Source organism: Streptosporangium sp. NPDC002721, from assembly GCF_042888905.1.
GTDB lineage: Bacteria > Actinomycetota > Actinomycetes > Streptosporangiales > Streptosporangiaceae > Streptosporangium.
The window spans coordinates 1-42,507 of the sequence record NZ_JBIAQI010000050.1 but is presented as its reverse complement, the minus strand read 5'-3'; the positions used below and the strand labels follow the sequence as shown (position 1 = coordinate 42,507).

At 70.1% G+C, this 42,507-nt stretch carries 40 protein-coding genes; 14 read left to right on the top strand and 26 right to left on the bottom strand.

Annotated features, from left to right (window positions below; genetic code table 11):
• Positions 1-103: 103 nt before the first annotated feature.
• Genes ACFYWM_RS42340 through ACFYWM_RS42330 form a run of 3 tightly spaced genes read right to left on the bottom strand, consistent with a single transcriptional unit; the run spans position 104 to position 1,054 of the window.
• The gene (locus ACFYWM_RS42340) at positions 104-388 is read right to left on the bottom strand and encodes a hypothetical protein (RefSeq protein WP_389926791.1); all 285 of its coding nucleotides are present in this window, start codon (positions 386-388) and stop codon (positions 104-106) included.
• A 4-nt stretch (positions 389-392) separates the two neighbouring features.
• Positions 393-800, bottom strand: a complete 408-nt coding sequence (locus tag ACFYWM_RS42335) for an ATP-binding protein (RefSeq protein ID WP_389926789.1) — start codon at positions 798-800, stop codon at positions 393-395.
• Entirely contained in the window at positions 797-1,054 is a 258-nt protein-coding gene (locus ACFYWM_RS42330) for a hypothetical protein (protein ID WP_389926787.1), read from the bottom strand. The genes ACFYWM_RS42335 and ACFYWM_RS42330 overlap by 4 nt, the downstream gene beginning before the upstream one ends.
• Before the next feature lie 207 nt (positions 1,055-1,261).
• Between ACFYWM_RS42330 and ACFYWM_RS42325 the strand changes: the two genes are divergently transcribed.
• Entirely contained in the window at positions 1,262-2,143 is an 882-nt protein-coding gene (locus ACFYWM_RS42325; RefSeq protein WP_389926785.1) for a helix-turn-helix domain-containing protein, read from the top strand.
• Positions 2,140-2,442, top strand: coding sequence for a DUF397 domain-containing protein (locus ACFYWM_RS42320; protein ID WP_389926782.1), 303 nt, complete (start codon positions 2,140-2,142; stop codon positions 2,440-2,442). Before ACFYWM_RS42325 ends, ACFYWM_RS42320 begins: the two co-directional genes overlap by 4 nt.
• A 1,638-nt stretch (positions 2,443-4,080) precedes the next feature.
• Here the strand turns inward: ACFYWM_RS42320 and ACFYWM_RS42315 are convergent.
• From ACFYWM_RS42315 to ACFYWM_RS42290, 6 genes are all read right to left on the bottom strand, one after another.
• Positions 4,081-5,016 (bottom strand): hypothetical protein, encoded by a 936-nt coding sequence (locus tag ACFYWM_RS42315; RefSeq protein WP_389926779.1) that lies wholly within the window; start codon positions 5,014-5,016, stop codon positions 4,081-4,083.
• Positions 5,013-7,853 carry a type I-U CRISPR-associated helicase/endonuclease Cas3 gene (cas3u, locus tag ACFYWM_RS42310; protein ID WP_389926777.1) on the bottom strand — a complete coding sequence of 947 codons (2,841 nt, stop codon included), beginning with the start codon at positions 7,851-7,853 and terminating at the stop codon, positions 5,013-5,015. The genes ACFYWM_RS42315 and cas3u overlap by 4 nt, the downstream gene beginning before the upstream one ends.
• On the bottom strand, positions 7,850-9,232 hold the full coding sequence (gene csb2, locus ACFYWM_RS42305) for a type I-U CRISPR-associated protein Csb2 (RefSeq protein ID WP_389926774.1): 1,383 nt from the start codon (positions 9,230-9,232) through the stop codon (positions 7,850-7,852). Before csb2 ends, cas3u begins: the two co-directional genes overlap by 4 nt.
• A 5-nt stretch (positions 9,233-9,237) precedes the next feature.
• Positions 9,238-10,407, bottom strand: a complete 1,170-nt coding sequence (gene cas7u, locus ACFYWM_RS42300; protein WP_389926772.1) for a type I-U CRISPR-associated RAMP protein Csb1/Cas7u — start codon at positions 10,405-10,407, stop codon at positions 9,238-9,240.
• A 333-nt stretch (positions 10,408-10,740) separates the two neighbouring features.
• A complete protein-coding gene (locus ACFYWM_RS42295) occupies positions 10,741-11,568 on the bottom strand; it encodes a phosphotransferase family protein (RefSeq protein WP_389926769.1) in 828 nt (275 codons plus the stop codon).
• A gap of 19 nt (positions 11,569-11,587) precedes the next feature.
• Positions 11,588-12,070: a glycine-rich domain-containing protein gene (locus ACFYWM_RS42290; protein ID WP_389926766.1), complete on the bottom strand. Its 483-nt coding sequence runs from the start codon at positions 12,068-12,070 to the stop codon at positions 11,588-11,590.
• 631 nt (positions 12,071-12,701) lie between these two features.
• Between ACFYWM_RS42290 and ACFYWM_RS42285 the strand changes: the two genes are divergently transcribed.
• Positions 12,702-13,682 carry a hypothetical protein gene (locus ACFYWM_RS42285; RefSeq protein WP_389926764.1) on the top strand — a complete coding sequence of 327 codons (981 nt, stop codon included), beginning with the start codon at positions 12,702-12,704 and terminating at the stop codon, positions 13,680-13,682.
• A 193-nt stretch (positions 13,683-13,875) separates the two neighbouring features.
• Here the strand turns inward: ACFYWM_RS42285 and ACFYWM_RS42280 are convergent, their stop codons facing one another.
• Positions 13,876-14,775 carry a hypothetical protein gene (locus tag ACFYWM_RS42280; RefSeq protein WP_389926762.1) on the bottom strand — a complete coding sequence of 300 codons (900 nt, stop codon included), beginning with the start codon at positions 14,773-14,775 and terminating at the stop codon, positions 13,876-13,878.
• 155 nt (positions 14,776-14,930) lie between these two features.
• On the opposite strand from ACFYWM_RS42280, the gene ACFYWM_RS42275 reads away from it, so the two are divergent.
• A complete protein-coding gene (locus ACFYWM_RS42275; protein WP_389926760.1) occupies positions 14,931-15,695 on the top strand; it encodes a group II truncated hemoglobin in 765 nt (254 codons plus the stop codon).
• 118 nt (positions 15,696-15,813) lie between these two features.
• Here ACFYWM_RS42275 and ACFYWM_RS42270 read toward each other — a convergent pair whose 3' ends face one another.
• From ACFYWM_RS42270 to ACFYWM_RS42250, 5 genes are all read right to left on the bottom strand, one after another.
• On the bottom strand, positions 15,814-16,575 hold the full coding sequence (locus ACFYWM_RS42270) for an ABC transporter permease (protein ID WP_389926757.1): 762 nt from the start codon (positions 16,573-16,575) through the stop codon (positions 15,814-15,816).
• Positions 16,576-16,584: 9 nt separating this feature from the next.
• Positions 16,585-17,391 carry an ABC transporter ATP-binding protein gene (locus ACFYWM_RS42265; RefSeq protein ID WP_389926754.1) on the bottom strand — a complete coding sequence of 269 codons (807 nt, stop codon included), beginning with the start codon at positions 17,389-17,391 and terminating at the stop codon, positions 16,585-16,587.
• The gene (locus ACFYWM_RS42260) at positions 17,391-17,804 is read right to left on the bottom strand and encodes a DUF1048 domain-containing protein (RefSeq protein WP_389926751.1); all 414 of its coding nucleotides are present in this window, start codon (positions 17,802-17,804) and stop codon (positions 17,391-17,393) included. Before ACFYWM_RS42260 ends, ACFYWM_RS42265 begins: the two co-directional genes overlap by 1 nt.
• 2 nt (positions 17,805-17,806) lie before the next feature.
• On the bottom strand, positions 17,807-18,139 hold the full coding sequence (locus tag ACFYWM_RS42255; protein ID WP_389926748.1) for a PadR family transcriptional regulator: 333 nt from the start codon (positions 18,137-18,139) through the stop codon (positions 17,807-17,809).
• Positions 18,140-18,277: 138 nt separating this feature from the next.
• Positions 18,278-19,393: a LacI family DNA-binding transcriptional regulator gene (locus ACFYWM_RS42250; protein WP_389926745.1), complete on the bottom strand. Its 1,116-nt coding sequence runs from the start codon at positions 19,391-19,393 to the stop codon at positions 18,278-18,280.
• A 54-nt stretch (positions 19,394-19,447) separates the two neighbouring features.
• On the opposite strand from ACFYWM_RS42250, the gene ACFYWM_RS42245 reads away from it, so the two are divergent.
• Both ACFYWM_RS42245 and ACFYWM_RS42240 read left to right on the top strand, forming a co-directional pair.
• Entirely contained in the window at positions 19,448-20,800 is a 1,353-nt protein-coding gene (locus tag ACFYWM_RS42245; protein WP_389926742.1) for an MFS transporter, read from the top strand.
• A 310-nt stretch (positions 20,801-21,110) separates the two neighbouring features.
• Positions 21,111-22,328: an MFS transporter gene (locus ACFYWM_RS42240; RefSeq protein WP_389926739.1), complete on the top strand. Its 1,218-nt coding sequence runs from the start codon at positions 21,111-21,113 to the stop codon at positions 22,326-22,328.
• 36 nt (positions 22,329-22,364) lie between these two features.
• Here ACFYWM_RS42240 and ACFYWM_RS42235 read toward each other — a convergent pair whose 3' ends face one another.
• The 5 genes from ACFYWM_RS42235 to ACFYWM_RS42215 all read right to left on the bottom strand — a co-directional run bounded on the left by ACFYWM_RS42235 (position 22,365) and on the right by ACFYWM_RS42215 (position 26,985).
• Positions 22,365-22,850, bottom strand: a complete 486-nt coding sequence (locus tag ACFYWM_RS42235) for a winged helix-turn-helix transcriptional regulator (RefSeq protein WP_389926737.1) — start codon at positions 22,848-22,850, stop codon at positions 22,365-22,367.
• Between the two features lie 136 nt (positions 22,851-22,986).
• Positions 22,987-23,919 carry an acyl-ACP desaturase gene (locus tag ACFYWM_RS42230; protein WP_389926734.1) on the bottom strand — a complete coding sequence of 311 codons (933 nt, stop codon included), beginning with the start codon at positions 23,917-23,919 and terminating at the stop codon, positions 22,987-22,989.
• Positions 23,920-24,076: 157 nt separating this feature from the next.
• Positions 24,077-24,784 (bottom strand): DUF998 domain-containing protein, encoded by a 708-nt coding sequence (locus ACFYWM_RS42225; RefSeq protein WP_389926731.1) that lies wholly within the window; start codon positions 24,782-24,784, stop codon positions 24,077-24,079.
• A gap of 138 nt (positions 24,785-24,922) precedes the next feature.
• Entirely contained in the window at positions 24,923-26,143 is a 1,221-nt protein-coding gene (locus ACFYWM_RS42220; protein ID WP_389926729.1) for a glycosyltransferase, read from the bottom strand.
• 11 nt (positions 26,144-26,154) lie between these two features.
• On the bottom strand, positions 26,155-26,985 hold the full coding sequence (locus ACFYWM_RS42215) for a DMT family transporter (RefSeq protein WP_389926726.1): 831 nt from the start codon (positions 26,983-26,985) through the stop codon (positions 26,155-26,157).
• A gap of 210 nt (positions 26,986-27,195) precedes the next feature.
• On the opposite strand from ACFYWM_RS42215, the gene ACFYWM_RS42210 reads away from it, so the two are divergent.
• Complete coding sequence (locus tag ACFYWM_RS42210) at positions 27,196-27,597, top strand: lipocalin-like domain-containing protein (protein WP_389926723.1); 402 nt, start codon at positions 27,196-27,198, stop codon at positions 27,595-27,597.
• A gap of 31 nt (positions 27,598-27,628) precedes the next feature.
• Here ACFYWM_RS42210 and ACFYWM_RS42205 read toward each other — a convergent pair whose 3' ends face one another.
• The 3 genes from ACFYWM_RS42205 to ACFYWM_RS42195 all read right to left on the bottom strand — a co-directional run bounded on the left by ACFYWM_RS42205 (position 27,629) and on the right by ACFYWM_RS42195 (position 29,694).
• Positions 27,629-28,255, bottom strand: coding sequence for a DedA family protein (locus ACFYWM_RS42205; RefSeq protein ID WP_389926720.1), 627 nt, complete (start codon positions 28,253-28,255; stop codon positions 27,629-27,631).
• Positions 28,256-28,512: 257 nt separating this feature from the next.
• Positions 28,513-28,986 (bottom strand): TspO/MBR family protein, encoded by a 474-nt coding sequence (locus ACFYWM_RS42200; RefSeq protein WP_389926717.1) that lies wholly within the window; start codon positions 28,984-28,986, stop codon positions 28,513-28,515.
• Positions 28,987-29,049: 63 nt separating this feature from the next.
• Complete coding sequence (locus ACFYWM_RS42195; protein ID WP_389926714.1) at positions 29,050-29,694, bottom strand: VC0807 family protein; 645 nt, start codon at positions 29,692-29,694, stop codon at positions 29,050-29,052.
• A gap of 292 nt (positions 29,695-29,986) precedes the next feature.
• On the opposite strand from ACFYWM_RS42195, the gene ACFYWM_RS42190 reads away from it, so the two are divergent.
• Entirely contained in the window at positions 29,987-30,334 is a 348-nt protein-coding gene (locus ACFYWM_RS42190) for a luciferase family protein (protein ID WP_389926711.1), read from the top strand.
• Positions 30,335-30,471: 137 nt separating this feature from the next.
• Here the strand turns inward: ACFYWM_RS42190 and leuE are convergent, their stop codons facing one another.
• Positions 30,472-31,134 (bottom strand): leucine efflux protein LeuE, encoded by a 663-nt coding sequence (gene leuE / locus ACFYWM_RS42185; RefSeq protein WP_389926708.1) that lies wholly within the window; start codon positions 31,132-31,134, stop codon positions 30,472-30,474.
• 468 nt (positions 31,135-31,602) lie between these two features.
• On the opposite strand from leuE, the gene ACFYWM_RS42180 reads away from it, so the two are divergent.
• The 6 genes from ACFYWM_RS42180 (at position 31,603) to ACFYWM_RS42155 (ending at position 40,183) form a co-directional block, all read left to right on the top strand.
• On the top strand, positions 31,603-31,803 hold the full coding sequence (locus ACFYWM_RS42180) for a hypothetical protein (protein WP_389926705.1): 201 nt from the start codon (positions 31,603-31,605) through the stop codon (positions 31,801-31,803).
• A gap of 157 nt (positions 31,804-31,960) precedes the next feature.
• Positions 31,961-33,802, top strand: a complete 1,842-nt coding sequence (locus ACFYWM_RS42175) for a cellulose binding domain-containing protein (protein WP_389926702.1) — start codon at positions 31,961-31,963, stop codon at positions 33,800-33,802.
• Positions 33,803-33,926: 124 nt separating this feature from the next.
• Positions 33,927-35,483: a cellulose binding domain-containing protein gene (locus tag ACFYWM_RS42170; protein WP_389926700.1), complete on the top strand. Its 1,557-nt coding sequence runs from the start codon at positions 33,927-33,929 to the stop codon at positions 35,481-35,483.
• Positions 35,484-35,601: 118 nt separating this feature from the next.
• Complete coding sequence (locus ACFYWM_RS42165; protein ID WP_389926697.1) at positions 35,602-37,632, top strand: carbohydrate binding domain-containing protein; 2,031 nt, start codon at positions 35,602-35,604, stop codon at positions 37,630-37,632.
• A gap of 199 nt (positions 37,633-37,831) precedes the next feature.
• The gene (locus tag ACFYWM_RS42160) at positions 37,832-39,220 is read left to right on the top strand and encodes a hypothetical protein (RefSeq protein ID WP_389926694.1); all 1,389 of its coding nucleotides are present in this window, start codon (positions 37,832-37,834) and stop codon (positions 39,218-39,220) included.
• Positions 39,221-39,331: 111 nt separating this feature from the next.
• Positions 39,332-40,183: a PhzF family phenazine biosynthesis protein gene (locus ACFYWM_RS42155; protein ID WP_389926692.1), complete on the top strand. Its 852-nt coding sequence runs from the start codon at positions 39,332-39,334 to the stop codon at positions 40,181-40,183.
• Between the two features lie 184 nt (positions 40,184-40,367).
• Here ACFYWM_RS42155 and ACFYWM_RS42150 read toward each other — a convergent pair whose 3' ends face one another.
• The gene (locus tag ACFYWM_RS42150) at positions 40,368-41,120 is read right to left on the bottom strand and encodes a DUF6597 domain-containing transcriptional factor (protein ID WP_389926689.1); all 753 of its coding nucleotides are present in this window, start codon (positions 41,118-41,120) and stop codon (positions 40,368-40,370) included.
• 4 nt (positions 41,121-41,124) lie between these two features.
• Positions 41,125-42,231 carry an AI-2E family transporter gene (locus ACFYWM_RS42145; protein WP_389926685.1) on the bottom strand — a complete coding sequence of 369 codons (1,107 nt, stop codon included), beginning with the start codon at positions 42,229-42,231 and terminating at the stop codon, positions 41,125-41,127.
• Positions 42,232-42,507: the final 276 nt, after the last annotated feature.

Sequence of the window (42,507 nt, the reverse complement as noted above, 5' to 3'; positions counted from 1 at the left end):
CGTCTACCAGGGGTTTCTCTATGTCGTCAGGTGAGCGTCAACCTTGCGATCACGCTGTGACCAGCAGCCTGCTGCCAAGGGATGAAAAACGTTCAGTAGTGGATTACCGTACGAGGCCATGGAGCAGGGCGATCCACATCGCGTCCGCTTCCTGGGCCTGCCAGCGGTCGCTCTCGTCGATCGCATGATGCCGTCGCGTGCGGCGGATGAACCTCAGCCCGCCCGCCTGGCACAGCTCGTAGAACAGGGCATCGCAGTCGCAGGTCCACCTGACGACCCGCGCCTGTCCGTCCCCGCGCAGGGGGTGCCAGGTCAGCGGCTCGCAGTGAGAGCGGGCGGGGAGGACGTGCGGGCTGAGGCAGCGGGGCGAGTAGTCCCAGCTGACCACGGCGTCACTGCCCGCTCAGCTGGAACCAGACCACGCGCCCGGCCAGGGTCTCGTACCAACCCCAGGCCGAGGACAGCTCCTGCACCAGCCAGAGGCCACGCCCTCCACCGCTGTCGGGACTCACGCCCGCGCAGAGGCGAGGCCGTTGCCCGGTCGATCCGGCATCGACGACATCGATATGGAGCGTTCCATTGTGATGGGCGACGGCGATGATGATTCGTCCGTCGGGGCACCGGCCGGAGTCGGAGTGGCGGACCGCGTTGGTAACGAGTTCGGTGACGAGCAACAGCGCGTCGTCGATGTGCGGGTGGTCGATCCCTTTCAGCAGGTCGTGGACGTAGCGACGGGCCCGTGGAACGGCCGCGACCTGCGCGGGCACCTCGACCTGGCCCAGCAGCCCCAGCGCCCTCACCGCGTCCCCCGCGTGATCCGCTCGCAGGTCACCCGCGCCTTAGTCCGGGGCTTTCGCTCGTGCCTCCGATCCCAGGCGCAGGCCGAGGCGCGGCGATGCTGCTCGGCCACGGGCCTCTGCCCTCCGGGCGACAGGAAGATCTCCATGCTCGCCGGTCCGTCAGGAGGCAGCCGTACCACGGAGTCGACCCCCAACTCGTTCAACTCCCAGGCCAGCTCCACCAACTGCCCGCCCCACCCCTGAAGATCACGCACTTTCATCTCCCCGCCACCCCTTTTCGGTTTTGAAGGCGTTCGACCGGAAGTTGACGATTGCTCTCCATGAGCAATCCATCACTCTGCGTGCTTAGTTTGCATGACCGTAGCTCCCCCAGCAATAAGAATCGAAATGAACATCGTGCATGTTGATGAACGAAGATCACTTCGGCAGACTGCGGTAGGTCGGTTACGGAGAGGAGTGGAATGGGTGCTCAACGGAGCCCGTCGGTTCGGAGGCGTCGCCTCGCAGCGGAGTTGCAACGCCTCCGTAAGGAGGCAGGACTGACGCGAGACCAGGCCGCAGAGCACGCGGGATGCTCGCCTGTCACCATCACACGGATCGAATCGGCCGCAAGTGCAGCCACGGTCGCTCTCGTGGCCATGATGCTCGATCTCTACGGGGTCACCGGTGACCGTCGCGAAGCGCTCATGCGACTCGCCCGCGACGCGCGCAAGCGCGGGTGGTGGTACAAGATGTCCGAAGCGATTCCCGAGTGGGTCCAGAGCTACGTGGGCCTCGAAGAGGAGGCAACGACCCTCCAGGAGTACCAGTCGGAGTTCGTTCCCGGATTGCTCCAAACCGAGGACTACGCGCGAGCTGTCATGAGGTCGGCACCCGTATTGCCGCCAGACGAAGAACTGGAGCGACGGCTCTCAGTCCGGATGAAGAGACAGGAGCGAGTGCTGGAGCGTCCCGACCCGCCCATGATGTGGTGCATCCTCAACGAGGCGGTCATACGCAGGCCTGTCGGAGGAGTTCAGAGCATGCGGGATCAGCTTCGCAAACTGATCAAGCTCTCCGAAACAAACCACGTCACGATCCAAGTTCTACCGTTTTCCGCCGGTGTTCACCCAGCGATGGACGGTGGATTCACTCTTCTCAATTTCCCCAAACTATCCGATCCGGATACCGTGTATGTTGAATATTGGCAGGGAAGTGTCTATTTAGAGGATCCGCGAGAAGTAGACGCATACGTCCTGCTTTTCGATCATCTACGTGCGCGAGCCCTCGGGCCGGACCAGACCCGCAGCTTGATCGCGCAGGCCATCAGAGACATGCAGGCGGACGGAGAAGCGCAACCATGATGGATCTTTCCGGCGTGATCTGGCGCAAGGCGAGCTTGAGTAACGCCAACGGCGGCCAATGTGTCGAAGTCGGCACCTGGCGCAAGAGCACCCTCAGTGGTGGAAACGGCGGTAGCTGCGTCGAGGTCGCGGTCACCGGCAATGTTCAAGCTACCCCGGAGCGTCCAGTAGAGCCCGAATACCTCTTCTTGGTTCGCGACTCTAAGGACCCCGACGGTCCGGTGCTGTCCTTCAGCCCAACTGAGTGGGACGCTTTCCTCGTAAGCATCAAGGTGGGCTGTCTCGCAGACCGGACTTGATGGTTTGGGTGGCCATACTTGTGTTCTCGCGAATGAGGCCGGTCACGAGGACCGGGTTGAAACAAGAAGTCGTAGCCTGACTCGGAGGAGACGGAGTACCACCCGCAATGAGACCGGTCGCGAGGACCGGGTTGGAATGCTCATGGCGCCACCGCCGGCCAACTCCATCGCGCGTCCGTAATAAGACCAGGGTGAAGCGTGCTGGAACCGCTGTTGGGTGGCTTCAACAACGCCGTCCCGCAATGAGACCGGTCGGGAGACCGGAGTGAAACGAACCCTGTCTGCGAGCTCGCGTCTTCGGCTCAGTAGCCGCAATGAGACTGAGGTGAAACGGGTTGCATCGCCCGCGCATTAGACTGGTTCGCCACCCAGCCGCAATAAGGCTGATCCGGAGACCAGGGTGAAACACGGTAGATCCGCTCGTCCAGGATCCCTCCTCGCTCGCCGCAATGAGACCGGTCTGGAGACCGGGGTGAAATGCGGACAGCACACCATCTTCGGGTTCGGGTAGGCTGAGCCGCAATAAGACCGGTCCGGAGGCCGGGGTGAAACACCCAGGCCAAGACCGGGGCCATCAAGGAGTAGATCTGGCCGCAATAAAACCGGTTCGGAGGCCGGTGCGGAATGTTGTGTTCGGCGAAGCCGCCGCGTATGTTGCCCGGACTGCCGCAATGAGACCGGTCTGGAGACCGGGGTGGAACTGACTTATCAAGCTGAGGCCAGCCGCAATGAGACCGGCCCGAAGACCGGAGTGAACCCCCGGCTGTGTGCTGGCCGAGGTCGTCAAGGCCCTGCCGCCACAATGAGATCAGTCTGGAGGCCAGGATGGAACCCGAGCGTCTGCAAGCCCTTGGCCCCGTCGATTCCCACCCGCAATGAGGCCGGTCCGGAGACCGGGGTGGAACAGGCTGCCGTCTTCAGGGGCCCGGTGAGGCCGTCCCCGCAATGAGACTGGCTCGAAGGTCGGGGTGAAACCACTATAGGCCGAAGTTGCCGATCGTGTTCTTCACCCCGCAATGAGACTAGGTTGGAGACCGAAGTAGAGCCGGCTAACGACTTCTGTAGCCGTCACGCGCGGCGGCGGACCGCAATGAGACCGGTTCGGAGACTGGAGTAGAAAAACGTCTTTGGCGGGCTCGCGAGTGATCCAGAACTGCCCGTAATGAGCCCGGTTCAGAGGCCGTGGTGAAACACGCAGATCGGAGGGATGGCACCGTCACTCCCGCAGTGAGGCCAGTTTGTAGACCGTGATAAAACTTGGCCAGAGTTTCGAGGTCGCCGTCCTCGACGCCTCCACAATGAAGCGATTTGCAAACCGGAGTGGAACGTATTGACGGTCTGCCCGGCATGGCAGGCGTCGGGGGCCCGCAATGAGATCAGTCTGCAAACCGGAGTGAAATCCCGTTCGCGAGCTGGATTTATAACACAGAGTAGCTAAGTTGAGTTGAAGTGATATCCGATTTAGTGCTTAGAGTGCTCGCTTGGGCCTCGGAGTCTCCGGATAAAGTGGGCATGCTTGGGGTTCCCAACCGCCGGGGTGGCGGACGGGGAAGAGCAAGGTGTTCTGTGTGTTCCGCCGGGACGGAGATCGGGCGCTATGTGTTTTTCAAATGACGAGTCGTGCGTACATGCAAGAGATCAGGTGACCGTCACGGGAAGCGGGGCCAGGACACCGTCGAAGGTGCGGCCCGGGATGCGTTGGCGTTCCGCGCCGTAGATGTTGAAGACGCCGAGGGCCGGCCACAGGGTGGAGTTGATCGTAGGGACGCGGTCACGAGGGGCGAGGGCGGGATGGTCGAGGAGGCACCTCACAGCAGAGAGATCGAGGGCGGGGCGCCAGAGGGGCCACAGCATGACCGAGGTGGAGCCGGTTCGGTGCCAGAGGGTGGCGCGGAGGTGGTGGCCGTCGCCGGTGATGCGGAGGAGGGGTAGGGCCATGGTGGCCAGCCAGGTGGCTCCGGGGACGCCGCTTTCCCGGCCGGGGCGGCCCTCGGTGTCGTCGCTGTTGCTGCGCAGCACCCGGTGGTCGAGGTATTCGCCGGTGAATCCCTCGACGCGTCGCCAGCCGACGAGGGCTTCCAGGAGCCGCTGAGGCTCGTTCCGTACCGCCTCCAGGGGTTTCTCGAAGAACGTGCGTAGCTTCTGCTGTCCGCTGGGGGCGGTGAACGGTGTGATGGCGCAGCGGCCCTGCTTGTCGAGGGCGAGGTCGGTGACCAGGGACGGCAGCCAGGTGTCCACCGCCTCGGGATGGCTCGCCATCAGCTGGTGAAAGTCCTCGCGGGATCGGCGCAGCGGGTCCTTTCCCGAGCCGGACGGCGGTGGGAAACCGGCTCCGCCGTCGGGGAGGACGGCCGAGTCGGGGATCGACGCGACGACATCGCGCAGGGCGTCCGCTATCTCCTCGGCCGTCTCGTACGGGCTGTGCAGGATCGCGCAGGCGGTGGTGTCGGAGAAGGAGAGGGCGGCGGGCACGTGGCAGATGTCGGCGCAGACGCGCAGGAGGCCCAGGGCGGCGAGGAAGCCGAGCGGGTCTCGTCCGTCGAGGGCGGGGAGTTCCGTGCTGAAGGTCGTCATGTCCGTTCCTCGCTGCGAGCCGAGCACCAGATGTCGGCCAGCCGGACCACGGCTTCCATCCGGGCGAGCCCCCAGCGGCCATAGCGCTGGTTGAGGCGTTCGAAGCGGCCCGGAGACGTCCAGTCGACCGACCGGGAGGTGTCGACCTCGATCGGCCGGCCGTCCCGCTCGATCTTGGTGGTCGGCGCGGGGTCGATGACCGAGGGGAACAGCGGGCGGCTTCGTCCGTGGTGGCTGGCGACGAGGTGCAGGACCAGGTCGTGGTCGACGTCGCGTACGTCGGCCAGCAGTGCTGTCGCGATCTGGGCGGAGAGCACCTCGTGGCGCATCGAGCCCGGATAGGACGTTCTCCGGCGGGCTTGCCGGAAGGCGGCGCGGTCGCCGGGGGGCATGCCCGACTTCGCGAGCGGTTCGTCGCTGGCCGCTGCCGCCCAGCGGTCGCCACCGTGGAGCATGACCTGGAAGCGCGGGTCGCGTTTACCCTCGTCATGCCAGAGGGCGGCGAGCCCGACGGCCCGGACGACCTCCGGCTCCATGCCCAGGTTGCGGGCGAACTCCTCGGCTTTCTCGGCCACCTCCTGCTGGTGGACGGCCAGGGAGAGCTTCGCGGAGGAGATGGAGGATCCTGCGGCGGTGGTGTCCTCGCGGAACGCGGTGGTTCCGAACGACAGGAGGAGGGTGCCGGTGTCGAGGTGGTCGATCAGCCGACCCTGGGGGCGGGCGGTGAGCCTTCTGAGCATCGTCAGGTGGGGCAGGTCGTCCTGGCCTGGCTGAGTCGGCGTGGATCGGAGCGACAGGACGGAGGCGTCTTGATGGTCGGTTCGCAGGCGGTCGACCCAGGCTGCGATCTCGGGGGCGAAATCGGGAGCGTAGGTCTCCATGGCACGGACCAGGCTCGGGCCGACGCGGATCGTCATGCCTCCCCGAAGGCCAGACTGTGCGAGGTCGGCGATGTCAGTCGCGAGCTCGCGGCTGTCGGGATGCCAGCCGTACTTGTCGCAGCCGCCGTAGGAGGTGGGGACGACGACGAGATCGGATGCGCGGATCTTCGCGGGGCCGACCACTTCGGCGCTGCCGCGTGGGCGGTAACGCAGCACGGACCTGCCGCCGGGTGGGACGGTGACGTCGGGGAGGTGCTCGGCCTCCAGGTCGCTGACATCGTCCCCGCCGGGCTCGCCGCTGAGCCAGCGTTTCATGGCGGGGAGGGGCAGCTCGATGCTCTCGGCCGAGATCGGCGGCACCAGGCCGACGAGGTCGGGCCATAGATCCGTGTCGCCGGGGAGGTCACGCCAGACCACCGTCACCTGGGCTGTCTCCCGCTCGATTCCGTGCAGGTAGGGGGCCACAGGGATGTCGTTGAGGGGGATCGGCGAGGTGCGGGCCCAGACGTCCAGGTGGGCGCTGCCCAGGAAGGGGACGTAGGAGCGGGGCTCTCGCAGTGTCGCCCACTGGCCGGGGGGCATGGCTCGCACCAGTACGCGCAGTGCCGAGGGGAAGACGTCCATGCCCGCCGGTTCGGCGGGAAGCCGCGCCTTCTGCGAGTGGGTGAGGGGTGTGCCACCCTGCTCACACAGCCAGGCCCAGGTCGCCGGGCGCGCTGTGTCGTACACGCCGTCGGAGTCCGCCGAGCCGTGCAGCACGACCACGGAGGCCACGGTCTTCTGGTCGCCGAGGCGGTTCAGGCGGCCGAGGCGCTGGATGAGCGCGGGCAGCGAGGACGACTCGGTCACGAGCGCGTCCAGGTCGATGTTCGCGCCGACCTCGATCGTCTGGGTCGCCACGACGAACATCGGCTCGGCGGACGCGCGGTCCCGGCCCGCCCTGATGCGCTCGTAGTGGTTGGAGAGCAGGTAGTCGCGGTCTAGCGGACGGATCTTGCCGGTCAGCAGCACGCAGCGGCTCTCGCGGTCGGTGCGCAGGAGCTCGAACACGGCTCGCGCCCGCGCCACGGTGTTGACGACGACTCCGACGACCGGGTGTTCGCGGTGCAGCTTCCGCGCCCAGTGGGCGAGGGCGTCGGGCATCACCTTCGCCGTGTTGGCCTTGGTGGTCGGCACCTCCACCAGGTGGAGCCGTTTGGACGCCTTCAACCGCTTGGACGCCTCCCGATGGTTCTCGTCCGCCTCGGTGATGCCGTGCACATTGGCGGTGTCGGCCTCGGGGCTGGCGGACATGCTGACCACGGTCGGACGGATCGGTGCCGGTGTCTCGTCGCAGGTCGTGGCCCCGCGTACGCTCGCCAGGAACGCCTCGGAGAGGTGAGCCTCGTCCACCACGATCAGGCTGTCGGTGCCCACCAGCGCCGCGTCGATCGGGCGCAGGTGTTCCCCGACGCCGTAGCCGCGGAAGAGGAACCGGCTGCCCACCTGGTCGACGGTCCCGACGACGATCGCGTGCCGGTCAGGTCGCTCGACCCACCGCCACGACCAGTTGACCCCGCCGCGCATCCGGGTGACCTCGACCGGCGTCCCGGCGGTGTCACCCTCCATCCGGAGGGCGGTGGCGACCTTCACCGCGAGGCTCCCGCGTTCGGAGGTGCGGAGAGCTTCGGCGATGGTCTCGGCGTGCCGGTACGCCTCGTCGACGATGAGCCGACGGTCGACGACGAAGAAGACGCGCTTGGGGACCCCGATACGGGACTGAATCCTGCCGAGGGCCGCCGCGAAGAGGGCGACATCGATCACGGACGTCTTGCCCAGGCCCGTGGGGACGTCGATCAGCTCCGGCCAGCCCTCCCGGACCACCCGGTCGAGCAGCGCGGTCTGCCAGGGGAAGGGCTCGTACCCGTGGACCTCCCGGTAGAAGGCGGGGAAGTCGGTGACGGCGAGGGCACTCATCCGGACACCCCCTCGGGGACGAAGAGGCCGAGGCCGAGATAGCGCAGGGAACCCGCGATCACCGGACCCACCACCGGCCGGTCGAAGACGACCCGGGCGTGCACGATGGGTTTCTTCGGCCGGTTGGACGGGAGGGATCCCGGGCGGGGACGCCAGATCGCCCCGCGCGTCAGCGGCGCCGTCGAGACCTCGACGTCGGTGACGTCGGGGAAACCGGCCCGGCGCAGCGATTTGGCGACCATCTGCTCGTACGAGCGGCCGGGGCGGGCGAAGCTGTCGGTCATCATCGGGGTGGCTGTGACCCAGGTGCGGGTCCCTTCCGCCCTGCCGGTCCACCGGCCGCGACGCAGGGTGCGCAGGTTCTGACCCTGGCTGAGCCGCACCGGCTCGCCGGGCCAGGGGGTGAGCCTGGTCAGCGGGTCGGCCATGACGGCCTTGGCCAGCCGGTTCCAGTCTTCGGCGGGCATGTGGCGGGGGAGTGCCAGCGCCACTCCCAGAAGGCGGCCGTCGGAGTGTTCCTGCTCGACGTCGGGAAGCGCGAGGAAGGCGACGTGGGTCCTGTCGTCGGCCCCGTGCCCGCTCACCTGGGCGGGGATCGGCTCGGTGACCCTGGACATGACGGCCTTGCGCAGGGCGAGCGTGAGCCGGGCGACCTGGTCGCCGCTGACGCGGGCGCTGGGCCGCTCGAATCCCCACACGATCAGGTCGTCCCAGGGGGAGAGGTGCGTCGGGACGGATTCTTCCGTCACCACGACCGGTGAGTACGGCAGCGCCCGCGCGGCCTCCCACGCTCTGCCGCCACGGTCGTAGGCGTCTCGGAGCGCGTCGGTGTATCCGACGTAGGGCACGCGCAGCTCGATCGCGCCGGGGGTGCCGAGCGCGACCGGGGCCAGCTCCGACCAGGCCGGTTCGTCGTCGGGCAGGGAGCCGGTCACGGTCACCTCGGCCTGGCTGGTCGAACGGCCGACGTACGGCACCCGGCGGGCCAGGGCGCCGAGCTTGGCGAGCACGCTGGGGTCGGGGTCGGCGCCCGGCCACACCACGGCGAACCGGTCGCAGGCCGGGGTGACGAACGCGCGGCCGCGCGCCCCGTTCGTGCGGCCCGGCCAGGTCTGGCTGCCGCTCTTCTGCTCGGTCTGGTTCGTCACCACGTAGGAGTCGGTCCGGCCCGGTCGCGCGTCGTCCATGGCCGCGCGCACCACCGGCGCCCCGGCGCGTTCGAGCCAGCGCAGGGCGTCCCAGTCGTCCGCCTGAACCGCCGAGGCGGCGAGGGCGCAGAACAGCCGGGCCGGGTGAGGGGGCCATTCGGCCCGGCTGGGCCGCATGTCACCGGCGTCGTAGCGGCCGTGGCGCAGCCGCACCGTGAGAGTGAGCGCCACGGGTGCTACTCCTCGTCGGCGGCGGACTGGGCGAAGGCGAACTCGATCGCCTGCTGGAGCGAGGGGATCGGGGTGACCTCGATCGTGTCGTCGGCCATCGGCACGCCCAGCCGGCCCGCCTCGTCGCGCAGCTCGTGGTAGGCGTCCAGCGCCTCTCGTACCGACACCTCAAGCTCGTCGACGCCGCCGCCGGGAAGCTCCAGGCCGACCGTCTCGGACGCCTTGGCCAGGTCGCAGCCCGAGCGCAGCCAGACCGACGGGCGCCCGAACGCCAGCCGGTCGCCGACGAGGGTGAGGGCGGCGAGCGTGGCGCGTCCGGCCACACAGGCTTCGGCGGAGGCGTCACCGAAGCGCAGGCGCTCAAGGCCCGCGAAGGAGATGCTCGCGATCCGGCGGATCTCCCTGACGGTAGCCCCGCCCGGCACCGGGTTGGGGGCGATGTTGCCGTGCCCGATCTCGCTGAGCTTGCCGCCCTTCTTCTTCTCCCCGTCGGCGACGAACTTCCAGTGGTTCTCCGCCTTGGTCTTGTCGTCGACCGAGCCGGTGAGGTTCTGCGGGTCGAGGCGCCCGCCGCGTCGCGCGGTGAAGCAGGGGGCCACGCCGTACATGGTCGCGGTGTAGAGGCGGGCGAACTTGGGCCAGCGGCCCTTGCGGTGGGAGTCCCACGCACCGAGGACGAGGGACAGGGGCTCGCGCTCGAACAGCGGCCGGACGTCGGTCACGCTGACGGCACGCAGCCGCTCGCCGATCGCGCTCTGGTCGAAGCGGACCCCGCCGATCGTGCTGTCGCGCAGGTAGGCGTCGGCGTAGCGGTGGGGGAAGTCGAGCGAGGTCAGCCGGATCTCGCCCCGGGACGTCTTCGTCCGGAGCTCGAACATCGGCAGAGTGAGACGGCCCCCGTCGCGGGCGTCACGCAGGGCCTCCTCCAGCCGGTTGGACTGGGACTGCTCCTGGTCGATCGTCACCGTCCCGACCCGCTCGCCGTCGACCAGGCGATCGGCGACGACGTACTTCTTCGTGAGGTCCTTCTCGTTCTTGTCGACGGGGAAGGTGGGGGGCATCACGACGTTGCCCTCGCCGCCGACCGGCTGATATCTGGCTTGCACCACCAGCGCCGTGTGCTTCCTGTCGTCGCCGAGCGCGTCCAGAAGACGTGCCGAAAGACTCGTGCTCACCGCGAACACCTCTCTGTGTTGCCTGACCGCGAGAAATTGCTGGGGAGAGAATGGCAGGCGGGACCGACAAAATTAGATCCGCTCATGATGCTCAGCGACGCAGGTCAGAGAAGTTCCTTCTGTTTTTGTCGGCAAAATCAGCAAAACACGTAAAGTCGCAGCGAGAATGCAAAAACGGAAAAATCCGATATTTACAGAAATGTCCTTTATGGGAGGCCGTTGAACTCGCCCGAGACCCTTGCAGGGCGTACCTCGACATCCTGCGCTCCAACAACACGCCCCGCCGTACCACGGAAGGCTGCCATGACCGGATCGCCTGCCTGATCGCTCTGGTCAGCCGATGCGGTACTCCGCCCATGCCCGGCATGCCGCAGAGGTCCGCAGTCGCTTCTCCTTCAGATGGGCGGGCCCGATGTCGGCCATGCGGGTGGCGAACAGGGCGCGGGTGGCGGCCAGCGCGGTCACCGCGTCCCTGGGCGCCGAACTCCAGTCGGGCACCCGGGCGGCGACGTCCTCGGCCTCGGCGGGTGTGTGCCCGGCGTCGATCAGGCGCGGGACGAGGAACGCCACATCGACCCAGGGAACGCCCCGGCAGGCCATCGACCAGTCGACGACCTGGCACCGCTCGCCGTCGACGAGGAGGTTGCCCGAGTGCAGGTCCGCGTGCAGCAGAGCCTCTCCGGCCAACTCCTCCAGGTCGAACGCCTTGACGAGCGGCCCGTAGCGGGCGTACTCGGCCGGACACTCCGCCAGGATCGCCTCGGCCTGCCGGAGCAGCGCGGTCACCTTGCCGGTGATCGAGGGTGCGTCCGGCCACGGGCAGGGAACGGAGATGGCGGCGACCGCGTCCACCACGGCGGAGATGTGCGGCGAGTCGGGCGCCAGATCCGCCTCCCGGCCGGGCGCGTGCTCGAAGACGAGCAGGTGCCAGCCGGCGACGTCGTCCGCCCACAACAGCCGTGGCGCGGGTATCTCTGTGGGGAGAACCTGGTTGGTGGTGCGCTCGCGCAGCAGGTGTCCGGCGACCGGTGCGGCAGCGGGAGCCGCCTTCACGAAGAAGACGGCTCTCGCGGTGGTGATGTGTGCGGCGACTCCGGAGGTCAACCCGATGTCGGCCGACCGGATGCCGACGACCGGGCCGGTCCGCTCCTGGACAGCCATGCGGGCAGATTCGGGCAGGTCAGCCCACTGCCTTCTTCGGACTGTCATAGCACCCCGCATGACATTGGTTGCACCTGCCGCCGCCGTCGTTGCCGCAGTCGGCAGAGGTCGGCCACACGATCGGATCCACTCGGTAACCGGCCGCCTCCATCGCCGCCATCGTAGTCGCGAGGTTGTTCTCCGCACCGGGCTCGCCGGGCTCGTCGTCGGGGGCGTGATGGATGAACCGGCCTGCGGTCTTCTGGCAGAAGGCGGCGTACTCGCGGGTGTACATCAGGAACGTGTGCCAGCCGATGTCGACGGTACTGGACGGGCCCAGGCCGGCCCCGGGGTTGGCGGCGCAGGTGGCGAGGAACGCGAGCGCCTGCTCCATGATGACGTCGGCCTGGTGGGTGTGCTCGGGGTGATCGACGGCGATCCGCGCGGTGAGCCGGTTGAACAGCTTCGGCGTGATCAGGGTGTGGGCGGTGGTGAGGGCGGGGCGTTCGGTGGTGATGGTCATCTCGGGCCTTCCCAGTCGGTGGTGCCGGTTGGCTTGCTCTCTCACGGTCGCCGCTGCCGGAGTTCGCGTCATTGCTGGGTCAGTCGCTGGTCATTGAGGGTGAAGGGTCAATCACGCCACCATGTCCTGCACGGTAAGTGCCTGATTGGTTACGGTCCATATGTCGGCGTGTTCGACATGCGGAGGTCTCCTGATGGGGCAGATCACCAGGTCAAGGCGTGCGCAGATCCAACGCGAGGCGGTAGCCCTCCGCATGCGTGGACAGCGCGAGGGGTTCCCGCTGGAGCGGATCGTCACCGCCATGCGTAGCACCTTCCCGGAGGTGTCGCCGCTGGAGGCGTGGCGGCTGGCATTGGGCTGGTCCCGTGCCCAGACCATCACACAGATCGCCGACCTCTATGTCACTGACGGCTTGAAGCCGCCGGCCTTGTCGGAGGCGATGCTGTGCCGCTTCGAACACGGACCGGACCGGCCGGGCCCGGAATACGTGACGATGCTGGCCCGTGCCTACGGGGCGCGTCCGGATCAGCTCGGGTTGCGGTCGCGATGCGTGTGCGGATACGGGGAGCAGAGATACGGTCGACCGGAGGCCCATCCCAGGTGGGCGCCGGTCCTGCTGCCAGGAGAAGCGATGACCACAGCCAGTGGACTGCCCGCCGTCCGAGAGTCGCTGCGCCTGGCACTGCTGAACGCCCCCTACGGCGGTCCGCTGGTCGTCGAACTCGCCGAGGCGACCGTTGAGCACTACGCCCTCAACTACTCCAGGCACCCGCCAGTGATTCTGTTCGACGAGGTGCACGCCGCCCGCGGCCTCCTTGGGGACGCGCTGGCCACCCCCGCCGACGCCACGACCGGCGCCGAGTTGCGCCGCGCCGCCGGATGGCTGTCCGGGCTGCTCGGCAACCTCGCGTTCCACCTGGCCGACCACAGCGGCGCCCGCGCGCACCTGGCGGTCGCTGCGGCGTTCGGTGACCAGGTCGGAGACGCCCATCTCTCCGCGTGGGTGCTGGGAGCCCAGAGCATGGTGGCCCGCGCCCGCCACGAACGGACCGTGGCCCTCGCCTACGCGCAGGCCGGCGCGGAGAAAGCGGCATCACCGCTGGGGCGGGCTCAACTGCTGGGGTGGGCGGTGCTGCCGTCGTTGGCGCAGCTGGGCCGGGCGGCCGAGGCTGAACGCGTTCTGGAGGAGGCGACCGGTCTCCTCGCCGCCGACCCCGCCGGTGGCGCCCCGGGCCGGTTCGGGTTCGACGCGCCCGAGCTGGATCTGCACGAGGCGGAGGCGTGGCTCGCCCTGGGACGCACCGATCGAGCCATAAGACGTGCCGAGGCGTCAACGGCGGGGTGCGCGCCGTACACGCCGGGTTGGGCGGCGGCGACGCTCGTGCTCGCTCAGGCGGAGGCTCCGGCGCGTCCGGGGGATGCCGCCGCACGAGCTCTCGATGTGCTGGAGCGTGTCCCGGCCGATCGGTTGCGGTTCACGTCCCGTGAGCGCCTGCGACAGGTGGCGGCCGCGCTGGGCGACGCGGACATCGCCACGGTGCGGGATCTCCGCGAGCGGCTACGGGCCCTCCCGCCGCCCATCGACGTCCACGGCCGCGGCGCTACCGCGTGACCGGTTTCAGCTTTCCGCGCTGAAGCCGGAGCCGGCCACGAGGTGTCTCACCCGCTGAACGTCAGCTTCTGTAAGAGGTCGCCCGGTGTGGTGGCAGTGGCCCCGGGAGACGTTCCGACCCTTCGGAGTTCGCCCCTCCACGGGTCGGTGCTTCGTTCCGGGATCGCGTACCCAACCTCTGTGGGCAGTACAGCTAGCCGATGTCGAAGGCGACGTCGGTGAGGTCGATCGTCCGCACCTCCGGACTGTCGAGGAGCTTGCGCAGGTTGCCGAGTTTCCAGCCTTCGACGACGAGTCCGTACACGACGCCCTCCTGGGCCGCCCCGGCGAGCTGGCCGCGGTACAGCTCGAACTCCTCAAGGTCGTCCCCCTCATCGAGCAGCCCGACCCACCTGCGAAATTCCGCCAGTGCCGGCACGGGTTCGGTCTCGCACTGATGGGGGACGTCCTCCCAGTTGGTCTCCTCGTTCATGTAGCGGTCCCAGACGACCGCGTTCATGGAGGGCACCTCGCTGGAGTCGTCGAAGAAGGACGTGGCGTAGATGTAGGAGACGCCTCCATCGCAGATTTCGTGCCTCCGGTTGAAGGCGACGAGCTGTTCGGCGGTCATCGAGTGCGCGAACTCCACGACCCCGACGGCCCTGAGCGTCTGGGGGAGTCCGTCGATGGTCTTCCCGACCTTCTTCTTCAGCTGCTCGTCGACGCCGGGCTCCGCGTTCACGGAGTTGATCGCGACGAACAGGCTGCTGGACGGTTTGTCGCGGGAGGGGGCCCGGACGGCGCCGAACAGGTCCTCCGTGATCTCGTACTTCGTCTCGTCATCGCTGGGACCGGCCTGGCGGGGCGTCCCCCACATTGTGTGGGTCGTCTCCAGCAGTCCGCCGTCGCTGTGACCGGGCAACAGGTACTTGTCCGGGTTCGCGACGCGGGCGGCGGTGCCGTACACCTGGGCCGTCCGTTTGTCGTCGAAGTCGCCGAACAGCCACAGAACCCGTTCGACCACGTTGAGGGCGAGGAACAGCGCCGAGGCGACGATCAGGACCTTGAGAAGGGACCTGGCCGTGTACGCCCAGTCGGGCTCCCTCGTGTTCATCACCGCGCGCTCCTGCGACCTAGATCAAATCGGGTACGGCGCACCATAGCCGCCCGGAAGCGGCTCCAGGGGAGTCGGTATCGATTCCTTCCAATTGTGATCACCGGCCCCGTAAGGTGATTACATGCTTACTTGATCACGCGAAGGTGGAGACGATGATCGTTGAGTACGTCCGCTACCGCGTTCCCCGGGCCGAGGAGTTCGAGGCCGCCTACCGGCGGGCGGTGGTGCCGTTGGACAGGGCGCCCCAGTGTCTGGACTACGAGCTGTCGAGATGTGCCGACGAGCCGGGCGTCTACGTCCTGCGCATCGTCTGGACCTCCGCCGAGGGGCACCTGGAGGGCTTCCGTGGCAGCGAGCACTTCACGGAGTTCTTCGCCGAGATAAAGCCGTACGTCGCGGACATCGAGGAGATGCGGCACTACGAACCGGTGCTCACGAAGACCGAACCGGTGCTCACGAGGACCGAGCCGACGCTGTTCGACTGGGCGGGTGGCGCGGCGGCGTTCGAGCGGCTGACCGAGACGTTCTACGGCCACGTGCGCGAGGACGAGGTGATCGGCCCGCTGTTCGCGCACATGGATCCGGGCCATCCGCGGTACGTCGCGCTGTGGCTGGCGGAGGTCTTCGGCGGCCCCGACCGCTACACCCGCGAGCGCGGCGGTTATCCGCACATGCTCTCCCAGCATCTCGGCAGGCACCTCACCGAGCGGCAGCGTCGCAGGTGGGTGAGCCTGCTGATGGACGCGGCCGACGAGGTGGGGCTCCCCGCCGATCCCGAGTTCCGGGCGGCGTTCGCCGGATACGTCGAGTGGGGCACCCGTCTCGCGGTGTCGAACTCCCAGCCGGGCGCCACCCCGCCCCTCCAGGCGCCGGTCCCGCGCTGGGGCTGGGGAGTCGCCCCGCCGTACCGGCCGTGACCCCGGCTCCGCGCCGCACCGGACGGCGTGGCGTCGCGGGGACACATGGGACGACCGTGCCGCGGTACGCCTGTCCGTCACGTCGATCCGGATCGGGACGGACTCGATCGGCGCGGTCCTAGGAGATCTTGCGGCGGTAGGTGTTCATGGCGAAGAAGTAGGCGACGACAAGGATGCCGACGCACCAGCCGAGGGCGATCCAGATGTCGGTGCCGACCGGCTGCTGGGCGAACAGGTCGCGGATGGCGTTCACGATGGACGTCACCGGCTGGTGTTCGGCGAAGAAGCGTACCGGGCCGGGCATGGTGGCGGTGGGCACGAACGCCGAGCTGAGGAACGGCAGGAAGATGAGCGGGTAGGAGAACGCGCTCGCGCCCTCCATGGTCTTGGCGGACAGGCCGGGGACGACGGCGATCCACGTCAGCGCCAGGGTGAACAGGATCAGGATGCCCGCGACCGCGAGCCACGCCGGCAGTCCCGCCGCCGAGCGGAAACCCATGAGCAGGGCGACGAGCACGACGACCACGAGCGAGATCACGTTGGCGACCAGCGAGGTCAGCACGTGCGCCCACAGTACCGACGAACGCGCGATCGGCATGGACTGGAAGCGCTCGAAGATTCCGCCCTTCATGTCCATGAACAGCCGGAACGCGGTGTAGGCGATGCCCGAGGCGACCGTGATGAGCAGGATGCCGGGCAGCATGTAGTTCACGTACGAGCCCGACCCGGTGTCGATCGCGCCGCCGAACACGTAGACGAACATCAGCATCATGGCGATCGGCATGATCGCGGTCGTGATGATGGTGTCGGGGCTGCGCGCGATGTGGCGCAGGGAACGCCCCAGCAGGACGGCGGTGTCGCCGAGGAAATGCTTGCTCATCATGGGTCCTTACCTGTTCGCCGGGAGGCTGTGCTTGCCGGTGTCGCCGTTCCTGCCGCCGTCGCCGACGAGGGCGAGGAAGACGTCCTCCAGGGTCGGCTGCTTCTCGATGTACTCGACCTTGGCGGGCGGGAGCAGTTGTCTGAGCTCGGTGAGGGTGCCGTTCACGATGATCCGGCCCTCGTGCAGGATCGCGATCCGGTCGGCGAGGTGTTCGGCCTCGTCCAGGTACTGGGTGGTGAGCAGCACCGTCGTCCCCCGCTCGGCGAGGTCCTTGACGGTCTGCCAGACCTCGATGCGGGCCTGGGGGTCGAGCCCGGTGGTGGGCTCGTCGAGGAAGATGATCGGCGGGTCGCCGATGAGGCTCATCGCGATGTCGAGGCGGCGGCGCATGCCTCCCGAGTAGGTCGACGCCTTCCGGGCGCCGGCGTCGGTCAGCGAGAAGCGGTCGAGCAGGTCGTCGGCGATCTGGCCCGGGTTCTTGAGGTGGCGCAGCCGGGCGACGAGCACGAGGTTCTCGCGCCCGCTGAGGATCTCGTCGACGGCGGCGAACTGCCCGGTGAGGCTGATGGACTCGCGCACCTTCGCGGCCTGCGTGGCGACGTCGAAGCCGTTGACGCCGGCGGTACCCGCGTCGGCCCTGAGCAGCGTGGACAGGATCCGCACCACCGTGGTCTTGCCCGCCCCGTTGGAGCCGAGCAGGGCGAAGATGCTGCCCCGCGCCACGTCGAAGTCCACCCCGCGCAACACCCGGAGTTCCTTGTACGACTTCTCCAGGCCCCGCACCTGGATCGCCTGGGCTCGCTGTGCCGTCATCAGACGGTCCTCTCTTCTTCTCCGGTGTCCTCGCCGGCGGCGCGGCCGATGGCGGCGGCCAGTCGTTCCCGTTCCCGGCTGATCCACTGACCCTTCGGGTAGTTGCGGAGGAACGCCTCGACGAACTCCACGGGGTCCTCCCCGACGATCTCGCGGATCGGGGTCCCGCTCGCCGCGCTCTGCTCGAACAGGTCGGCGAGGTCGTCGTACATCGACGCCGCCTCGGTGCCGTCGCCCGGCCCGAAGTGCATCAGGTAGCGCTCCAGCGCCTCGACCGCCGCGCGGTAGTTCTCGGGAAGCTCCTTGATGCGCGCCTTGTAGCGCCGGTAGCGCTTCTTGTCCTCAAGTGGTCCGGTGACCACCTCCAGGTACTGCCGGTAGCGGCTCTTCGGCTCGTTCGACCCGGTGTCCATGTCTAGTTCCCTCCTTCTTCGCGGAGCTGTTCGAGCCGTTCTGCGAGGAAGCTCCAGGTCCTCCAGAACTCTTCGAGGTACTCGCGTCCCTGGGCGTTCAGGGAGTACACCTTGCGCGGCGGCCCCTTCTCGGACGGGATCTTCTCCACGTCGACGAGGCCGCGCCGCTCGATCCTGACCAGCAGCGCGTAGACGGTGCCCTCGGCGATGTCGGAGAAGCCCTGGTCCCGTAGCCACGCGGTGATCTCGTAGCCGTACGCGGGCCGGCCGGACAGGATCGCGAGGACGACGCCCTCCAGCGTTCCCTTGAGCATCTCCGTCATCTGCCTGCCCATGGAGGCACCCCCTTCCAGCTACTCGGTGCTGCTGACTACTGGTACAAAGTAACACCGACTACCAGTACATAGCAACACTGAATAGCTGAGGCGCGGGCCGGGACCGCGGGCACGTCAACGAGGGTGAACGAACGACCTTCAGGGCCGCCGGGTGGACTCGCGACTGATCAGGTGCCAGGCGACCTCGGTGTCCCGATCGGCGGGGGCGAGGACGCCGAGGGCGGTACGGGCGCAGCGGGCGCCCTGGTCGCGGAGGGACTGGGCGACGGTGGTGAGCCCGGCCGGGGCGGCGGCGTCGGAGTCGTCCCAGCCGCTGAGGGTGAGGTCGCCGGGCACGGTCAGGCCCAGGCGGGTGGCGGCGCGCAGGACGCCGAGGGCCAGCTCGTCGCCCATGGCGGCGATCGCGTCGCAGGCGTACGGGCCGGTGAGCAGCTCGGCCGCGAGCGTTTCCGCCTCGCGGGCGCTGTTGACGGAGCAGACGGCCACGCGGACCTGTGACCAGTCGCCGCCGGTCTCCGCCCAGGCGTCGCGGTAGCCGCGCAGCCGCCGGCGGGTGACCCGGAAGGTCGAGGCGTCCGGATCGATCCCGCCCGGCGGCAGGGCGCCGGATCCGGCGGGCGGGACCTGGCCGGGGGAGGCCCCGAAGGTGACACCGGAGAGCCTCGCCCGGTCGAGGGGGAAGCTCAGCACCCCCGGGCGCCGTGCCTCCGCGAAGACCTCGCGGCCCACGGCCGCAGCCGCGGCGCGGTCGTCGGCGGCGACGAAGGAGAGGCCGTCGCGGCGCGGGCCCCCGTGGACCACGGCGGGCAGGCCGGTGGCCGAGATGGCGTCGATGACGGGGTCGTCGTCGGCGGTCGTCCAGACCACGAAGGCGTCGACGGCGGCCTCGGTGACCCGGTCGACGTCGGAGGGGCTTCCGGTGACGGGGACGAGGGTGAGCGCCATGCCGTGGTCGGCGCAGACCTGGGCGACGCCGGACAGGAAGCGGGTCGCCTGCGGGTCGTCGAAGGCGTAGGTGAGGTGCTCGCCGAGGACGACGCCCAGGTTGCCGGTCCGGCCGCTGCGCAGCGAGCGCGCCCCGGGGTGCGGGCCCGGATAGCCGAGGCGCTCGGCGGCCTCGCGAACCTTGGCCCGCGCCTCGTCGGAGACCCGTCCTGGCTGGCCGTAGGCGTACGAGACGGTCATCACCGACACCCCCGCCGCGCGGGCGACCTCGGCCATGGTCACCCGGCGTCGCGCCGTCCGTCCGCTCATGGGCCGAGGATATCTGTGTATCGATACACAGCTGATTTGTGTATCGTTACACACATGCCAGGAGAAAAGGGTGCAACCAGGGCGCGTACGGCTTACGTGGGGTTCGCCGCGTTCGGTGTTTTCTGGGGGGTGTGGGGCGCCTCGGTGCCCGCGATCCGCGCCCAGGCGGAGCTCAGCGACGGGCAGCTGGGCACGGCGCTGCTGTTCATCGGCGCGGGGGCGCTGCCCGCGATGCTCGTCACCGGCAAGGCGGTCGACCGCTGGGGACTCCGGGTGGCCGCGCTCCTGCTGGTGACGCTCGGCGCGGTGGGGACGCTGGTGGCCGTGGCCGGACGCGACTTCTGGAGCCTGTCGGCGGGGCTGGCGCTGCTCGGCGCCTCCTCGGGGGCGGCCGACGTCGCGATCAACTCGGCGGCGGCCTCGGCGGAGCGGACGTCCGGCAGGCCGGTCATCACCCGCGCGCACGGCACCTTCTCCGCCATGGTGGTGGCCGGCAGCCTCTCCACCGGACTGCTGCTCGGCGGCCTGGGGGCACCGGTCGTCGTGCCGTTCCTGCTGGTCGCGGGGGCGACGGCCGGCGCGGCACTCGGCGTCGCGGCCGATCGGCGGGCCGCCCTGGTCTCCGGGGGAGTCAGGGAAACCGTCCCGGTCGGCGGGAGGACCGTCCCGGGCGCGGCGGGGGTCACTCCGGTCGTGGGAAGGACCGTCCCGGGCGCGGCGGGGGTCACTCCGGTTGTGGGGAGGACCGTCCCGGGCGCGGCGGGGGCCGCCCGGGGTGGTGAGTGGCGGGAGTACGCCGTGCGCCTGTTCCCGTTGCTCGTGGTCGGCGGACTGGGCGCGCTGGCCTTCGCCGTGGAGAACGCCCACCAGAGCTGGGGCGCGGTCTACCTGGCCGACGTGGCCGACGCGGGGCCCGCGCTCGCCGCGGCGGGCCCGGCGGTGTTCGCCGCCGTCGTCGCGCTCACCCGCTTCGCGGCCGGCGCGGTCGGCTCCCGGCACGCCGCGACCGTGCTCGTCACCGGCGCCGTGACGGCCGCGGCGGGGACCGCGCTGGTGTCCGTCGCGACGGCCGTCCCGGTGGTCCTGGTGGGACTGGCCCTGGCCGCGGCCGGTACGGCGGTGCTCTTCCCCATGCTGATGGGCGTCGTCGCGGCGCACGTGGGCGAGGCGGCCAGGGGGAGGGCGACGTCCGTGGTGACCACCGTGGCCTACCTGGGGTTCCTGGCCGGTCCGGTCTACGTCGGACGCTGGGCCGAGGCGACCGGCCTGCCGGGGGCGATGGTGGCCGTCGCCGCCCTGGCCGCCGCCCTCGCGGTCCTGGCCTGGCCCCTGCTCCGGCTGGCAGGCGGCACCGGCTCCCCTTGGGACTTCCCACGGGGCGACCCCGGCCGCGTGAAGGACGTCTGACGGCCCGTCCTCGGCCCGTCCTCGGCCCGTCCTCGGCCCGTCCTCGGCCCGTCCTCGGGCCCGCCCTCAGCTCGCCCTCGGCTCGCCCTCGGCCTGTCCGAGGGAGGAGGCCGTTCCGGGTCACCGCACACCCCCCGGTCCTCGAACGTGAGGAGGATGGCATAAGGTAGCTCGTCGGTGCGTTCGGGATGAACGCCCTCGATGACCGCTCGGCGGCCGCGAAAGCGGTATCAACCCCGGTCGAAGCCCGCCACCCCGGCGGGCTCCCGAACCGGGCGGAGTCTCCGTCTGGACGATGGACGGAGAGACGTTGACCTCGTACTTCGCTGTGCTCGGCTCGCCCGGCGCGTGGCGCTTCCTGCTGCCCGCCTTCGTCGCGCGCCTTCCGAACGCGATGCTCCAGCTCGGCGTGCTGCTGCTCGTGCACTGGTCCACCGGCTCGTACGGCGCGGCCGGGGTCGCCGCCGCCGTGGCCGCGGTGGCGCCCGCGCTGGTCGGCCCGCGCACCGGGCGGCTGGCCGACAGGTACGGGCAGGCGAGGGTGCTGGTCCCGCAGGTCATCGTGCACGCCGTCGCGCTGGGCGCCCTGCTGGTGCTCGCCTCCGCGCACGCCCCGGCGGTCTCGCTGGTGGTCGTCTCGGCGCTGGCCGGGGCCACGATGCCGCAGGTCGGTTCGATGGTCCGCGCCCGCTGGGCGCACGTGCTCGGCGGGTCGGGCAGGCTGGACACGGCCTTCGCCCTCGAATCCATCACCGACGAGCTGACCTTCACCCTCGCCCCGGTGCTGCTCGTGGCCATCTCGACCGGGTTCTCACCGGTGTGGGCGCTGTCGGTGGCGCTGGTCATGGTCGTGGCGGGGACGCTCGCGTTCGCCGGGGTCCGCAGGGGCGCGCCCGAGCCGATGCCGGTCCGGGTCCGTTCCCAGGGCGGGGTGCTGCGGCTGCGCGGGGTGGCCGTGCTCGCGCTGGCCTTCGTCGCCCTCGGCACGGTCTTCGGCAGCCTCCAGGTCGGCGTCACCTCCTACACCGCGGCCCTCGGCCAGGCCGGTGCCGCCGGACCGGTCTACGCGAGCTTCTCCGGCGCCAGTTTCGTCGGGGGCATCCTCTACGGCGTGGTCCGCTGGCGGATCGGCGCCCCGGTCAGGCTGGTCGCCGCCTTCGGCCTGCTCTCCGCCGCCACCGTCGCCCTAACGCTCGCCGGATCCGTCCCGCTGCTGTACGCGGGAGCCGCCGTGGCCGGGTTCGTCATCGCCCCGGCCGTCATCATCGGCTACACCCTGGTCGAGGGCCTCATCCCGGCCGAGGTCAGGACCGAGGCCTTCACCTGGCTCAACGGCTCCGTCGGGGTGGGCATCGCCGCGGGCGCGGCCGTCGCGGGCCAGCTCGTGGACCGCTTCGGCGCGGAGTTCGCCTTCCTCGTCCCCCCGGTCACGACCGGCGTGGCCGCCCTGCTCGTACTGCTCTTCCTGCGCCGCCTGCGGCCGGGGGCCGACCGCTCCCCGGCCCGCGAGCTGGTCGCCGCGGCCTGACGCGTACGATCTGACCGGCAAGAGCCACGCAGGACGTCAGAGCGCGGCCTCGTACGCCTCCGCCAGGCGTTCCACGACGCTCGGGCCGTCCCGTTCCGGCGCCGGCGCGCCGAGGTGGAGGATCCGCAGCTCGGCCATGAACTCCTCCCACAGCTCCGGCCCACCGGCCGCGAGCAGCTCCGCCCGTACCCGCAGCCGCCTCGTGGTCGGGCGGTTGCGCAGGCCCCACTCGCCAAGCAGCGCGAAGACGGGCACCAGCCGGATCGAGGCCTCGGTCAGGCTGTAGGCGGCCCGCCGTCCCGGCCCCGCGTCCTCGCGGGTCAGCAGACCGGAGCCGACCAGCCGTTTCAGCCGGTCGGCCAGGATGTTGGAGGCGATCCCCTCCTCCGAACCGGCGAGCAGCTGCCTGAAGTAGCGCCGGTTCCCGAACATCACGTCCCGCAGCACGAGCAGGGTCCAGCTGTCGCCGAACGCCTCGACCGCGGCGTTGATCGGGCACCCCGAACGAGCCGGCTCGACCACCTCGCACCACCTCCCAGCTGGTTGCAATTTAACACCGGGCTGATTCAGCATGAACCTGCCGGTTGCAAATCGCAATCAGGCTGGGGGAGGCGGCGACGGGCGACACCGGGCCGCGACCCGGCCGGGGCGGTGCGGATCAGGCCTGGGCGGCCAGGCGGGCGCGACGGGCCTCGCGGCGCTCGACGAAGCGGGAGGCGGTGGTCTCCATCTTGGCGAGGAAGTCGTAGAGCTCCTCGCGGGCCTTCTCGCCCTCGGCGCCGAGGTCCTTCATGTTGAACACGTCCCACTGGCGCAGGACCGGCTGCAGGACGTCGTCCATGTGCAGGCGCAGGTCGTAGATCCCGGCGTTGGCGATGGTCATGGCCTTGCGGGTGAAGCCCTCGATGCCGGTTCCCGGCATCTGGAAGGTGGTCACGACGTCGGTCACGGCGCGCATGGTCTGGTCGGGGGCGAGCTTGAAGGCCGCGTTGAGCAGGTTGCGGTAGAAGAGCATGTGCAGGTTCTCGTCGGCGGCGATCCTGGCGAGCAGCCGCTCGCAGTTCGGGTCCTCGGAGGCCTTGCCGGTGTTGCGGTGCGAGATGCGGGTGGCGAGCTCCTGGAAGGAGACGTACGCCACCGAGGCGAGCACGCCGTCGTAGGAGTTGGTGAAGCCCTCGCTCATGTGCACCATCCGGGCCCGCTCCAGCGCGACCGGGTCGACCGCGCGGGTGACCGTCAGGTAGTCGCGGATGGCGGTGCCGTGCCGGCCCTCCTCGGCGGTCCAGCGGTGCACCCAGGTGCCCCACGCCGCGTCGCGGCCCAGGGTGGTGGCGATCTCGTGGTGGTAGCTGGGGAGGTTGTCCTCGGTCAGCAGGTTGACGATGAGGGAGACGCGGGCCTCTTCGGGGATCTTGGTGTCGGTCTCGACCCAGGCGTCCCCGCCGTAGAGACCGTCGTAGTTACGCCCCTCCGACCAGGGAACGTACTCATGCGGGAACCACTCCTTGGCCACCTTGTGGTGCCGGTCCAGCTCCCCCGCGACGACAGGCTCAAGTTCGAGCAGCAGCTCGGTCTCACTGAACTCTCGCATCAGGTTTCTCCCTCGAAGACTACGCAACCGTAACCTACGTTAGCGTAGGTAAGGCCGTGATAGGTACGTGCTGCATGTCTCATTTACTCGCTCATGGGCGATTCAAGGAAGCCGCTTCGCCCTCCGGTCGAGACCGGTCGTCAGCCGGGGCCGCCCCTCAGCCGAGACCGATCGGCTGGCGGGGATTCCGGGTGTCGTCCGGACCGGGCTGGGCGGGGATCGTCATGACCTGCGCCTTCGTGCCCGCCCGGCCGGTCACGCCGTCGCGGTGCCCCGGCCAGAGGGCGGTCAGCAGGACCAGCGTCGTCTCGGAGAGCACCAGCAGCCGTTGCGCCAGGCCGTAGTGGTCGGCGCCCTCGATCAGGTCCGAGGTCGGTGAGCCCGGATGGGCGGCCAGGAACCAGGCGAGGAGGACCGCCGACAGGACGGAGACCCCCGCCAGCGGCCCGTTCCCCGACCGGCGGCCGAGCATCCACCCCGCGCAGGGCAGCGCGGTGAAGACCACGGCCGCCGACCAGCGGTGGATCTCCCCGGCGATCGAGACGACGCCGGGCGCCGCGTCGGTGGGGAACGCCGCGGTGAGGAGGAGCCCCAGCGCCGCGGCCACGAACAGCGCGCGCGAGGCGGCGGCGCGCACCGGCTCCACCCTGGCCAGCTGGTACGCGACCCAGAGGCAGCCCATGGCCAGGGCGATCGTGCCGCCCACCGTCGCGCGGGCGCTGCCGTCGAGCAGCGCGTAGTCGCTGATCAGGCCGTTCAACGGGCTCACCGTGTCCGCCGCGACCAGGTGCGCGTAACCCATCGCGGCCAGGGCGAGCAGCGGCCCGGCCACCCCCGGCCAGCGGGACGGCAGCCCCTCGCTCACCGGGCCACCTCCTCGCGGGCCGTCCCGAGGTTCATCGCGCCGCCTTCCGGTGCGAGCGCCGCGAGGTTCACCGCGCCACCTCCTCGCGGGCCGTCCTGAAGTTCATCGCGCCGCCTTCCGGTGTGAGCGCCGCGAGGTTCACCGCGCCACCTCCTGGTAGATCCGCTCGAACCTGGCCAGGGAGGCCTGGTGGTCGTGGGTCAGCGCGATGGCGCGGCTCGCGGCGCCCATCGTGGCGCGCGTCCCGGGCGAGGCGAGCAGGGCGCCCAGGTGCCGGGCCAGCTCCTGGACGTCGCCGGGCCGGAACAGGTGGCCGTTCTCGCCGGGCCGTACCAGGTGAGGCAGGGCCATCGCGTCCGCGGCCACGACCGGCAGGCCGCTGGCCATGGCCTCCAGGGTGGCGATGCTCTGCAGCTCCGCGACGCCCGGCATGGCGAAGACGTCACCGGCGGCGTACACCTGGGGCAGCGTCTCGTCGGGGACGAACCCGAGGAAGAAGACCCGGTCCCCGACCCCGATCCGGTCGGCCAGCCTGGCGAGCGCGGCCCGCTGCCCGCCGGTCCCGGCCAGCGCGATCTGCGCGTCGGTGTGGTTGAGCACGTGCGGCAGGGCGCGGACGAGCTCGTCCAGCCGCTTCTCCTCGTCCAGCCGCCCGACGAACACGACCGTGTCCCGGTCGGGCAGGCCGAAGGCCCGGCGGGCCCACGCCTTCGGCTCGGCGCGCGGCTGGAACCTCGCCAGGTCGATGCCGCAGGAGATGGGCTCCACCGGCGGGCCGAAGCCCTTGCCCGTGAGCAGCCCGGCCGCGATCTCGGTGGGCGTGGTGACGCGGTCGGCCCTGGAGTAGACGCGGTTGAAGTCCTTCCAGGCCAGCGCGCCCGCCCTCTCGCGGAGCCGTCCGGGGATGCGCGCGAACTGGAAGAGGTTGTCCGGCATGAAGTGGTTGGTCGCCACGACCGGGACACCGGCGCGCCGGGAGGCGGAGATCGCCGCGCGGCCGACGACGAAGTGCGCCTGCACGTGGACCACGTCCGGGGCGATCTCGTCGATCAGCCGGTCCAGCCTGGCCGGCACCGCGACCCGCATGGTGGGGTGCACCAGCACCGGCGCCGAGCGCAGCCGGTGCACGGTCACCCCGTCCAGGTGCTCGGTCCTGCCCGGCCCCTCGTCCGAGGCGCACACCACGTGGACCTCGTTCCCCCGCTCGGCCAGGCCCTGCGCGAGCCGGTGGGCGAAGTAGGCGGCACCGTTCACGTCCGGCGGGTAGGTGTCGGCCCCGATCAGCACCCGGCGGGTCCGGGTGGGAAGGGGGACGAGGCCCTGCGCGGGGGTCCGCAGGGTGGTGACTGACATGGCCATCGAGGCTCCGTTCATCGTGCTGTCACGTCGTACGAGGGGGACATCGGGGTGGTACGGGCCAGCGCGACGGTCCCGGCGGCGACGAGCGAGGCCGCCACCAGCGCGGTGAGCGTGCTCGCCGCGCCGGTCGGCAGCGGCTCGCCGAGCAGCAGGGCGCCGAAGGCGACGGCGGTGAGGGGATCGGCCACCTGCAGGGCGGCGAACGCCACGCCGAAGTGGCCGATGGCGTAGGCGCGCTGGAGCAGCGCCAGCGCGATCAGGGCGGGCATCGGGACGGCGAACAGGAACCAGGGCTCCCAGTCGCCGTCGACCAGGACGCGGGTGAGCGTGGCGGTCGCGCCGTAAAGCACGCCCGCGCCCATGGCGAGCAGGCAGGCCCGTCCGGCGGGGGAGACCCGCCCGGCGAGGGCCCACAGAAGCAGGGAGGCGGTGGCCGCCCCCGCGAGCAGGACCACCGCCTCCCCGGTGCTGAGGTGCGGTTTCCCGCTGTGCTCGGGCACGACCAGCACCAGGCCGATCAACCCGATGGCGATCACCGCCGCCGAGGCCAGCTCGCCGGGCCTCGGCCTGCGGCGCTGCAGGGCCGCCGCGCACGGCAGGGCGAACAGGAGGCTGGCCACGCCCATCGGCTGCACCAGGGTGAGCGGGCCGTACTTCAGCGCGACGATGTGCAGGGCCGTGCCGCCCGCGATGGCCAGGCCGCCGAACAGCCACCGGGGGCGCCTGACCAGCTGTCCGAGGCCGGGACGCGACGCGCCCGCCGCCTCGAACTGCTGCAGCGCGGCGCCGAGTGCGAAGAACAGGGAACCCAGCAACGCCAGGCCGGCCGCCAGCACAGTCATGCGCACTCCTCCCAAGCAGATGAAGACATGGCGAGATGACCGGATCACCTCGTGAAGGCGTCCGTTGAGGGGCTTGTGGTGAACAGTGGAAGCGTCCCCTGGGGGCAGGCGCCGGAGCCATAGGGGTTAACCCTGACTTCGCAGGGAATTCCCCGAGATTCGCGTCGGGGCTGTTGACCCGCTGGCTTCTCTTATCGTAGTTTCACGGGCATGAATCTCGTGGGCGCCTGGCGCCTGGTCGAGTGGCGGATCGCCGGTGCCGGGGGACGGGTCTCGCACCCCTTCGGTACCGACGCGGTGGGCCTGCTCTGCTACACCCCCGACGGCCACATGAGCGCGACGATCTCGCGCGCCGGGCGCGCACCGCTGCCCGGCGCCAGTCCAAGACATGCGCCCGCGGAGGCGCTGGCCGAGGCGTTCACGTCGTTCTTCGCCTACGCGGGCCGCTACGAGGTCCGCGACGGCTACGTCGCCCATGACGTCGAGGTGGCGCTCAACCCGGTCCTCGCCGGCACCGTCCAGGTCCGCGAGCTGAACGCCGACGGCGACCGGCTGATCCTGGCGGCCGAGGAGGACGGCCGGTGGCACACCCTGATCTGGAAACGGTCATGAATCCCGATCCGGGAGTCCCGCCGCCCGGCGGTCAGTCACCGGAGGCGACCAGCTCCGGCTCCGGCGCGGTACGGCGACGGCGGCGGAGATGGCGGACGGCCTCCACCACGGCGGTGACCGTCAGGGCGAGGCCGAGGCCGAGCAGCAGCCCCTTGAGCGGGTCGTGCTCGAAGGCCGCGCCGCCCACGTAGCCGATCAGCCCCGAGTAGAGCGCCCAGGACACCGCGGCCAGGGCGTCGAAGAGGGCGAACGCGCGCCGGGGATAGGCGACCGCGCCCATGGTCAGGGTGCAGGCGGTCCGGCCGCCGGGAATGTAGCGGGCCACCACGAGGACCAGCCCGCCCCGCTCGGCCAGCGCCCGCTCCGCCCAGGCGAACGCCTTGCGACTGCGCCTGCCGTTGCGCAACCGGTCGTTGGTGGTACGCCCGATGGCGTACGAGATGTGGTCGCCCGCGAACGCGCCCAGCGCGGCCACCACGATCACCAGGAGCAGGTCGGGCGCGCCGGTGGCCGCGGCGAACACCCCGGCCGTGATGACGGACGTCTCCGCCGGGACCACCGGGAAGAACCCGTCGAGCAGCGCCAGCGCGAACAGCGCCAGGTAGATCCAGGGGGAGGTCATCACGTCGTGCAGGACGTCGAGGATGGCCTGTGTCATGTCGGGCTCCAGCCGGGGGGTCGCGAATGTCTCACGAAGCACGCTGACGACCCGGTGATCTCAGGACATCAGGGAGGACCCCCGGTGTTCTCGGATCACATCCCTGAGATCACCGGGGGTCCGTCCCGTCGACCCTGGAAATCCGGAGGAGCCGGTCACATCGCCCGAACGGCCCGGCCCACCCCCCGCCTTCGTCAGGTGGTCCCTCCTCCCCGGGACGGAGACAGCGGAGACAGCGGAGACAGCGGAGACACGGCTCAGTTGAGCTGCCAGATGGCGAGGTTCAGCGAGGCCGCGTACGTCACCCAGAGCAGGTAGGGCACCAGCAGCCAGGCGGCCGGGCGGCTGATCCGCCGGAACAGCACGATGTTGAGGACGATCGCGAGCCAGAGGACGACGATCTCCGCGAACGCCAGGCCGTACCGCCCGGCGCCGAAGAACAGCGGCGTCCAGGCGGCGTTGAGGACCAGCTGGACCGCGTAGACGCCGAGCGCCGGTGTCAGGCCGCGCGCCGACCAGGCGAGCCAGCCGGACAGGGCGATCATGACGTACAGGACCGTCCAGGCCGGGCCGAACAGCCACTGCGGCGGCGCCCAGGGCGGCCGCTCCAGCGACAGGTACTCGCCGCCGGCGTCGACGGCCGCCAGCGACCCCACCACCGCCACCAGCACGAGAGCGACGGCGAATACCGGCAACCCGGCCCAGCGTTTCGGTTGACGCGCGATGACCATGGAGACCTCCCTGCCCCCTTCTTCGCGCCTCTACCGCGCCACGGTTTCCCGGGCGAGGCGGTCCTAGGCGGGCGGGGCGGCGAGGGGGTCGTAGTGCAGGCGGCGCAGCACCCGGCGGAAGGTGTACAGGGAGAAGACCACCGCCAGGCCGCTGATCGCGGCCACCGTCGCGGTGCGGACCAGCAGGTAGGTGCCGATCGACTCGTGCAGCAGGAGCCAGATGCTCACCGCGGAGTTGGCCAGCAGCACGAAGGCCCACAGCAGGGTGATGCGGGCGAAGAACCGGCGGACCCGCTCGTGTTTCAGCACGGCCGAGGGCAGGTGGATGTAGTCGAGGGTCAGCTTCTGCACCAGCGGGCGGTTGAGGCGAACCGAGGCGAGGAAGACCATGCTGATGCAGATCGTCCCGAGCTCCGGCTGGAGGAAGTAGATCACCGCGCTCCCGGTCCAGAACCCCAGCAGCGCCCGTACGGTGATCGCGATGACGGCGAGGATCATCGTGCCGGGCACCGGGATCCGCCGGACCAGCCGCCATCCCACTCCCGCGTACACCCAGGTGACCGCCGCGATGAGCGCGCCCTTGAGGCCGAGCAGGGCGAGCGCCGCGTAGAAGACGGCGAGGGGGGCGACGACGCCCTCCAGCAACTTCGGTGCCGCCTGCCTGGCGAGAGCGGCGAGACGGGGGAGGACGATGGGCTGGTGGCTCATGACGCTCCACGGGCTGGTGCGGTGGCAGGCGCCGGGCGTTCACGCCTCCCCCGGCGTGACACGGATGTGCCAGGCCGTCGCAGGGGGTTGCGGGGAAGTTACCGCCGGATGTTCACCGGCCACTCACCGTACCTGACCCCGGGGCGTGCTCTCGTGAAAACAACTCAATAACACTGCAATAACGGATGAGACCGGTACGGATCATTACGGTTCACAAAAAGGATCGCTATCCCGGTAACGGTTAAGAAACGGGAGCTTTCCCCATCGGGTCCGGTCCGCGACCATGAGAGACATGGCAGTGCTGCGCACGCACGCGTCCCGCCGTTCCACCGAGGGTGTCGAGAATGTCGCGGCCCAGCTCGTCCGCTGGCCGGACCTGGCGCTGAAGCGCACCAGAAAAGGGCTGGGTTTCCGGGCCGACGGCCGGGAGATCGTCAGGATGTCCGGTGACCACACGGCGCAGCTGCTCCTCACCAAGCCGGTGATCGACCGGTGGGCGCGGGTGCTCACCGACTGCCATCGGATCACCCCCGGCGCCGACGCCGGGTGGGTGTCCATGTCCATCGAGGGCCGGGCCGACGCCGAGCTGTTCCTCTCGCTCGTCAGCGTCGCGATCAAGGTCAACCAGCGCCCCCGGTGACCGGCGCCTACGGTGACCGGCGCCTACGGTGGCGGGCGCTTACGGTGACCGGCGCCCACGGTGGCGGGCGCTTACGGTGACCGGCGCCCACGGTGACCGGCGTCGGCGGGTGTGCTCAGGGGTGACGGTGACCGGCCTCAGGTGAGGGTCGCGGTGGCCAGCCTCGCCCCGAAGCCGATGAACAGCGCGCCCACGCCCGTGCGCAGCCCGGCCGACAGCCCGCGGCGGGCCCGGAACTGCCGGGCCAGGAACGTCCCGCCGAAGATCAGCGCCGACAGGTAGAGCGCGCTGAACAGCTGGCAGATCGCGCCCAGGATCAGGAACGACAGGGCGGGGGTGCCGTAGGCCGGGTCCACGAACTGGATGAAGAACGAGATGAAGAACAGGATCGCCTTCGGGTTCATCAGGCTGACGATCAGGGCCCTACGGAAGGGGCTCCGCGCGGTCCGCTCCTGGACCGGGGCCGCTTCGGCGGTCTCGCCCCCGGTGCCGGGGGATCGCCAGGAGCGCCAGGCCGACCGGAGCATCTGGAACCCGATCCACACGAGGTAGGCCGCGCCGGCGTACTTGACGACGTTGAACAGGAGCGGCGACGACTTCAGCAGGGAGGCGACCCCCGCCGCCGCCATCACCATCAGGACGGTGTCGCCGACGAAGACCCCCATCGCCCCCCGGTACCCCTGCCGCACCCCGCGCTGGGCGGCGGTGCTGAGCACGTACAGGGAGTTCGGGCCGGGCAACAGGATGATGAAGAAGGCGCCGACCGTGTAGGTCCAGATGTCGGTGATGCCAAAGAACACGGCGATACTCCAGGGGGCGTTACGGATGCGTCATTACCGTACCGCCTAAAGGTGCTTATCTCCTTTTCCGGGTTTTCCGGACACCACGCACCGGTCCACTCGGACACCGTGCACCGCGTCGCCCCTCCGCGCGCCCGACCACGCTCGCCGGAACGCTCCCGGGTGCGGCCCCGGAACGCTCCCGGGCACGGCCTCGGATGGCCCTCGGACGTAGTCACCGGAACGCTCCCGGCCGCGACACGGGCGACTGACGTTTTTGGGCCTTGTGGCAGGACTCTGTCAAGGCTACGATCGCGACAACTCTTAGGAAACTTTCCTAAAAGAAATGCCGACTGGGGGTGCCCATGGCCCGTGCCTCCCCTCCAACCGATTTCGAGCTGCGAAAACTCGGCGGCGGAAGCCGTCGCCGCTGAAGGTCCGACCGTCCGGACGCCTCACCCCCCAGGTTCCACGTCCATGGGAGCGATCATGCGGCGCACCTTTCCCTTACTCGTCCTGACTACGGTTGCAAGCCCCGGCCGCGGCCTGCCCGCCCCCGCCACTCCCGCCTCCGGCGTCACGGCGGCCCCCACCACCGAGACCCCCGTCGTGCCCGCCGTCGTCACGGCCGCCGCGGCCGTCATCGGCGCCGCCGTCGCCGTCCCCGCCCGCCCCGAGGCCTCTCGCTGAACCCGGCGGTCCCCGGCGCCCCGCGCCATCGACGGAACGGTCCCCCGGTCGGAGCCGTGCCCACCCCGCCGTACGGCCCGCGCCCACGTCCGCGCCCGCGCACCCCCCGCGTGGCGCGGGTCGTACGGTCACCCCCCACGGAATGCATGAGGTCAACGTGAAATTACGCGCCATCGCCCGCTCTCTCGTCGCCCTGGCGGCCCTCGTCCTGACGATGGTGGTCGCGCTCCCCGCCCAGGCCGCCTCGGCCACCGCCGTCTTCACCAAGACCTCGGACTGGGGTACCGGTTTCGAGGGCAAGTACACGATCACCAATGGTGGTACGACGACGATCAACGGCTGGTCGGTGGCCTTCGACCTGCCCTCGGGGGCGAACATCGGGTCCTTCTGGGACGCGTCGCTGAGCCGTAGCGGGCAGCGTTTCACCTTCAGCAACGTCGGCTGGAACGGCACCCTTGCCCCCGGCGCGACCGCGAGCTTCGGTTTCAACGGCAGTCCGGGCGGCGCGACCCCGTCCAACTGCACCCTCAACGGCGCGTCCTGCAGTGGCGGCAGCGTCCCCGTCACCCCTGGAACGCCCGGAACGCCGTCGGTGACCGGCACCACCAACTCCTCGATCTCCCTGTCCTGGGGCGCCTCCTCTGGCACGGTCACCGGCTACCGCGTCTACGAGGGCTCCACGCAGCGGGCCCAGGTGACCGGCACCAGCGCGACGATCGGCTCGCTGGGCACCTGCACCTCGCACACCTACACCGTCAGGGCCTACAACGCCCAGGGCGAGTCGGCCGCCAGCGGTCCGGTGAGCGCCACCACCACCGGCTGCAACAGCGGCGCCCCCGGCAAGCCGGGCACCCCGTCGGCGACGGGCGGCGCGAACAGCGTGGCGCTGTCATGGGGCGCGTCCTCGGGAACGGTGACCGGCTACCGGGTGTACGAGGGCTCGACGGTCAGGGCGACCGTGAGCGGGACGAGCGCGACGGTGTCGGGGCTGGGCGTGTGCGAGTCGCACACCTACACGGTCGCGGCGTACAACGCCTCGGGCGAGGGCCCGAAGAGCGACCCGGCCAGCGCGACCACGAACGGCTGCACCGGCGGCGGCCCGCTGCCCAAGCACTTCCTCACCGGCTACTGGCACAACTTCGACAACCCGGCCGTCGAGCTGCGGCTGTCGGCGGTGCCCAACGAGTACGACCTGATCGCGATCTCCTTCGGCGAGGCCACCGCCACCCCCGGTGAGGTCGTCTTCGGCGTCGACCCGGGCCTGTCCGCCTCCCTCGGCGGCTACACCGACGCCCAGTTCAGGGCCGACGTGCAGACCCTCCACGCCCGGGGCAAGAAGGTCATCCTCTCGGTCGGCGGCGAGGCGGGCCGCGTGCAGGTGGCCAGCGCCGCCGCCGCGACCAGGTTCGCCGACACCGTCTACGCCCTGATGCAGAGCTACGGCTTCGACGGCGTCGACATCGACCTGGAGAACGGGCTCAACTCCACCTACATGGGCCAGGCGCTCCGGTCGCTGCGGGCCAAGGCCGGATCGAACCTGATCATCACGATGGCGCCGCAGACCATCGACATGCAGTCCACCGGCGGCGAGTACTTCAAGCTGGCGCTGGCCATCAAGGACATCCTCACCGTCGTCCACACCCAGTTCTACAACTCCGGCTCCATGCTCGGCTGCGACCAGATGGCCGCCTACTCGCAGGGCTCGGTCAACTTCATGACCGCGCTGGCCTGCATCCAGCTGGAGAACGGCCTCCGTCCCGACCAGGTGGCGCTCGGCCTGCCCGCCGGGCCCGGCGCGGCGGGCGGCGGCATCGTCGCCCCGGCCCTGGTGAACCAGGCCCTGACCTGCCTGGCCACCAGGACCAGCTGCGGCAGCTTCGTGCCGCCGCGCGCCTACCCCGGCATCCGCGGCGCGATGACCTGGTCCATCAACTGGGACGCCAGCAACAACTGGAACTTCTCCAGGACCGTCAAGCCGCACCTCGCGACCCTGCCCTAACCCTCTGACCCCCGAAACCCCCGCCCCGGACCTGCCCGGCACCGCACGCCCCGGCCGGGCAGGCCCGGACCCCGCCTCCGCACCCCGCCCCCCACACCTCGCACCCCCCAACCGAGGAAGAAGCATGAGATTTCGACGAACGCTGACCGCGGTCCTGGCCGCGCTCGGCATGTCACTCGGCCTGTCACTGGTCGCGCCCCCCGCGTTCGCTGCTCCCAACACCGCCGTCTTCACCAAGGTCTCCGACTGGGGTACCGGTTTCGAGGGCAAGTACACGATCACCAATGGTGGTACGACGACGATCAACGGCTGGTCGGTGGCCTTCGACCTGCCCTCGGGGGCGAACATCGGGTCCTTCTGGGACGCGTCGCTGAGCCGTAGCGGGCAGCGTTTCACCTTCACCAACGTCGGCTGGAACGGCACCCTTGCCCCCGGCGCGACCGCGAGCTTCGGTTTCAACGGCAGTCCGGGCGGCGCGACCCCGTCCAACTGCACCCTCAACGGCGCGTCCTGCAGTGGCGGCAGCGTCCCCGGCACTCCCGGAACGCCCGGAACGCCGTCGGTGACCGGCACCACCAACTCCTCGATCTCCCTGTCCTGGGGCGCCTCCTCCGGCACGGTCACCGGCTACCGCGTCTACGAGGGCTCCACGCAGCGGGCACAGGTGACCGGCACCAGCGCGACGATCGGCTCGCTGGGCACCTGCACCTCGCACACCTACACCGTCAGGGCCTACAACGCCCAGGGCGAGTCGGCCGCCAGCGGCGCCGTGAGCGCCACCACCACCGGCTGCACCAACCCGCAGCCCGGCAAGATGGCCGGAGCCCCGTACCTCTACATGGGCTGGGGCAGCCCGCCCAACCCCGTGACCGTCATGAACGCCACCGGCGTGAAGTCCTTCACCATGGCGTTCATCCTGTCCGGCGGCGGCTGCAACCCCGCGTGGGACGGCAACCGGCCGCTGACCGGCGGCGCCGACCAGACCGCGATCAACCAGATCAAGGCCGCGGGCGGCAGCGTGCAGGTCTCCTTCGGCGGCTGGTCGGGCAACAAGCTCGGCCCGAACTGCTCCACCCCGGCCGCCTTCGCCGGAGCCGTGCAGCAGGTCATCAACGCCGTCGGCCCCGCGGTCGTCGACTTCGACATCGAGAACACCGACGAGTTCGAGAACTACACCGTCCAGGACCGCATCCTCAACGGCCTGAAGATCGTCAAGCAGAACAACCCGAACGTCAAGGTCGTCGTCACCTTCGGCACCGCCACCACCGGCCCGACCCCGGCCGGCATACGCCTGATCAACCAGGCCAAGGCGCTGGCCGTGCCGATCGACAACTACACGATCATGCCGTTCAACTTCAGCGCCTCCAACATCTACAACGCCACCGTCAGCGCCTCGGAGGGCCTGAAGAACGCCCTCAAGGCCGCCAACGGCTGGACCGACGCCCAGGCGTACGCCCGGATGGGCATCTCCGGCATGAACGGCCTGTCCGACCAGCAGGAACTGACCACGCTGGCGGCCTGGACGCAGATCCGTGACTGGGCCAAGTCCAAGGGCCTGACCCGCCTGGCCTACTGGGCGGTCAACCGTGACCGTCCCTGCCCGGGAGGTGGCGTGGTCGCCCACTGCAGTGGCATCGCCCAGAGCGACTGGGACTTCACCCGCGTCACCGCCGGTTTCTGACCCACCCGAAGCGAACCCGCCCAGCGCGAGCTCGCACGACTCGCACGGCCCGCACCCCGCCCGGGTGCGGGCCGTGCCCCCACGACACCCTCCTAAAGATCTTTGCGGGGTAAATCGGATGCACCTCAGGAAACTCGCCGTGGCCGCCGTCCTGGCGCTCGGCGGGACGATGCTGGCCGCGACACCGGCCCACGCGGCCAACATCGCGACGAACCCGGGCTTCGAGAACGGGCTGAGCGGGTGGACCTGCTCCACCTCCTCGGGCGCCACGACCGTCACCTCGCCCGTACGCGGCGGGACCAGGGCCCTGCAGGCCACCCCGGCGGGCAGCGACACCGCCCGCTGCCAGCAGACGGTCGGCGTCAGGCCCTCCTCCGCCTACACCCTGTCGGCCTGGGTCAGGGGCGGCTACGTCTTCCTCGGCGCGACCGGCACCGGCGGGACCGACCCCAGCACGTGGGCGTCCTCGCCCTCGTCCTACACCCAGCTGTCGACCTCGTTCACCACCGGCGCCTCGACCACCTCCGTGACGATCTATGTCAACGGCTGGTACGGCCAGGGCACCTACCAGGCCGACGACGTCGTCCTCGACGGAGCGCCGGGGCAGGGGCAACCCCCCGCGACGCCCACCGGGCTCACCGGCATCGGCAACGCCACCACCGCCTCGCTGAGCTGGAGCGCCTCCCCGGGCGCGACCGGCTACAACGTCTACCGCAACGGCACCAGGGTCGGCACGCCCACCGGGACCACCTTCTCCGAGACCCCCGGCGTGGGCAACCACTCGTACCAGGTGAGCGCGACCAACGCCTCGGGCGAGTCGGCGAGGTCGGGCGCGGTCTCCGTGACGGTCGGCAACGACCAGCCGCCGCCCCCGTCCGTACCGTCGGGACTGGCCGCCACCGTGAGCGGCACGAGCGTCGCACTGAGGTGGAACGCCTCCTCGGGCGCGACCACCTACAACCTCTACCGCAACGGGACGAGGGTCGGCACGCCCACCGGGACCACCTACACCGACACCCCGGGCGCGGGCACGCACAGCTACCAGGTGAGCGCCTCCAACGCCTCGGGCGAGTCGGCGAGGTCCGGCGCGGTCTCCGCGACCGTCACCGGCACGCCCCCCGGCAACCTGCCCAAGCGGGTGCTCGTCGGCTACCTGCACGCCTCCTTCGCCAACGGCTCCGGCTACATCCGGATGGCGGACGTGCCCAACGAGTGGAACGTCATCAACCTCGCCTTCGGCGAGCCCACCTCGGTGACCTCCGGGGACATCCGCTTCACCCAGTGCCCGGCCGCCGAGTGCCCCAACGTCGAGTCAGAGGCCGAGTTCATCGCCGGCATCCGGGCCAAGCAGGCACTCGGCAAGAAGGTGCTGATCTCGATCGGCGGCCAGAACGGCCAGGTCCAGCTGAGCACCACCGCCGCGCGCGACAAGTTCGTCCAGTCGGTGGGCGCCATCATCGACAAGTACGGCCTCGACGGCCTGGACATCGACTTCGAGGGCCACTCCCTCTATCTCAACAGCGGCGACACCAACCTGTCCGCCCCCACCACCCCGGTCATCGTCAACCTGATCTCCGCGCTCAAGACCCTCAAGGCGAGGTACGGCACCCGCTTCGTGCTGACCATGGCCCCCGAGACGTTCTTCGTCCAGCTGGGCTACCAGTTCTACGGTCCCGGCCCGAACGGCTCCGCCGACCAGCGGGCCGCCTCCTACCTCCCCGTCATCCACGCGATGCGCAACGACCTCACCCTGCTGCACGTGCAGGACTACAACTCCGGTCCGATCATGGGGCTGGACAACCAGTACCACACCATGGGCGGCCACGACTTCCACGTCGCCATGACCGACATGCTGCTCGCGGGCTTCCCCATCGCGGGCAACCCGAACAACGTCTTCCCCGCCCTGCGCCAGGACCAGGTCGCCATCGGCCTGCCCGCCGCCCCGTTCGCGGGTAACGGTTTCACCACGGTCCCGGAGGTCCAGAAGGCCTTCGACTGCCTGGCCAAGGGGACCAACTGCGGGTCGTACCGGCCGAGGGGGGTCTACCCGAACCTCCGCGGCCTGATGACCTGGTCGATCAACTGGGACAGGTACAACGCCTTCGAGTTCTCCCGCAGCCACCGGGCCTATCTCGACGGCCTGGGCTGAGAGCCCCTCGCCGCCGGGGGAGACGGACCTCCGGCGGCGAGGTTCCCCCTTCCGCTACTTGGAGGCGGCTCCGCTGCTTGGAGGCGGCCGCCCGTCGTGACGGCACGGATTCCCGGGGCCGGGAAAACTGGCAGAGTGGTCTCGGTTTGGAGATCCGGGTGGCTGGTTGGTCGCCAGGTCCGGCAGGCTAGGGGCCGTCATGGACTACGCAATTCTCACGGGGTTCGTCCTCGTTCTCGGTGTCGTGCTCGCCCTGGTCGCGCAGTGGAAGGGCTGGAGACCCTCGCTGCTGGTCATCCTGGGGGTCGGAATCGCCTTCCGGGTGCTCATCATGGCCACCTCTGCGGTGGACACCTGGCAACCGGTCGACTTCATCAACAGCTTCAAGCCCGCCGGAGAGGCGGTCCTGAACCGCGAGGACCCCGTGCTCGGCAGCTCGGGAGGCTGGCACTTCCTGCCGACCATCCCCTACGTCTACGGCCTCCTGCTCTGGCTGGGCATCCCCTGGGAGATCGGCGGCCGCCTGGTCACCGTGGTCGCGGACATCGTGCTGATCCCGCTGGTCGGCAAGCTCGCCGGGGGCCCCAGGGCGTCACTGCGCGCCTTCCAGTACGCCTGCAACCCGCTGGCCATCCTCGTCGCCTCCGTCCACGGCCAGGTCGAGCCGGTCGCCCTCGTCTTCGGCGTCGCCGCCTTCGTCGTGGCCCGAGGTCCCGGCGACCCCGACCGGCCGGGCATGACCACCAACCCGCTCGCGCTGGCACGCCAGAGCGTCGCCCTGCACGGCCTCGCCGGTGCCGTACGGCACGCCTTCGGCCCCGAGGGAGTGATCCGCGGGGCGCTCACCCCGCGCCAGGGCGACCGGCTGTCCCTGCGCCGCGCCCTGTTCGCGGGACTGCTGATGGGACTGGCGCTGTGCGCCAAGAGCTGGCCGATCTGGCTCATCCCCGGCATGCTCCTGCTGCTGCCCACCTTCCGCGCCCGCGCCGTGGCGTTCGTGGCCACGGGCATCGCGCCGGTCTTCTTCCTGGTCACCCTGCCGATCTTCGCCGGCACCTCGCTGAGCCAGATCCCCGAGGTCATCCGGGTGATCCAGGACATCCGCCCGATCGTCGGCCAGTGGGGCTACAGCGCCATCCTCATGGACGGCGTCAACGACCTGAACCAGGGGATCGCGACGTTCGGCACCCGCCTGATCTACGTCACCATGCTGGTGGTGGCCTTCCTGTGGCGCCGCGCCGACCCGATCGACCTCACCACGGCGCTGCTGCTCGCCTTCATGGTCGCCACCCCCAGGCTCGGCGCGCAGTATCTCCTGTGGTTCATGCCGTTCCTGATCGCCCGCCCCACCCGCTTCGCGTGGCCCGCGATCATCGGCGCCTCCCTCTGGGCGGGGTACGGCTACCTCTACATGACCCAGTTCGACTCCGCCACCTGGCGAAGTCTGCACGTCGTCTGGTCGCAGGCCTCCATCGTGCTGCTGCCGATCCTGGCGCTCGCCATGCCGTGGGGGCGCCGCGTGCCCCGCGCGCCCGTCGCCGCGCCCGAGGGATCACCCCCCTCGGCGCCCGTCCCCGCGTCCGCCTGAAGCCGCGTTTCCCCTGAAACCCGATGCTCGCCACCGCTCCGTCACCGCCGCGTGACGGAGCACCGGCGGGGCACGGGAGGAGTACGGGCGGGGCTGGTACATTCCGGTCCTGTGACGAGCACCGTGGAAATCCTGCGTTACACCGCCTTCACCCACGACCCCGAGGGGGGCAACCCCGCCGGGATCGTCCTCGACGCGGCAGGGCTCTCCGACGCGGAGATGCTGGCCGTCGCCGCGGAGGTCGGATACTCCGAGACGGCGTTCGTGACCGAACGCGACGACGAGCGACGCGCCTTCCGGGTCCGATACTTCGCCCCCTCGGCGGAGGTGGCGTTCTGCGGGCACGCCACGATCGCCACCTCGGTGGTGCTGGCCGAACGCCTCGGGACCGGGCGCCTGACGTTCGACACCAACGCGGGCGAGATCGTCATCGACACCGAGATCGCCGACGACGCGCTCCGCGCCACGCTCACCAGCGTCCCCACCCGCTCCCGGCCCGTCGCGGAGGACGCGCTAGACGAGGCTCTCGAAGCCCTCGGCTGGTCCCGCGACGAGCTCGACCCGGCGTTCCCCCCGCACGTCGCGTTCGGCGGCGTCGAGCACCTCGTGCTCGCGGCCTCCTCGCGCGAACGCCTGTCCGGCCTCGACTACGACTACGAGCGGCTGAAGGCGCTGATGACCCGCGAGGGCTGGACGACGGTGAACCTGTTCTGGCGGGAGAGCGACGAGCGGTTCCACGCCCGCAACCCGTTCCCGGTCGGGGGAGTCGTGGAGGACCCCGCCACCGGCGCCGCCGCCGCGGCCTTCGGCGGCTACCTGCGGGTCCTCGGGAACGGCTCCTCGGAGTTCACGGTCATCCAGGGCGTGGACATGGGACGGCCCAGCACGCTGAAGGTCTCGATCGCCTCCCCGGACGGCCGGAGCCGGGTGAGCGGGGGAGCGGTCGCGCTGGAGACCGCCTGATCTCGGTGCGACGACCCGCGCGGGCCCGGTTCAGGCGCTCCCGCCGCCGGGCCGATCAGAGGTCGCCACGTCGATCGGGCAACCGGCTCAGGGGCCGCCGCGTTGATCGAGCAGTCGACCCAAGGGCCGCTGCGTCGGTCGGGCAACCGGTTTCAGGGGGCGCCGCATTGGCCGAACAGTCGACTCAGGGGCCGCCGCGTTGATCGAGCAGCCGGCTCAGGGGCACCCCCGCCAGCCGCCGTACCTCGTTCGCCATGTGCGCCTGGTCGGCGTACCCGCTGATCGCCGCGACCTCGGCCGACGTGACGCCACGCCTGGCCAGTCGCAGTGCCCGCTGGAATCTGACCACCCGTTGCAGCACCTTCGGGCCGTACCCGAAAGCCCGCAGGGACCGGCGCAGAAGCTGTCGCTCGCTGACTCCCAGATCCCAGGCCACCTCCCCCACGCTCCGCCCCGCCCGCAGCGCCTCGGCGATCGCGGGCGCGGCCGGGTCGGGGCCGGGCGTCCCGCGCAGCCGCAAGGCCAGCGCCCGCTGCACGACGTTCGAGAACGGCTCCGGTCGCCGGGTCCCGGCCGGCCCGCTGGACGGCTCCGGCCCGGCGGACGCGGTGAACGGTTCCAGCTCGGACAGCTCAGCGAACCGCTCCAGGTCGGACAGCGGCACCCTCAGGTCGCGCAGGCTGTCGAGCGGTACGCCGAACAGCTCGCCCGCCGCGCCAGGTCCGAACCGGATTCCCGTGTAGCGGGCACCCGGCGCCATCCGGACGGATTTCGGGCCCGTGTCGGGCCCGGCGACAAGCGCCCCTTTCGGCCCCCAGATCAGATCCACGCAGCCGTCGGGCACGACCAGCTGCGTCATGGCGGAGGTCGCCTCGTTGCTCCACACGCAGGCCACCCGCCCGGCGAGGCGGGAGTCCGGCGCCCACTCGCGATACATGGCCTCAGCGTACGGGCGACGGGTTCTCGCCCCGTTCCTCTCCCGGACTCTTCCCCGTGCTCGGTTTCCCGTCGTCGGGGACGTCCCCGGAGACGAGGGCGGCGGCCCAGTCGCCGTCGGGATCGCTGTCGATCAGCAGGGCCCGGGTCAGCAGGCTGAGCGGGATGGCCAGCAGCGCGCCCAGCGGGCCGAGCAGGAACGTCCACAGGATGAGCGAGAGGAAGGTCACGGTGGTGGACAGCCCGACGGCGTCACCGAGGAACTTCGGCTGGATGAGCGATTGCACCACGAAGTTGATCAATATGTAGGCGACGATCACGAAGATCATGGTCTTGGGCCCGCCCTCCAGGAGAGCGAGCAGGGCCGGCGGGATCAGTCCCAGAACGAAACCGACGTTGGGGATGTAGTTCGTGATCAGCGCCAGTACTCCCCACAGGAGGGGGAGCGGTACGCCGAGAATCCAGAGCGCGGCCACGTCCAGCGCGGAGCAGATCAGCCCGAATCCCGTCGAGACCAGGAGATAGCGGCGGGTCTTGTGGGCGAAGTTGTTGAGCGCCCCGATGAGCAGGGGCCTGCGCGCCGTGCCCATGGCGAGGATCTTGGAGAAGGCCTGGGCGTCCAGGCACATGGCCAGAAGCAGGACGACGATGAGGACCAGGCCGGAGAACACGCCCAGCAGCCCTGAGACGAACCCTTGCGCGAGCGCGAAGATCTTGCCGGGGTCGAAGGAGTTGATCGCCTCGTTCATCTGCTGTGTGCCGAAGCCGAACCTGGCCGCCTGCTGTTGTGCCTCCGCGACGAGCTGGTTGAACTGCGCGTCGTAGGTGGGCGCGAGGGCCGCCATCTGCGCGACCGCCACGGTCAGGATCGCCACCATGCCCAGGAGCACCAGCAGCACGATCGCCAGGGGGACCGCCACCAGCGTCCATCCGGGAGCGCCACGTTCGCGAAGCCAGGTTCTGACCGGAGAGACCGCCAGGACGAGGACCAGCGCGAGCAACACCGGTCCGATGATCGACCCGATCTCTCTGATTCCCGCCAGGGTGACCACGGCGCCCGCGGCGCAGAGGAGTACGACGAGCGCCCTGGGCAACACTCTTTGGTCCGTCATGACGGATCTCTACCCAGCAGGTGAGAAACACGTCCTGGCGGGGCAGGCTCTTCGATTTGACGGAGTCCGGCGGCGTACATAGAGTTCACAGGCCCGAGGGGGTCGGCGGAGATCGCCAGAGCCTCGGGACCCTCCTTCTGATCATCTCCCTTCGTCGGGGCGCATGCGTCACGCCGAAGTCCGATTGGACAACGACCGGATGTCGGAGTAAGTTAGAGGGGTTGCCCTGGAAACGGGGTGGTCGTAATCCTAACGGGTTCGATCGGATCGCGTCGA

Coding starts and splice junctions, on each gene's coding strand:
- ACFYWM_RS42200 (WP_389926717.1), bottom strand. CDS start 28,986: ATGGTCATCGCGCGTCAACCGAAACGCTGGGCCGGGTTGCCGGTATTC.
- ACFYWM_RS42275 (WP_389926760.1), top strand. CDS start 14,931: ATGATCGTTGAGTACGTCCGCTACCGCGTTCCCCGGGCCGAGGAGTTC.
- ACFYWM_RS42260 (WP_389926751.1), bottom strand. CDS start 17,804: ATGGACACCGGGTCGAACGAGCCGAAGAGCCGCTACCGGCAGTACCTG.
- ACFYWM_RS42160 (WP_389926694.1), top strand. CDS start 37,832: ATGGACTACGCAATTCTCACGGGGTTCGTCCTCGTTCTCGGTGTCGTG.
- ACFYWM_RS42145 (WP_389926685.1), bottom strand. CDS start 42,231: ATGACGGACCAAAGAGTGTTGCCCAGGGCGCTCGTCGTACTCCTCTGC.
- ACFYWM_RS42320 (WP_389926782.1), top strand. CDS start 2,140: ATGATGGATCTTTCCGGCGTGATCTGGCGCAAGGCGAGCTTGAGTAAC.
- ACFYWM_RS42250 (WP_389926745.1), bottom strand. CDS start 19,393: ATGAGCGGACGGACGGCGCGACGCCGGGTGACCATGGCCGAGGTCGCC.
- ACFYWM_RS42195 (WP_389926714.1), bottom strand. CDS start 29,694: ATGAGCCACCAGCCCATCGTCCTCCCCCGTCTCGCCGCTCTCGCCAGG.
- ACFYWM_RS42325 (WP_389926785.1), top strand. CDS start 1,262: ATGGGTGCTCAACGGAGCCCGTCGGTTCGGAGGCGTCGCCTCGCAGCG.
- ACFYWM_RS42270 (WP_389926757.1), bottom strand. CDS start 16,575: ATGAGCAAGCATTTCCTCGGCGACACCGCCGTCCTGCTGGGGCGTTCC.
- ACFYWM_RS42265 (WP_389926754.1), bottom strand. CDS start 17,391: ATGACGGCACAGCGAGCCCAGGCGATCCAGGTGCGGGGCCTGGAGAAG.
- ACFYWM_RS42205 (WP_389926720.1), bottom strand. CDS start 28,255: ATGACACAGGCCATCCTCGACGTCCTGCACGACGTGATGACCTCCCCC.
- cas3u (WP_389926777.1), bottom strand. CDS start 7,853: ATGAGTGCCCTCGCCGTCACCGACTTCCCCGCCTTCTACCGGGAGGTC.
- ACFYWM_RS42190 (WP_389926711.1), top strand. CDS start 29,987: ATGGCAGTGCTGCGCACGCACGCGTCCCGCCGTTCCACCGAGGGTGTC.
- ACFYWM_RS42255 (WP_389926748.1), bottom strand. CDS start 18,139: ATGGGCAGGCAGATGACGGAGATGCTCAAGGGAACGCTGGAGGGCGTC.
- ACFYWM_RS42180 (WP_389926705.1), top strand. CDS start 31,603: ATGCGGCGCACCTTTCCCTTACTCGTCCTGACTACGGTTGCAAGCCCC.
- ACFYWM_RS42295 (WP_389926769.1), bottom strand. CDS start 11,568: ATGGCTGTCCAGGAGCGGACCGGCCCGGTCGTCGGCATCCGGTCGGCC.
- ACFYWM_RS42230 (WP_389926734.1), bottom strand. CDS start 23,919: ATGCGAGAGTTCAGTGAGACCGAGCTGCTGCTCGAACTTGAGCCTGTC.
- ACFYWM_RS42220 (WP_389926729.1), bottom strand. CDS start 26,143: ATGGCCATGTCAGTCACCACCCTGCGGACCCCCGCGCAGGGCCTCGTC.
- ACFYWM_RS42170 (WP_389926700.1), top strand. CDS start 33,927: ATGAGATTTCGACGAACGCTGACCGCGGTCCTGGCCGCGCTCGGCATG.
- ACFYWM_RS42150 (WP_389926689.1), bottom strand. CDS start 41,120: ATGTATCGCGAGTGGGCGCCGGACTCCCGCCTCGCCGGGCGGGTGGCC.
- ACFYWM_RS42285 (WP_389926764.1), top strand. CDS start 12,702: ATGACCACAGCCAGTGGACTGCCCGCCGTCCGAGAGTCGCTGCGCCTG.
- ACFYWM_RS42245 (WP_389926742.1), top strand. CDS start 19,448: ATGCCAGGAGAAAAGGGTGCAACCAGGGCGCGTACGGCTTACGTGGGG.
- ACFYWM_RS42290 (WP_389926766.1), bottom strand. CDS start 12,070: ATGACCATCACCACCGAACGCCCCGCCCTCACCACCGCCCACACCCTG.
- ACFYWM_RS42280 (WP_389926762.1), bottom strand. CDS start 14,775: ATGAACACGAGGGAGCCCGACTGGGCGTACACGGCCAGGTCCCTTCTC.
- ACFYWM_RS42215 (WP_389926726.1), bottom strand. CDS start 26,985: ATGACTGTGCTGGCGGCCGGCCTGGCGTTGCTGGGTTCCCTGTTCTTC.
- ACFYWM_RS42315 (WP_389926779.1), bottom strand. CDS start 5,016: ATGACGACCTTCAGCACGGAACTCCCCGCCCTCGACGGACGAGACCCG.
- ACFYWM_RS42210 (WP_389926723.1), top strand. CDS start 27,196: ATGAATCTCGTGGGCGCCTGGCGCCTGGTCGAGTGGCGGATCGCCGGT.
- ACFYWM_RS42165 (WP_389926697.1), top strand. CDS start 35,602: ATGCACCTCAGGAAACTCGCCGTGGCCGCCGTCCTGGCGCTCGGCGGG.